Genomic DNA, 57,671 nt, shown 5'->3' on the forward strand with positions numbered 1-57,671 from the left:
CAATTTGGAAGCCGGTCTAACGCCCAATCAGGATGGCGCAGCCTCCACCGAAGTGAACTCAAACTTGAATGGCGCTGCCAACTTGGATGAAACAATCCAGTAGACTCCCCTTCGTCGCGTTGCCGAAACACGGCTTTGAAAACGGACACGCCCGGTCGCTCCTTTTGAGTCCCGGGCGTTTTTTCATAAAATTTTCTCAATCCGGGGGGAGCGTCGGAAAGACTCCCAAACAAACGGGACAGCATCTCAACGGCGTTTGCCGATCGGTTCAGGCACCGACCAACCACCGAAGTTCGAGCAACCAGTCTGAGACTCAATCAATCAATTGGGTTATCATTTCCATCGTCGCGATACGATTCGTGAAGAAATTGGCTGTTCCCGGAGCGAGAGTCTCTGGAACCAAACGGATGGGAATGATCTCCGATGAAATTGAAATGCCCGGGTTGCTCAAAGCTGCTTCAAGTCCCCGACACAGCCGCCGGAAAGACAGTGAAGTGTCCATGTGGCAAGCAATTGCGAGTGCCCGCCCCAAAAGGGACTTCGCCAGCCGGTGCCGCGTCCCCTGCAGCGAGACCAACCGCTCCCGCCCGTCGCCCACAACCTGCCGCCAGCCCACTGGGCGCGGACGCTGGGTTGTTCGACGAACTCACAGAGACCGATTTGGGTCCTGTGGCAGTCGCCCCTCAACCTGGTCTCAAACCGGTCGCATCCAGTGGAGGAGGGCACAACCCCTACGCATCTTCGCTGCACGAAGCGTCCGACACTTCCCCCGCTTCAACAGACAACTTCGCTTCGCAAAACAAGCGATTCCTCAACTACTTTTTGGATCAAGTCTTCATCCAGATCTTCGCCTTCGGCATCGGGCTGGTCGTTGGGGTCGTGATGATCGCTGTCAATGGACCTGAAAGCACGCCGGAGCAGCAAGCCACTGTTGGTCTGCTCTCATCGTTCATCGCACTTGCCTTCATCGCATTCTATTATGTCGGCATGGAAGCGATCTTTGGAGTCACGCTCGCGAAACTCATCACTGGCACCCGCGTCGTTTCGGTCGATGGAGGCAAGGCTGGATTTGGGAAGGTATTTGGTCGAACGCTGGCTCGAATGATCCCGTTTGAACCCTTTTCTTACCTCTTTGGTGACAACCGAGTGGGCTGGCACGACACGCTCTCCGGCACCCGCGTCATCGACATCCGCAAGTCCTAACCCAAGACGCGGCTCAGCCGCTTCGCCGGCAACGGCATCGCGACCACTCCCAGAAGGCCCAGAAGGTGCAGGCCCAGAAGGTGCCATCCACCTTCCAGACTATCCGTACGGTGCCAGCCACCTTCTGAAGAGTGCGGGCGCCGCGAATCGAGAGCGTCTCCCATGGGTTCATCGAGATTTTGGGGAAGGTTCGTGCTCTCCGAGGCTCCAACCTCGCAATTGAGGTCGATTGAGCGCACCGAAGTAGAACGGTTGCCACAACTTTTCCGTCGCCCCATTCATCAGCGTCAAGGACGGCGATTGCTTCGGGCCTGCTCAAGCAAAGCAGGCTGCGGCTTGTGCCTGGCCTCGGTGGTGGTGGCGGCCGGTTCGTTCCGCATCCGCTTTCATCGATTCAGGACGACCGACACAGCTGGTTTTCCCAAAGTACTTCGGCCAGTCCCACACCAAGTCTCGCCACATCGAGGCGTCAATTCCGACCTCCGAGAGCGTTTGAGCGAGACGCTTGGGCAGCTCGGCGACTCGAACGGCGACGGACTGCGCCGCAGTCCAGTCCAACAACCGTTTGTAGTCGCTCCAGCGGATGTTCAAGAATCCGCGATCGCTGCTGCGGAGCCCCTTCGTGTGGACTTGCGGTTCGGTGGACAGTTTGGTTTCGTTCAGCGTCAGTGGACTCAACCATTCGTCTCGTCGGATGCGCTTCCCGGTTGGATTGCGTCGTTTGGCTTTTCGTTTTTGCTGAAGAGCCTCGACCGGCGTCTCTCGAATTTCTCGTCCGGCTTCTTCGGTCGGAACCGGCTTCAGATCAAAGGCCGCCGAAGCAATTCGTTCGCCCTTGCGAGCTTCGATTCGGTCGTAGGCACTGGTGTGCGGGCTGGTCTCGGGAGTCGCCGTTATCGCTGCCCGGACCGGGTTCAGATCGACGTACATGCTGCACGCGAGCAACCCTGCCTCATCGACAATTTTTTGTGCTTTGAAGCGTCCCTCCCAAAACCTACCGGTGCATTCGTCTTGTTTGTTCGCCATTCGAGCAATCGGTTCAGCCAGGGCTCGCATGAACCAGGAGATGTCTGACAGGCGGTGGCGGACGTCGGCCAGACGTTCCTTGTTGCGAACCAGCATCTGAACATCGTTTTCAGTCGGCTCGGCCAGGTGTTCTTCGAGGCGTCTGCCGGGGAAGACCCGCAGCCAGCGAATTGCGACTTCCTCGTCGCTCCACTGAGCACAGACATCGGGGCGATTGCGGAGAATCTGATGCATGTGATTGCTCAGCACCGCGTACGAAAGAACGTCGACCGCGAACACCGAAGCCAGGGCTTCCATCCGCCTGCGGATCCATTCTTTGCGGAACGAGTAGTCCTTGCCAGTCGCTTGGTCGACCCCTGCGAGGAAGGCGCGTCGCACACATCGCTGGACCACGTGCACGATTCCCACTTCGTTTGGATCAAACTGCTCACATCGCTGAGGCCGCGGCATCGCTCTGCTCTCCAAAGGGATTGGCAAGACAAAAGCATCCTATGCATCGCCGCAGCAAAGTCAAATGAAGGTGGCTGGCACCATATGGAGAAATACCTTGGTGGTGTGTGCTGCGATATACTTGGAGGTGACGCTTGCCTCTGGGGCGTTGTGAGGTGGGGGATGTTCCTTGCAAACTGCCCCAGGTTTCTGTCTGTCTCTTCATTCAATTGTTCGGATGCCATGCGAATCTTGTTGTTCTTGCTCGTGTTTGCGTTCCTGGCACCGTCCGCGCTGCAGGCACGTGAGTGGACGGACTCATCAGGGGAATATCGCATCGAAGCCAAGTTGGTGCTCGTTCACGGAACCAAGGTGGTCCTGGAACGTCCTGACGGAAAGATCATCAGCATTCCGGTTGCGAAATTGAGCGAAAAGGATCAAGTCTATTTGAAGGAGATGGCATCCAAACCAAATGCGAAGCCGGGCGAGATCCATACGGCCGAGATGAATGCCGTTGAACCGAGTTCAGCCGCAACGGAGGCATTGAACTTTTCACCGAAAGAATTGGCGGAGCGAACCGAGGTGCTGTTGAGGGATGCCTGCCATCGTTGTCATGGCGAAGACGGAACCAGCGAGGGTGGATTCAACTTTGTCGTGAACCTGGCCAAGCTCGCGAAAACGATTGCGGAACCTGGCACTGATTCGTTGTTGTTGGAACGTATCCACGCGGAGGATGACAGCGTGATGCCTCCGGTCAATGAAGAACCACGATTGAGCCCGCGTGACACCCAGGTGATCGAACAGTGGATTGCTGCGGGGGCCCCGACATTCACCGACGAACCATCGCGTCCCTTCGTAACCAATGAACAAATCATTGAATGGATCGATGGAGATCTTCAGCAGCAACCTGAGCGGTCGCAACGGTTCATGCGTTATTTCACGTTGACCCATTTGTACAACGCGGGCGTCAGCGAAGATGAATTGCAGACCTATCGCAACGCGTTTGCCAAATTGCTGAACAGCCTGTCGTGGAACGCGGACTTGATCATTCCCGAAGCGATTGATCCTGCCCGCACGGTCTTTCGCCTCGACATTCGAAAGGTTCACTGGACCCAGACGATTTGGCAATCGATTGAAGATGCCAACCCGTACTTCCTTCGTCTGTCCACTCCGCATGCGCTGTCGTGTTCCGACCGGACCCAAACCAAGATGCCATTCGTGCGAGTCGATTGGTTTGTCTTCGCCGCATCCAAGCCGCCGCTGTATCACAGCGTGCTGAATCTGCCTCCAACCGATGCGGATCTGGAGCACATGCTGCGCGTCAACGTGCAAGCCAATATCAATCAGGAAATGGCCATCCGAGCGGCGTTCAATCGATCCGGTGTCTCGCAGAACAACCGTTTGATCGAATGGCACAAGTCACCCTATGGCTCGTACTGGAAGAGCTACGACTTTGCCAGCAACACGGGCTTTCAAAATCTGTTTGAGTACCCGCTTGGTCCCAACCAGGGCCGGAATTCTTTTCGACATGACGGCGGCGAAATCATTTTCACTCTGCCCAACGGCTTGCAAGGCTATCTGCTGACGGATGAAAAGGGACAACGCATCGACCAGGGCCCCACGCAAATCGTCAGTGACCCGAAACAGCCTGATCGAACAGTGACCAACGGCGTGTCGTGCATGTCTTGTCACTACGCGGGAATGATCGCCAAACGAGATGAAGTTGGCCCGGCGGTTCAAGCCAACCGATCCGCCTTCGACGATGCGGATGACATTCTGGCTCTGTATCGTCAAGCGAGCGAACTGGACCAGATCATCGACCGGGATGCCAAGCGATTTGCCGATGCACTGGATGAACTGGGGATCACAACGATCAGCCGCAGCGGCGAATCCGTGTCGGCCATGGCGGCTCGGTTCATCCAAGACATTGACCTGCAACAAGTCGCGTGTGAGTTCGGGCTGCAGGCCGATGAATTTCTGAACCGCCTGAAGAATGCTTCTCGCGTGGCACGCGTTTTCAGCTCGTTGCAGATCAGCGGCGGTACTATCAAACGCGATGTCTTCAAAGAAATGTTCTCCGATGCTTGCGTGGATCTCGGTTTGATTGAAGCGCACGCGGTGGATCGTTCCAATGGGACGAACTCGCCCTCAACGCATCTGTCAAATGTCCCATCCCAATCGTCGCCTCGTCTGAAAAGCGGTGCCTCGCGTGCCATGTCTCCCTCGGAGAGGCGCGGCCCGGTCGCGTCCAACGCCCGCACGCCTGGATCCGCGAATCCGTCGCATGAGTTGCCGACGAACCTGGTCGCGAAAGCAAGGTTCACAGATTTGCGTTGGGGCATCAAGTCACTCGCCTTTGGCCCAAACACACGGTTTCTGGCGGGAGGGCGTCCTGACCGAACGATCACGCTGTTTGACATCCAACACCAAAGCATCGTTGCCGAACAAACCAAACTGGAAATCCTGCAAGCAGTGACGGCCTGCACGTTCACACCGGATGGATCGCGATTGATTGCGGGAGGGCAAACCGGCCACATCTCAATCTTCTCTGTCTCGGCGGAGGGGTTGATGCGACCAAAGGGTCAGTTCGCCGGGCACACCAAAGAAATCAATTGCATTGAAGTTTCGCGATCAGGTCGCTGGGCAATTTCAGGCGGGGCCGGCAAAGTCGCTCGTTGCTGGGAGGTGGAGTCTGGGCGCGAGGTCGCGATGATCGGCGGGTTCCAAGGTGCCCTGAAAGCGGTTCATATTTCAGACGATGAAAAAACATTGCTGGCAACGGATGGGCACCGATTGATCACCACGGATGTGAATACCGGGCAGACAATCAGCGAACGGCCTTTGAATCGCTCTTGGAGTTCCGGGCAATCCGCCGCGTTCTCGGCAGACGGGGCGTGGTTGGCGGTGGGTGACAGTTACAACGTGCGAGTTTGGGATTTGAAGACCTTCCGTGAACTCATGCCATTGATCGGCAATGAGATTCTTTGGTCGATGCGTTTCACTTCGGACAGCCGTTGCTTGATCACGGGTGGGAGCGCCAAAATCGATGTCTGGGACTTTCAACGCAATGCTCGCTTGCACCGGTTTCCGGTCGGCAGAGGCTATGTGCAATCGCTGGCCGTTTCAGCGGATGGCACCGGTGTCGCGGCAGTCGGTTCCATCGGAAGCGATTTGGAAGTTTTCCTGCGAGAAGAGTGAGGCTGCGGCAACGGGCGTGACTGGTTCTCAGCCCGGGTTCATCTCGCGTTGCAGCCACGCTCTTGCGTAGGCCCAATTGCGTTTGGTGGTGCGGGCAGACACACCGAGGATCTCAGCGGTCTCTTCGATCGTCAGCCCAGTGAAGTAGCGAAGTTCGACCAGCTTCGCCAGCGCGGGATCTTCGTCAGACAATTTGTTTAGCGCATCGTCCAAGGTCAACAGTTCATCGATGTCTTGCGTGTCAACGGAAGCGACATCGTTGTCCAGTTCACGACGAACAAGATTCCCACCCCGCTTGGTGCGTCCCTTGCTGCGAGCGTTTTCAATCAGGATCCGCCGCATCGCTTCTGCGGCGGCGGCAAAGAAGTGGCCTCGACCGTCCCAACGCTGCGGATCGTTGCCACCGACGAGTCGCAAGAAAGCTTCGTGAACCAGTGCCGTTGGCTGCAGGGTGTGCCCGGGTTTTTCATGATTCATTCGGCTCGAGGCCAATCGCCGCAATTCGTCATAGACCAAGGGCAACAGATCCCCTGTCGCGTTGGGATCGCCTTCGTCGATGGCCGTCAGGATTCGCGTGATGTCTGGATTCATCGGGGCCATTGTAGCTGAACCGACATGCCTTCGTCGCTCAGGCGTATTGATCAATGACGAGACCGGCTTCGTTGATATCGCCTGCGATGGCCTGAGCAAATGCGTCGGCGTCGACACCATTTTCTTCCAGCACGCTGGTCAGCGCCGCGCGAATTTGGTCCGTGGATGCGTTTCCATCGGATTCAACCGCGAGTTCTTCCAAGGAGTCAATGATCTGGCTCACCAATTCATCGGTTGATGACTCATCGACACCTGCAGAAAGCAATGCCGATTCGAGAGAACTGGTGGTGGTTTCGTCTTCGGGTGGTGGGGGCGGCGGCCCATGGGGGCGTCCGCCACGGGCAGGGCCGCTCGCTCCAGCGGCTTCACTTGTACCGGATGGGCCATTGGCTCTCAGGGCTTGTTCGACTTCTGCGGAATCGATCCCGTTGGCGTCCAAGACTTCTTCCACTGCAGAGCGGAACGCTTGCGGGTTGTTGCCAACCGACGATTCCGATTTCAACTCGGCAATCGCGTCGTCGATTTGAGCCAGCACCTTCGTGGCGGTCGTGTCGTCCACGCCGACCGTTTCGAGCGCGCTGGACAGCTGCTCTTCATTCGGCGGAGGAGGGCCTTGGCGATTCGATTGAGTTGATGATGTTTGGCTGCTGACAGCGGAGCTGAGACCAGAAAGATTCATGGCATGGTGTCTTTCAAACGAGAGGCTTCAAATGGGCGTCGCAACAAATGGACGCATCACCGATGTCGGTGTAGGACACTCCAACTCTTGCCCCTGTTTTTGAAAAGCACCAACGAATTCCCGATGATTTTTGGAATCGCACCTTTCCTCAGATAAAGTTCAGAAAGCGTGTCACCCCATGGCTGTTGGCGGCGCATTGGGTTCTCGGCAGACTCTTTTTTTATCGCTCCTGTCGCAGGGAACGTGCATTTCAAGTGGGTTTGTCCCCTTCCAACCTGACTGGTCTCTGGGCAATGGGTTGTTGGATTTTCTTCCAAGCATGCTCGCGATTGGTCGTCTCTTTTCTCTTCTGAGGTTGAAACGTGATTCGAACACTCCAGTGCATCGCCGTCGCCGGGACATTCTGTCTTCCCAATCTGCTCGTGGCCCAACCACCCGGACGCGGTGGCCCTCCCACCGAAATGATTTTGCAGCTGTTCACAACGGCGGACGCCAACCAGGACGGCAGCGTCACCAAATCGGAACTGCTGATTGCGATGCAAAGCCAGAGTCGCGGCAACCAGTTCGGACGCGGTGGTCCGCCACCCATGAACGGCAACCCCATGAACGGCAACGCAGGACCTGGAAATCCAGGGCAACCACCGCAGGGGGAACACGGTGGTCAACACGGGCCTCCCACCGAGCCCGGACAAGTCTTGCCGGAACCCGTGGCACAGTCGCTGAACCTGACTGAACGTCAGTCTCGACAACTTGCCGCGTTGCAGGCCGAAGTCACCCGACGCTTGGCCGCGATTCTGACGGACGAACAGGAAACTCAGTTGCGAAGTGCTCGGCCACCTCAAGGACCCAATCCAATGGAAGCCGGCGGTGAAGCTCGTCCCAACCAACGACCCGAACGTCCTCAATGATGTGTCGTGGCCAACTCTGCTGCTCGAGACTTGACCATGAGCGGCAGGATCGGACACTTTGAGGCCATTTCAATTCTTCTTGATTGGCTTCCTCCTTCTTTGCCCGGATGACTTCGATAAAGAGCTTTCGTCGATCCTCACGCCAGAGCAACTGGGACAGATCCTGCCTCCGCCCCGCCCGTGACTGATTCATCTCAGTGCGGAGATTTCAATGGTGAGAATGGACAGGCATTCTGCCAGGGAAGTACAAAATCGTCCCAGGCTAGAAGCCGAGAACACACCTGGAGGCTACGATTGTGTCATGACCAACCCGACTGAACGAGCGATCTTTTTGCAGGCGATTGAGGAAGAAAATCTCGACGACCGATTGGCCTACTTGGACTCTGCCTGCGGCGAGGATCTGAATCTTCGACGATCGGTGGAAGGCTTGCTCGCCGCCCATGAGCAACCCGCGGCATTGTTGGATCATCCCATCGGGGCTGACCGTAGTCGGCCGTCCCTGGCAAGTGAACTGATGGATGAGTCCGTCGATCACATCGGGATGCAAATTGGCCCTTACAAACTGAGGGAACAAATTGGCGAAGGTGGATTCGGTTTGGTCTTTGTCGCCGAACAAGAGCAACCGGTGCGTCGCCGTGTTGCCTTGAAAATCGTCAAGCCCGGGATCGGTTCCAAAGAAGTCATCGCTCGGTTCGAAGCCGAACGCCAGGCTGTCGCATTGATGAATCACCCCAACATCGCTCAGGTATTCGATGCGGGGGTGACCGCGGACCACCGCCCCTATTTCGTCATGGAATTGGTGCGTGGGTTACCCATCACCGAGTTCTGTGACGAAAAGCAATTGGATGTGCGCGATCGTCTGAATCTGATGATCGACGTGTGTTCCGCCGTCCATCACGCCCATCAAAAAGGAGTGATTCATCGAGACATCAAACCATCCAACGTCATGGTGACTCTGCACGACGGAAAAGCGGTCGCGAAAGTGATCGACTTCGGGGTCGCCAAGGCACTGGGGCAGAAGCTGACGGAGAAAACGGTGTACACGCGTTTTTTCTCGATGATTGGAACGCCGCTCTATATGAGTCCCGAACAAGCCGAGATGAGCGGTCTCGACGTGGACACTCGCAGCGATATTTATTCGCTGGGTGTGCTGCTGTACGAATTGCTGGTGGGGGCAACGCCCTTTGATCGTGGTCGACTGGACTCCGCGGGGTTGGACGAGATGCGGCGAATCATTCGGGAAGAAGAACCGCCGCGGCCCAGCACGCGGCTGTCAACCTTGACCGCCGAACGCATCCGGAGCTTGGGGATTCAGTCCGGCGGGATTGGCCCTTCTCAATCACGAAGTTTAAGTTCTGACCTGCGTGGTGACTTGGACTGGATTGTGATGAAAGCATTGGAAAAGGATCGGACTCGCAGATACGATTCCGCTGCCTCCTTGGCGGAAGACATCCGGCACTACCTGCAGGGCGAAACGGTCACCGCGAGACCACCGAGCAAGTTCTATCAATTCCAGAAATTTGCTCGCCGGAATCGAGTGGTGATTGGCACCGCGACGGTGGTCGGATGCACCATGGTTTTGGGCACAGCGGCGAGTCTTTGGCAAATGTCCCAGGCAATTCAAGAACGAAATGCGAAGGACGAAGCGTTGCGCGGCGCGATGGTCGCCAAAGCGGAGGCGATCACTGCCAAGCAGGAGGTCGAGCTGTTTGCCACTCACTTAACCCAGGCCAATGAGCTTGTCGCCAGTGGCCATGCCCATCTCAATGCGGGCCAATGGAGCGAGGCCGCCCGCGACTACGATGCCGCCGTGGAAATTCAGCCCAGCTACTACTTGCCGCGGGTACAGCGAGCCCAGCTTTACGCTCGCTTGCATCTTTGGCCGGAAGCCGCGGAGGACTATGCGATTGCGCTCGCAAATGGTGCTCGCACCAATCAGCCTCAGTGGTGGGGCGTCCCGGCGTTGTTTCGATTCACGGGGCATCCGGAAGAATACCAGCGGTTGGTAGAGCAATACCAAGTCCAGTTGATGAAAGAGTCGGAGGAACCTGATTGGCTATTGATTCGGGGCTTGATGGTGGGAGATTCAGTCGATGATTCCATTGATGAAGACGCAAACGCTGACCTGGCTCATTTCTGGTTGTGGGAACGTCAATTTGGGCCACCGGCCCAGCCAGCGAATCCGGGGTCGCCTGATGAGCGTCGGCAACGTGACTACCTTGGCCGGCTTCGACCACCCGATAGTTCTCCCTTGTGCGTTTGTCAATTCATCACGGGGCTGGCGGAGTTGCGCGCAGGAGCCTTTGAATCGGCCGTTGATTTGTTCCTCGAAGCGGGAGCGGATTCACGGTGGCCAGCCCAATACATGGTGGATGCACCTCTGGCATTGGCCTACCATTTTCAAGGTGATTTTGAGCTCGCTCAACAAGCTTTGAAGCGATCGACGCTGTCTTTAGAAAGCCAGCTCGACGAACTGCAGCGTCAGAACCAACTGAGCAGTCCATCGCCATGGTTCGATCTCATGGAAGCCCTGGTGCTGCACGAAGAGGCCTGCCGGAAGGTCTCTGGCAAAGCCTCTTCGTTGAGTTCCCGGATTGACCAAATTCGACAAACCTCCCTGAGCCTCATCGAACAGCACTGACTGTTCGGTGAGTGCTCGGCTGGATCGAGAATGATGCAGGGCGATTGCAGTTCGGGCGGCGTCGTGGAACATTGTCACAGGAATGACGCGTGTTCTCCAGACTTCACGTGTTGCTAGACCAGCACCGTGAAGTCCATGTCTCGAAGCGATTCTTCACCATTGCTGATCTGGGCCTCCAGCGAATTGCTTCCGAGCACAGTGTAGCCGTCCGACGAACTCATTCGAACGGTGTACGAACCGGAATGGTCAAAGTCAGTGAAACGATAGTTTCCTTGTTCGTCCGTGGTCGCAATGTCCACCACGTCACCATTGCGATCGAGCAATTCCACTGCCACGCCAACCATCGGTTCCGCTCGATTGTTGCCGCGACGATCGTCTTGGCCCATCGCATTGTGGGACTGATCACGTGCTAGCAATTCCACATCTCCGTCAGGAACAATGCTGGATGAGTTCAGTCGATCAGAACGCTCCCGGGCGTTGTTTTCCACCTGCGTTGACGTTTGCTCAGCGACCACCGTGCCGGTGATTGTCGGCGAGAAGAAGAACACGTTTTCCTGCAATGAATTGACGTTCGTGTTTCTCGCAATGATGTCACCCAATGAAGTGTTTTCGATTTCGCGTACTTCGCGATCCGTCATCGTGTTCTCGTACCAGAACCGGTCGCCATCGCGAAGTCGCTCGAATTGGTCCGAGATGATAGCCGTTGCGGTTTCGCCGAGCGAACCATCTTCGGTGTGGTCTTCCGCCAGCAACCCGACCCACAGGTCGATGTTGTTGACGTCCCCATACAAGGCTTCCAAGTTGGCGGCCACGTCAGCGTCGCTGGTGATTTGGTCAAACGATTCCACCGCTTCCAGCCCGTAGGCTTCTCGGGTGGAGTTGAAATCTGCCAGGCCGTGATCTCGTCCTCGTTGGATATTCAGCGAGACCAGATCGAAGCCACCGGCACCGGGAGGACCGAACAGAAAATTCCGCAGGCTATCGACCACTTCCAAGTCCACTTCTTGTGACAGTGACGAGGCAGCGTATTTCAACAGCGGGTCGATCCCGGTGTCCTCCAATAACTCAGGCTGGAAGAACGCGTCGGCCAGTGCAATCGATTCCGCGATCTCATTGCCATCATTGTCGACAAATCGGAACTCATCGTTCAGCGTCGTGTGACCGAATCGGAACGCGGCGGTAGAGAACTCATTGGCGATCGAGGGATCCACGGCCGAGTCATACCCGCTGTATTCCGAAATCGCATCTTCGCCCAGCAAGGCGGGAAGATATTCGTTGAGGGTGATCGACTGCATTTCTGCGATCACGGTCGCACGGGCCTCTTGGTAAATTTCCTCGTCACTGAGGGAAGGATTCTTCGCCGAAATCTCGTCGGCCAATCGATTGTGTTCGCGGACGAACAGGGCCTGCATCGATGTCAGGATGACATTTTCGGCGGCACGAATGTCTCCTGCCAACAAGCCCTCATTCTCGTCGGTTGGTAACAAGCCATCCTCTGTGATCAGGAGACGACCGCCCACAAATTCACGCAGGGAGTCCGCGGTCTCTTGATCGCTGCCATAAACCTGTGACCCATCAATCCAAGCTGTGATGGCATTGACCTGTTCGGCTGGATTGTCGACCGACGTTCCGGTTCCGTCCGCCATCACGGATCTTGTCAGGCCAATCGTGGCTTCACCAGTGCTGAATGGATCAAAGTACGCGTCGCCCTCTGGCACTTCAATGTCAAACGACTCTCCCTCCGTATCCTGTGTCAATGACAAGTCGATGTCGTGGTCGATGAACTGTCCCCATGCGTAGACAAAGGAAGTCAGATCGCGGTCATTCGTGGTTCCCTCAGGGTCGGCGGCGGCCAAGGTGTTGCTGATCTCACGAGCACTTGGCCGGTCTTCTCCGCTGGGTTCTGTAATGCCATCGGCGTAGTCGTTCTCGGTGGCTCGCAACAACTCCGTGTTGGTGGATCCCAATTCGGGGTTCTCGATGTTGTTGCCCGTCCCATCAATGGAACGAACTTCGTCGGAAACCGAATCGGTGTTGTTTGGTGTTTCGGGGACTTCATCCGGACGGTCAATTTTGTTGTTGGCATCCCGGTCTCGGTTGAGTCGATTGATCACCAACAGTGCATCGAGCGCCGTGTCTCGGCCATCGTTGTTGACATCGGTCATTCGGCCTCGGGATGGGCGTGAGTTTTCGACCCGCTGCCCTTCGCTGTCAGCGCCCTGCAACTGCGAACTCAAGCCACTTGCGCTGTCGCTGTTCATCTGATTGATGATGGCCAACGCGTCAATCGCAGAGACCTGACCGTCTTCATTGACGTCTTCGGGGAAGACATCGTTGTGGAACAGATTGGCCGCGAGCAGTTTTCTGGTCTCCAGCGTCTCGGATCGCAAGCGACGTCGCTGTGAAGTTCGCCGCCGACGGTTCTTGCGTGACGATTGGGGGCCTCCGATCCAACGATTCCAGAATTTTGCCATCGCGACACCTGTGCGGGTTTTGAAGAGAAGAATTGGAGGTGCGAGGACGCGTCGGTTTCTGAAGAGCGACCCGTCTTTCTTTTAGGTGTGGTATTCTTCGCGAAATGTCACGTTTCGGGGGCGGGAAATGCCGCTCAGGGGCTTGAATGGCTCTTCGAGTCACGAAAACAGGCTTGTTGCTTCGTTTTTGATGTCCCGATTTGTTGGTGGATGTCGCATTCCTCTTCAGCGAAAGTCACTGCAAGTTTTCCGCGATTGTCCAATCCATTCCTTCATAGCACCCACCTTCATGATGTTTCGATTCATTTTTGTTTGCCTGTGTTCGCTCGCCACGGTGTCCCTGTCGTCAGCTGGTGACTGGCCCGAATTTCTGGGCCCAGGCGGATCGGCGCACTCGGTCGAGGTGGTTCCGACAAACTGGGACGACGCAAATCACTTGGCTTGGAAGGTCGATTTGCCGGGCGGTGGTTCCTCGAGTCCGATCGTTGTCGGTGATCGAGTCATCGTGACTTGTTATGTCGCTGGCGATGACACTACGAAACGCCAGGTGTTGAGCTTTGACAAGAACAGTGGCGAACAACTTTGGGCGGTCGATTTCCCAGTCGACTATCGCGAAGACGGCTACCAGGGATACATCACCGAGCATGGCTACGCGAGCAACACGCCGGTGACCGACGGGCAGAATGTCTTTGTCTTTCTGGGGAAGGGAGGCGTTCACTGCCTCGATCTCAACGGGCAAACGCTTTGGAGCGTGGACGTTGGCAAGGAATCGAGCAATCGCCGCTGGGGATCAGCGGCCAGTTTGGTCTTGTTCGAGAACTTGGTCATCGTGAATGCGGCAGAAGAATCCAAGTCCATTTTTGCGCTGGACAAAGGCACCGGCAAAGAAGTTTGGCGTCAAGAAGCCGGGATGTTGGAATTGACTTACGGAACACCGCGGATCGTGCCAACCGAGGGAGGCGAGTCGGAGTTGGTCATCAGTGTGCCTGGCGAAATTTGGTCGTTGAATCCTGCAACGGGCAAATTGAAATGGTTTGCAGAGTCTCCCATGACCGGCAACGTCACCCCTTCGGTCATTGTTGATGGCGACACCGTCTACAGCTTTGGTGGCTACCGAGCGTCTGGAAGCATCGCAGTCCGAGCGGGCGGGGACGATGACGTGACGGATTCCCACGTTCGTTGGACGAATCGATCCAGTTCTTACGTTGCCACACCGTTGTTGCATGAGAAAAAGCTGTATTGGATCGATGACCGCGGAATTGCGTACTGCACTTCGGCCGACGATGGCGAGGTCATCTACCGCGAACGAGTCAACAACTTGGAAAGTGGTCGCCCGGTCTACGCTTCGCCTGTCCTCATCGGTGACTACATCTATGTCGTGACCCGTCGTAGCGGCACGCTGGTCTATCGCCCAGGCGATTCCTTTCGTCCCATCGCCCAGAACATCTTTGAATCCGACAAAACCGATTTCAATGCGTCCCCTGCGGTCTCCGAACAAAAGCTCTATCTGCGTAGCGACCAATCGCTGTACTGCATCGCGGAAGGCAAGTGATCAGGGGGCTCGGTTCGCTCTGCATTCGAGTTCGCCGCCGCAGTTTGGTGTTTCGAGGCAGTTCGTAGCGAATGTTGTCAAGGCTTTCGGCGGATGGTGTTGCCAACGGAAGCTCTCGACGAGTTCCAGTTCTCTAGCCTTCAGTAGCGGCGGGAATTGAGAAGGTGAGTGAAGTTGATGCGCTGGAAACTGCGATGCAAGGAAGCCGTCTGACCTCTGAGTCAGTCGACTTCCGCATGGTCATACAGCGGCAGGTGGCGGTAGTAAACTTCCAAGCAATAGATCGACAAACACGTCGTGTACAGGCGACCGGCGTAGCCACCCCAAGCGTCTCCGGTCGGTGACCAGCTTCCGTGTTCACGACCCCGTTTTTCCTGGCGAGCGGGCAACGTGGCCTTCATCTCCTCATTCCACTGGTTCCACAGCGGTCCTCCATAGTGGTGCAACGCCTGAGTCGCGTAGTACCAATAGTAAACGTCGGCTTCGTTTGCCTTGACGGGATGGTTTTGCACCAACGTGTCCAAGCTTTGTGCCATCCCCGGCATGGTGCGTGGACGGCCGAGATACTGATGACACAAAACGCCTTCGGCGGTCATCGCGGGACTGGCGGCGAGGTTCGGCATGTAGGAATAGCCGCCTGTGTACCCTTGGCTAACCGAATCGAAGTAGCGTTCGATCTTCGGCCAAATGTATGGGTCCACTTCCAGGCCGCCGGCATCACCGCTCTTCAGTCCCATCACGAACCAACCTGTGACCGACGTGTCGCTGTCCATCCGAGGTTGATACCGCCAACCGCCTTGGGGTGACTGGGAGGCAACTGCGAAATCGCAGGCCGATTGTGCGTAGGGACGAATCCATGAATCACCGGTCATCGCATACAACTCACACAGTGCGATGGTCGCTTGGGCCTGCGAATACATCCGTTCGTGCCCCATTTCCGATCCCGCCAGGAACCCTTGCCTGTCTTGTTTTGCGACCAGCCAACGTGCTGCTCGGAGCAGTTCTTTTTGATAGGGGCCACCGCGGTGAGTGCTTCCGGCACCCATGAAGGCCAGCATTGCCATTGCGGTGGCGCTGGTTTGGTTCTCCCCTCGAGCACCGTTGGCGTACGGCCCGTGCAAGCTCCAACTTCCATTGCGGAGCTGTTGCCGTTTGAGCCAAACCAAGCCTGCCGAGACCGCATCTTCGGTCGCTTGATCGCCACCATATCTCCTTAGCAATTTCTGTTTCATTGCGCCGCGACGTCCTTCGAACATGTTCTCTGGCTTGGCCACGGAACTTGTCGAGGAAACTGTCGGATCGAAAAGGTCCGCGTCCAATTTCGGCACCGCCGAGAAGATTTCGTCACTGATCTCGATCAGAGCAAATGAATCCAGTGCCTCAATGTCGACCTGGTCCTCTTCGATTGAGGTTTCGAGTGCATCCAGGGGCGCCACCGAGGCGATTGAAAATTCGACCAGTTCATCCGCGACGGGATCGTCCGATTGTCGAAACTGCAATTCAATGCGGTCGGTTTGGTGAGCAGAACGGCTGATCAGTGCCAGACCCAGCAGCACGGCCAGGTGCGCAACCAAGCTGACCAACCAGGAAGGCATTTCATTCAGAGTTTGACGGCTCCAGGTACGAATTCTTGCTGGAATGGACCCGTCGGTGACATTCGCCTCACCGGTCTGCGGAGGTTCTGGGTTGGCAGAGGAGTCGGATTTCGGCGGACTCTCACGCCAGCGTTTTCGTGGCTGGGGGTGCTGCTGCGAATCAACGCGGGAGTGCCGTTTCGGCAGAGCAACGGAAGACAGGATCATGGAACGACCTTTGATAAGAAAAGGCCTCAACCATCCGTGTCACGCGGTCAAACGGTTCACGCCCCTGTTTCAAAGGACGCTTTCTTCGGGGCAATGTCACACTTTGTGCGTTCGAATCAATTCGATAGCGAAAGCATCAAAGCGACGATGGTCCCCAAAAATGCCATCGGAGCCCATGCCAGAATCACGGACCAAATTCCATAACCGAATAGGAAACGAGAGGGAAAGCTGACCGGCAAGTTGTTCGCAAGGCGATGTTCCACACGGTCTTTCCATGCCAACAGCGCGCCAAGAAAACCTCCGGCGACAGCGGAGAGCGACAGGATCAGTCCGACCATCAGCGGGTCGAGGTCGAGCTTCAGGTCCGCGTTGCGAACGACGAATTTCCTGTACATGCCTCCCACGACCACCGGCGTGACCACGGCGCCGATCAAAATCTTTTTCCAAAAGCTTGCGTGGATCGGGGCGGCCGTTTCGTCTGTGATTCCTACGCCGCGGGCATCAGCCGTCGAATCGATGCCGCTTGTTGGTGGGATGCTGGACGCGGGTTTGTCAAATGGGTCTTGATACAACGTGTCTCTCTCATCGGCGATCGGTGGAACGTCCATGGACGTTCCAAAATATCACCCACCCCCGTGAGAGCAGGACGTGTCACCGTTGAAGAGAGCTTCGTCTTTGAATCTTCTCGGTTCTCCTGCTGAACTCTTGACCGAATTCTCATCTGGGCAACGCCAGCCACGGTCAGTCTCCTCGCATGGACACGTCAATTGACGTGAAATCCTCTTCGTTGGTCAAACGTCGACCAACCGTTGGAAACGGGACTGCTCTCTTTGGCGAGAGCCAGCGGGCGAATCAAGTGTTTCGCCCGATAACACGGCGTGGCCGTTGGCGAAGTTTCATTTGCCCATAGGTTTCACGGACAAGCGGTTCGCCATACGTTCGTTCGAGACGGCGGATCGTGAAGTGGGCACGGGCGAGGTCTTGATAGTGATCGATGAAGTAGCTGTTGATCAGCGCACCGCCGACCGCTCCGATGATGGGGATCGCTTGCGCCGCCACCTTTTCGCTGACGACAACGCCAAAACGCTTCCCAATTTGCGTCACCAATCGTACGAGAGGCGGTGCGGCAGAATCCTTGATCCCATTCTTGAGGATGTATTTCGACGCGTCTTGGATTTGCTTCGCCATCGCGGCTCTCACTGCGAAGTACCCGATTTCGGTCTCGTCGTCGATGTCGGAGGACTGACCAGGATCGAGAGCAAAGACTTCCAAGCATGCCAGGCGTGCTTCCACCTCCGAAAGATCTTCCCCCTCACTGCGAGCGATGTCAGCGACGCTTCGCAGAATCAGCACCGTCGAGACGGGCAGTTCCGCCGCGACGGTGGCGCCGCCAAGTGCGCCACCCGCCGCTCCGCTGAGTCCCGCCAGCAACTTGTGCGTCAGCAGTTTGGGTTTGCCTCGGGCGTTCGGGCTCGACGGATCCTTGTCGGTTCCCAAGGTTCGCAAAGCGACGTCGAGTGCGACGTGCAATGACTTTTCGATGGCGGAATGAACGGCTGACTCGACACTGTCGGGCAGCATCTTCAGTGAGGCCGTGACTGGCGTTCCGATCATCTCGGTCAACCGATCCGCGATCCCGTGATGTTCCAAGATTTTCTTGGCTTGACGCAACTCTTCCAAAGTTTCCTCGGGAAGGCTTCCGGTGATCAAGTTGTCGCTCAAGGTGGATTCCAATCGGAGGAGGTTACGAGCCGCGCTCGGGTGGGAGCAAATTCTTCGCTGAGACAAAAGAGGCTTGCCAGCAACGCTTCATTGAAGGGGACGGGGCAGGAGCCTGCCAGCTACCTTGCAAACGCTGCGCCCAGGTCGGGGATTTGGCACGCGTGTTGCTTCCTCTGGTTATCAAGCCGTGCATCGATCATATGAGACTTTATCGAATGAGACATTTGAGTGCACTGCTGAAGGCTCTCCCAAATCACACCTCCGAGGAAAACTCATGGCAAATGCAACGACCGATCACGATTCCATCCGAAATTGGGTCCACGAACGAGGTGGTGTGCCCGCAACGGTGGAAGCGACTGCCGATTCCGAGGATGGAAGCGGATTGTTGCGAATCGATTTTCCTCACGGCAGCCGCAACGACAACTTGTCCACGATCAGCTGGGACAGCTTCTTTGACAAGTTTGAGGAATCCAACCTCGCGTTTTTGCATGAGGAGAAAACCGCCGGGGGAGAACTCAGTCGGTTCTGCAAGTTCATTGATCGCGAGGAAAAGTAACAAGATCTCTTCAAACCGAATGGCAACCTTCCAACACCCGTTTCATGGCAATTGAAATCGAAGAATCAACACTCAGCACCCCCGACGGACGTCAACTGCACTGTCGCCGATCTGGACCTTCATCAGCAGAGATCGCGTTCGTGCTCGTGCACGGATTGGGCGAACACTCCGGTTGCTACGAAGACTTTGCCAAACGGATGTCGGCTCTGGATCGGGGGGTGGTCGTTTACGACCAACACGGTCACGGACAGAGTCCTGGCGCCCGCGGCGACGCACCCAGTTTTGACACGCTGGTCGATGACATTGCAGTTGCTTGCGAATTCGCGGCGCAGCAATTCCCGCGAGCCGAACTCGTGTTGCTCGGGCACAGCATGGGAGGAAACTTCGTTCTGAATCATCTTCTCGGCCGCGATCACGAATACGTGAAGCGAGCGATTGTCACCAACCCAATGATCCTGCCGCCCAATCCACCCACGCGTCCGCAAGCCTTCGCGGCGTGGCTGACCGGCAAACTCATCCCGCACATTCGTTTGTCGGCGACAATTGAGCCGACGCAGTTGACTCAGGACGTGGAGGCGCGACGCGAACTCGCGGACGACGATTTGATTCACGAAAAACTCTCGATTGGAATCGGCAGCCAATTGCTCAGCCATGGCATTTGGTTGACGGATCACGCGAAAAAGTTGAACGTCAAGTTGTTGGTTCTGACGGGCGCAGACGATGAGCTGTGCGATTCGGACACGACCGACGAGTTCATTGAGAAAGCCGGCCGATTTTGCCACCATGTCTGCTTCGAAGGACTTCGACACTCGTTGTTGATCGAAGATGAACGCGAGCAAGTCTACGAAGCGATTGAAACCTGGTTGCTCGACACCGCCGCACTCAGCATCGAGTAGAACCAGCCTTTTCAACCATCTTCGCTTGCATCACTGGTTGGGCGATCAGTCGACGGTCTCAGTTGGATGGAAGCCGAGGCGTCCCGTGATTCGGCTTCACGCCAAATTGAATTCTTCGCACAGCTCGTCGATGACGTCTTGCTGCATCACCGAGACATCGCCGATCGCTTTTGCGTTGATCACCGCTTCGGCGGTCGATTCGAGCACTTCCAAGCGATCAAACGCATCCAAGACTGTTGTTCCGGTGACTAGCACGCCGTCGTTTTCAAGGATCGCGGCCGGGTTACGACTGCACACGTAATCGGCAACCGATCCATCGCCTGAATACTGAACACCATAGGGAGCACGAGCCACGTCGCGTAGGAAGACGTAGCTTTCAGGGATGGTTCGAACATCCAAGGGTACACTGGTGACGCTGAATGCTGTTGCGTTGACCGGATGAGCGAACACGATCGCTTGCACGTGAGGGTGCCTTTCGTAGATTGCGCGGTGAGCATTGGCGGCTCGACTGGCCAGTTTTCCGTATTCACGAAATTCGCCTTTGACCAGCACAAAGTCCTCGGCTCGCAACAACTCACGGTCTCGCTGCGTTGGCGTGATCAAGAATGAATCGTCTTTCAAACGAGCTGAAAAACTGCCTTCGGTGCTGATCAACAAACGCTGCCGGCATCCCCGACGCACAAACTCGCAGAGTTGCCGACGTAGTTCTTGCTCTTGCGTGGTGGCGGCGGGCGGTTGGTAGCTAATGAAGTCAACGCTTCGATGGGCGGCTTGATCCAGTTGGGAATCGTCGAGGTATCGAACTTCGCCAATCTGTTTGGCTTTGATCAGCGTCTTGCCCGCGAATTCGAACGCTTCGAATCGTTGGAACGCCGACGCGAAATCTTGACCGGCAACGACGACGCCGTGGTTTTCCAAGATCACGCTGTCGCATCCGTCTTCGAACTGCTTCGCAATGCTGGCCCCGAGTGCTTCCGTTCCTGGACAAGCATAAGGTGCGAATCCGACTTTGCCGCAAACACTGTGTGCTTGATGGAACAACCGAGTGTCGGGGGTCCCGCGGCAGATGCTGAAAGCGACCAGGGCGACCGGGTGAGCGTGCACGATCGCCTTCACATCCGGCCGGGCTTCGTAGATCGCTTTGTGAAACGGAAACTCCGAGGATGGCGGGTGCGGGCCATCGACGGATCCATCGGCGCGGACGCAGATGATGTCGTTTCGAGTCAGGTTGCCTTTGTCGACTCTCGCCGGCGTGATCCAAATGTTGCCTTCGCTGTCTCGGATCGATAGATTGCCACCCGAAGTCGTCGTCATGCGGTAACGATAGATCCGATCCATCGTTTGCATGATTCGGTCCCGTGGATGTTGGACATCTCGCGAATGGCTCATTCTATTTCCGTCGGTGAAGGATCAATCAGAAGGTCAGCGGAGGAGATTACAGAGGTCGGACAACCGACGTGCTGCGGTAGTAGTCCATCAGCGTTTCAGGCGAAAGCACGCCGCCGCCCATGCCGCTTTTCTTGACGCCGCCGTAAGGGACACCGTGTGCGAACACATTGTGAGCGTTGATCCAACTGTTGCCAGCGATCATCGCCTCAGCGACCCGGTTGGCGCGTTCGGTGTCGGTGGTCCAGACACTGTTGGCCAATCCATAGTCGGTGTCGTTGGCTTTCGCGATCGCATCGGCTTCATCGGAAAACTTTGCCAGGTATGCCACGGGGCCAAAGATTTCTTCGCGAGCGGCGACGTTGTCCAGCGGTCCAGCCAACAGAGTTGGTTTGACATAGTTCCCGTTCAATCCGTCGACCGTCGCGGGACCACCACCGCACAAGCACTGAGCACCGCCAGCGGTGCCTTTTTCTTGATACCCGAGAACACGCTCTCGTTGTTTCGGATTCACAACCGGGCCCATGTCACTGTTGGGGTCCAGTGGGTGACCGATGCGGACTTTCTCCATCAACTGCTTGCACTCCGCAACGAATTCATCGTAGATGTCTTCGTGGATCAACCAACGCGTTGCATCGCAGCAGACTTGCCCGGTGTGGAAAGTGATCGCACCGACCAACGCTTGAGCGGTGGCTTTGACATCCACATCATCGAAGACAACCGCGGCGCCTTTGCCCCCCAGTTCCAATTTGACCGGCACCAAGTTGCGTCCGCATGACTCGCCGACCAAGCGGCCGACTTCGGGCGAACCGGTGAAGGACATGCGTTTGATTTCGGCGTTGTTGGTCAGGGCGGCACCCGCCGTCGCACCACGACCGGTGACCACGTTGATCACGCCATCGGGCACACCGACTTCCTTGGCCAATTGAGCCAAGTAGATTGCTGAGAGCGACGTGTCTTCGGCGGGTTTGATCACGACCGTGTTACCGGCAGCCAATGCTGGCGAGATTCCCCAGCCGATCAACAAGAACGGGAAGTTCCATGGGAAGATGAATGCACAGGCACCCCAAGGTTGTTTGACCGTGTGGGCATCGTGGCCGGGCACGTCCAACTTCGTGCGTTTCTCGACTTTGTCAGACAACCCAACGAAGTAACGCAGCGTGTCGACGAAGTTTTGCACATCGCCCGCGGCTTGGGCTTCGATTTTGCCGGCATCGAGTGCCTCGATCTGGGCGATGATCGCTTTGTGACTCTCCACCGCATCGGCGAGCTTCAGCAGAATGCTGCTGCGTTCTTGTTGCGACAAGCCTGACCAAGCCGGGAACGCTTCGTTGGCGATTTCCACCGCACGGTCAATCTCGGCGGCATTCAGATCGTGGATTTCAGCAAGTTGATTGCCCGAGCCTGGGTCGATCGTTGCGATCACGTTTCCTTCTCCGCTCGGGAAGGCTTTGCCGCCGACGAAGCTCGCCAGGGGGGATTGATCCAGGAACGATTGAACTTCGGGAAGCAATGTGTGTTGGGTTGCGACGCTCATATTCTTTCTCGCTCAAACTTTCTCTGCGGTGAATGGGTTGAAATAGCAGTGTACAACGATTGTCGATGGACTTCATCGAGGCAGTGGACGTTGGACGGGAAGCCCATCCAACAAACCGGGGCGGGCGGGCCCCGTTCGAAACCGGTACCAGAACGCGCCATCGTTCAAACCCCCGGCGGGTTGATTGCCAACTGTGATCCAGCCCGGATCTGACAACGCGAAATACGTCGTGTTCGGCTTCAGTCGCGGCAGATCGTTGAATGTGATTTGTCGGGAGCCCTCGTCAGGGTGCCCAGGTTCAGGATCCGCTTGCCAAATGACCGTTTGGGTGTCACCGGCTTCGTACAAGCGAAGGGTTTTGCCGGTTGAATTCGCAAACCGAATTGGCCTCGAAAAATGGAAGCTCCAATCTGTATCGCATGGGACATCCATCGCGGACATCGCAGGAACGGCACGCACATAAGCGGGCATGATCATGCGAATGCGGTGGTATCCCCAACCTTCTTGATATTCCTTCAACGGTGCACGCCACGACGCAGGCATCTTCGTGTTTTCGCGAGCGAACTGGAACCAAGCGTCGCTCATCGCTGACAACACCTCGGGGCGCTCCGCCGCCAAATCGAGTGATTCTGCCGGATCGTTTTGAATGTCGTGCAGTCGCCACGGCCCGTCACTGATACTGGAAATTTTCCAGTTGCCCTTGGTCAGTGCTTTGCCCGTCTGGTTGAAGCACCAAAATATCTCGTCGCGAATCGCGAGATTCGGCAGGTCAGGGTTTCGAAGCAATGGGAGTATCGAATTTCCATAAAGCGGTTCCAGCTTGCGATCGCCATCATGAGTTGGATACTTCGCACCCGCCAATTCAAGCAGCGTTGGATACAAATCCGTGACGTGCAACCGCTGTTTGCGAATGGCTCCTGCTTGTCCCGACAATTGCGCTGGCCAACGCACGATCAACGGCACAGACACGCCGCCCTCTTGCGCACACGATTTGTACCAGCGGAATGGAGTGTTCTTCAGATACGACCATCCGTTGGACACGAACGCGTTGCTGCCGGGTTCCCACGGGATTTGTTGGTCGTAGGTGCGGATGTCGCCGTTGCTGTAAGCACCACCATTGTCCGCCATGAAGATCACGATGGTGTCCTCATCGAGTCCTTGGTCGCTCAAGTGTTGAAGCAACCGCCCCACGTTCCAGTCCAATCGATCCAGCATCCCGGCGTAGGCTGCCATGCGTCGGTTTTCTTGCTCTTGAATCGTCGCCGGCAACTCGTCCCACCGTCGCACTTCTGCATCCGGCTGGGACATCACGTAACGTTCGTCGATCAAACCCATCGCGATCATTCGGTCGTAGCGATCTCGACGCAGCTTTTCCCAACCCGCTCGGTAGCGTTCGTAGTACTTTTCGACGCTCTCGCGAGGTGCGTGCAGCGGTGTGTGCGGCGCATTGAACGCAACCTGGGTGAAGAACGGTTTGTCTTGCTTTCGTGCCGAATCGATCTCTTCCATCGCACGGTCCGTGAACGCGTCCGAACTGTACCATCCCTCGTTCACTGGTTCCGGGGATTGCCGGTCGGTTTGAATCGCCGGTTTGCCTCGTTCGATGCCGGTCCAGCTGTCGATTGCACCACCGAGGAATCCGTAAAACGAGTCAAAGCCAGCGTCGAGTGGATTGCCGGGTTGATGCCACTTGCCGGCGAGCGACGTCGCATAGCCGGCCTTCTTCAGCAGACGAGCCACCGGTAGCGAGCGTCGATAATCATCCGACTGGGAATGCGTGTGGCCGGTCATCAGGCTGGTTCGCGTCACCACGCACATTGGATTGACATGAAATTCGCTGAAGCGAACTCCATCGGCTGCCAACTGATCCAAATGGGGCGTGTCGATCTCACCGCCGTAGCAACCGAGATCCGAGTAGCCCACATCGTCCGCGATGATGAGCAAGACGTTTGGCTGGTCCGCCGCTGAAACGTTTGGTTTAGCGGGCAGCACCAGCAACAGGGCGGCAGAAACAAGAAACAAACTTCGCACCATCAGTTGGCTCGCTTCGATCGTTTCGAGTCGTCCATCGAATCACGCAAAAACTGATCGCGTAATTCCCACCAACGGTCCGCCATCCGTTGGACTCGTTCAGGATGCTTGTCCGCCACGTCGTTTTGTTCAGCCCGGTCGTTGGCCAGGTTATAGAGTTGCCAATCGCCGTCTTCTTTGGACTCCTTGGCAGCGGTTTCGGAACGCAGCCAAGGAAAGGGGCGAGAGATGTTGGAGTGGATGATCTTCCAGTCACCCTGCCGCAGTGCCCAGTTGCCTTCGTGATAGAACCACAACTCGTCATGAATTGGGGCATCGCTATCATCAAAAGACGGTTTCAAACTTTGGCCACTCATTGGTGGGCCGGCGGTTTCATCCAGTTCCATCCTGGCGAGATCCAACACCGTCGGTGCAATGTCGATCGCATGACCGAGATTGGTCCGCAACTCGTTGGTCGAACGGATTCCCTCGGGCCAATGAACGATGAACGGCGTCGAGATGCCTCCTTCATGCACCCATGTCTTGTGCCGACGGAACGGGGTGTTCGCCGCGCTGCTGAATCCAGGTCCCAAGCACAGATACGTCGCTGCGGATCCGGGTGACGCGGAAGAATCGTGTCCTTCGCCACGGACCATGATCTCCGCACTCGCACCGTTGTCCGACAGGAAACAAATCCAAGTGTTTTTGAACTGGCCCATTTCTTTCAACTGCGTGAGCACACGCCCGATCTCCTGATCCATGCGATCCACCATGGCCGCGTGGATCGCCATCTTAGTCGCTTGGAATTGTTGTTGCTCTTTGGTCAGTTCATCCCATGGCAACGGGCGAGTGATCTCCCCTTCGCCGAGCACCTCGAGTTGGTCGGGGAAGGCATAGGGCGGCCCCACCTCTGTCTCGATCGGAGACAGAGGTCCGACGTCCAGCCTGAGTTCACGTTGTCGCTGATTGCGTTCTGCTCGCAACGCATCCCAACCGGCGATGTATCGGTCTCGGTACCGCTGGATGTCTTCCGGCAAAGCGTGCAGCGGAAAGTGAGGGGCGTGGAATGCGAGGAAGTGAAAGAACGGCTGGTCAGCATGATCCTCGGCGTGTTCCTGCAAACAATCAATCGCGTGTTGAGCGGTCGCGGTGGTCCGATAGAACTTGGGATCGCGGTTCTTCTTGCGGATCGAGTCAAAGAAGCCCGGGCTTCGGGTGGCTTCGTCAGAGAGATCAAACCCGTTGTCAGTTGGTTTCCCATCGATGTGCCATTTGCCCGAGTGGTAGGTGCGATACCCAGCCGGGCGAAGGTATTCCGCCAACGTTTGAGCCCAATCGGGGCGTTTTCCACCGCCGCCGTATTGCCGCGTCGCCCCTGGCATGCTGTCACGACGGACTTGTTGTGGGTAGTAGCCCGTCATCACCGCCGCTCGCGTCGGCCAGCATCGAGCCGTGTTGTAGAACTGCGTGTACCGCAATCCGCCGGCAGCCAGGGCATCCAAATTGGGAGTCGCAATCTCACCGCCGTAACATCCAGTATCTGAAAACCCCAGGTCATCGGCCAGGATCACAAGGAAGTTCGGTCGCTCGGCTGCCAGCAAGGGATTGCAAACCACGCCCATCCAGGCGACTGCCATCACCCAAACCAGATTTCGCACGTTTCGAAAGTTCATCTTAGTTGTCTCTAGAAGTTGGTTGCGATGTTTTGGAGGTGGTGTCCGTAGGTTGGACTTCCAAACCAAACATCCGTAGGTTGGGCTTCCAAGCCCGACCAAAACAAAAGACGCTGTTCTCCCGACGGTCTTGGAAGACCATTGTACGTGCTCAGCGACCTGCGTCCGCGAAGTTCCATTCGTGAATGGGGACGCCGTTGCCATCGAGCAAACGCATGTTCTGAATCTCGATTTGGCCGGCGCCATTGGACGGGTCGATTCGGACGCCCTGCACTGGGCCCTGCGGCGAAAGCTGGATGGAATAGGTATGAACGTTTCCATCGTGGATCACATCAAAGCCTTGGCTTCGCTCCGCTGAATACGGCTGGCCAACTTCCTTCCAGAACACCTGCCCGCGACCTGATGATTTTGATCGCATCTCAACGGTGAATGTCATCGTGGATGCCTTCACCACTTCGGGAAGTGAGGAACTCAAGTGGGGATCACCGCCGGTGCTGTTGACTCGCAACTTGCCATTGGACAGCGACAGCTCACACGTTCCACCAGGGAGCCAACCGGCGACCGGATTTTGGCGAGCTTGGTTCTTGGGGGGCTTCTTTTGGTTGGCGCTGCCTTTCAGATTGCCTTTGCCTTCCGCGGCCGCGTTGTACTTGGCGGGAACAAAGTTTTTGTTGGCCAGCGGTCTGACGGCTTTGGTTTCAACCAGATGCTGCTCGATCAACTTGTCCATCTGCTGGACCCGGTCGGGATGTTTTGCCGCTAGGTTGGTTCGTTCACCGAGGTCGTTGTTCAAGTTGAAAAGTTTGTAGCGATGCGACGCGTTTGGACCGCCATGAAAGATGCGGATGAGTTTCCAATCGGCTTGATGCACGCTGACCGAAGGCGGCATCCAATTTGGCACGGGAGGATCATGAGGGAAGTAGGTGAAGATCGCGTCTCGCTGCAGCGGCTTCTCCTGCAATGCGGGGACGATGCTGACACCATCGAAACGCTGGTCCGGCTGAGCGTCGATCGACAACATCTCCAAGAGCGTCGGATAGAAATCGATGCTTTGAATGATCGCATCGCTTCGTGATCCGGGCTCCACCACACCGGGCTGGACAACGATCGCCGGGCCACGCACACCGCCTTCGTACATCGTCGCCTTGCCGCCTCGCAGCGGAGCGTTGCTGGTTGCGGTTGTGCCATCGACTTCGTTGTACATGTTGCCACCGTTGTCCGATGCGAAAACGATGATCGTTTCGTCGGCGATTCCCAGACGGTCCAGCGTGTCCAGCAACGTGCCAATCGCATCGTCCATGCTTTCGATCATTGCGGCGTAGGTCGGGCAGCGTTGAGGATCTTTGGGGTCGACGCGATCTCGATATTCTTCGATCAACTCTTTCTTGGCGTCAAACGGTGCGTGAACGCTGAACATCCAGTAGTTCAGGAAGAACGGCTCGTTTGTGTGTTGCTCGAGGAAGCGAACCGCTTCTTTGGCCATCCTGTCTTCGAGGTGCTCGTCCGGGATCATCGGATCGTGATCAAAGTCCTTGAACTTCCAAGGTGCGACGTAGCTGCCAGCAGGACCCGGGCCAGGATGGTGCGGCACGTCGATGTCAAAACCATGTTCCAACGGAGAGTAGGGTTCAGGACCCAGATGCCATTTTCCAAAATGCCCGGTCGCGTAGCCGTTGTCTTGGAACATTTCGGCAAGCGTGTAGTACTTGGTGTCCAACCGCGAAACGGATTCGGGAATCGTTGAGAACTTGTTCGGTGGTCCTGTCGTCGGCACCTTCGGTTCCAAAACCACCTTCGGCAGGTGACAGGTCGGGGAAGTGATGCCGTGCCGCGCGGGGCTGAGCCCGGTCAAAACACTCGCTCGTGTTGGCGAGCACAGCGGACTGGACGAGTATGCCCGAGTGAACGTCATCCCACGCTTTGCGAGTCGTTCGATATTGGGTGTCTGATAAAGCTTCGTCGTTCCAAACAGCGTCGTGTCGCTCCATCCAAGATCATCGGCCAGGATGAACAGCACGTTGGGACGCTTCGATGCACTGGTCTTCGGCGACGCAGCGGGCTTGTTCGCCAGTTCTTTCACTCGGAGGTTCTTCCACAGCACGGTGCCTTTTGCACCTTTGTGAACCTGCAGGCCGAAGAAGCCTTTGGGATAGGATCCGTCGTCAATCCAGTGGGCGGCTGGAACACCATTGATCCAAGTTTTGACGACGTTGCCCTGGGCAGAAATCGTCACGCGATTCCAAATGTCTTCCTTGGTGGCCGCTCTCGCTGCCTGGTGCTCTTTCAACCACAGCGGATAAAAGTAACCGCCGCAGCTTTGACCATAGATGCCACCGGACCAATGGCGATCTTGACTGAATCCCTCCATCTCTGCCTGAGGGCCAAACACCGTTTCAGTTTCGTTTTTGCCTGGCTTGGATTGAGCACGGAACATCACACCGCTGTTGCAGGACTCTTCCCACTTCATGTCGCAGGTGAAAATAAAGTCGTCGAAGTCATCTCGTTCGGTCGACAAATAGGTGCTGTTGGAACCTGGAACGACTTGGCCAACAAGGATCCCGTCTTGCACCGTGAACTTGCAGGTGCCTCCCTTCGGAGTCCAGCCACTCAGGTCCTTGCCATTGAACAACGAGGTGAAGCCTTTCGACAGATCCGGCTCGGGGTCTGTGTTGAGCAGCATCTCCTCGGGCAAAGGAGCATTCGCCTGGTCTTTGTACTTTGCATGCCACGCATGCTGCTGAGGGTCGAGTTCACCCGCCTCAGCAGAATGGCTCGCACAGAAGCACATCGCGAGAGCGAGCAAAGGAAGAGGAAGTCGTTTCATGGAGTTTGTCCTGGTGGGATCGGCAGCCAGTGTTGCGGCCGGATGGGCAAGGTGTGGGGGGATTTGGCAAACAACCTGCCAATGGATCATGATGTTTGGCTGAGTCACTTTGTGACAAACAACCGTTGACCGTTCTAGCGTGACATCGCAGCGATTCCAAGAAAAGGATGGCCTTTTCGGTCAAAATCGAGGGCAATTACTGCCGCATCGTGCCAGTCTGGCGTCCATTGTGGCTTGCTGCTGTGCTAGCAAGTGATCCCATTCGATCTACACTGATTGAATCCTGCCAACTATCCCGCCGCCGAACGCTGGTCATCATCTATGCCATTCCACCGGGGCCGCTTCCCATCCGTGTTTGCACGCGAGACGCGGTTGCAACGAGTTTTGATGCTGGCTGTGGCTCTCTGCTCATTCATCGTCTGTTCGCTCCTGCATTTGCGTTCGCATGCCGAGGACATCGCTCGCCCAACGGAGAACGCCGGCCCTGGCTCGGCTACAAGCGAGCCATCGGTTTCGTTCAGTCGCGACATCCGGCCGTTGCTTTCGAACCGATGCTTTGCCTGCCACGGTCCAGATGCCGGTTCACGAGAAGCCGGTTTGCGGTTGGACCAGCCCGATGGGGATGAGGGGGCCATCGGAAACGCGATCGAACCACAAGCGGTCGAAGAGAGTGAGGTCTGGCACCGGATCACCAGCGATGACGAATCGATGTTGATGCCGCCGCCGGATTCACACTTGAAGCCGTTCAACGAAGAAGAAACGGAACTGATTCGGCGATGGATCGAAAGCGGAGCTGTTTACGAAGACTTCTGGGCATTCCGTGCCCCCGAACATCCGTTGCCACCGATCACGAGCGATGCGGAGTGGAGCACTCAGGCGGTGGATCGATTCGTTCTTCGAAAGCTGGATTCACTGCAGCGTCTGCCTTCGGAAGAAGCCAATGCGAGAACTCTGTTGCGACGGTTGACATTCGACCTGACCGGTTTGCCACCCCGCCGAGAAGCGATCCGCCAGTTCGAATCGGACTACGCCCATTCCCCCGAGTTGGCCTGGGAAGAATTGGTGGATGACCTTCTCTCAAGTCCGCAGTTTGGAGAGCACATCGCCCGCCACTGGTTGGATCTGGTGCGATTCGCTGACACCAACGGGATGCACAAAGATTTCTATCGCAACCACGTCGCCTATCGGGATTGGGTGATTCAGTCGTTCAACGAAAACCTTCCGTACGATCAATTTGTTCGAGACCAGATCGCTGGCGATTTGCACCCGCAACCGACCCGGGACCAGTTCGTCGCGTCGGGATTCAATCGGCTGCACCTGATCATTGATCGTGGAACCGCTTTGCCCGAGGAAAGCCACGTCAAGAACGTGTTGGATCGCGTTACCGCTGTCGGCACCGCGTTCATGGGTCTGACGGTTCAGTGCGCACAATGCCACGATCACAAGTTTGATCCGATCACGCAGAAGGATTTCTTCTCACTATACGCGTTTTTCAACAACATCGATGCCGAGCCCGAAACCAACCCGCGACAAGTCGTGGATGGTTTTCAAGCGCCTTTCGTGCGATTCCCCACCGATGCTCAGCAATCCAAGTTGGATCAAATGGATGCGGATTTGGCCGCACTCGAACAGCAAATTGCTCCTCGCAGCAAGCGAGTGAACCAAGTCACCAAGCAGTTGCAACAAATCAAAGAGATTCAACCCGAGGAGGAAGCGTCCGACGACGAGTTGGCGAAAAGCGATGTGGTGGAAGCTGTGACGCCTGAGGAAGAGGCTCGCGCGAAGACAATTCGAGCGTGGGACGCTCTTAAAGACTCGCTCCAAAACGAACTCGATCAGTTGAAGTCGCCGCTGGAGAAGTTGCAGAAGCAGCAGGCCAAGCTTCAACGCGAAAGAAACTCGGTCGAACATGGTGTCGACAAAGTGATGGTGATGAAGGAACGCGATGAGGTTCGAAAGACATTCGTTCTGGTGCGAGGTCAGTACGATGCCCCTGGGGAAGAAGTTCAGCGAGGGGTTCCCGGCTTCCTTCCACCACTGGAGACGGAAGCGGATTCGCCATCCCGCATGGATCTGGCCAATTGGATGGTGGCTCCCGAAAACCCGCTGACCGCACGCGTGGCAGTGAACCGGTTTTGGCAACTCTTTTTCGGCGTCGGGTTGGTCAAAACGTCCGAGGACTTTGGCAACCAGGGCGAGGTCCCCAGCCACCCTGAATTGCTGGATGAATTGGCGGTGTCGTTTGTCGACTCGGGATGGGACGTCAAAGCCTTGCTCAAGCGAATCGTGATGAGCAAAACGTATCGTCAATCTTCGCGAGCCACGCCGGAGCAGTTCCAAGCGGACGCAGACAATCGATTGCTCAGTCGCGGCCCCCGCTATCGGCTCGATGCCGAAATGATCCGCGACCAGATTCTGTTTTCGAGCGGATTGTTGTCCACTCGAATGCATGGGGCGAGCGTTAAACCACCGCAGCCGGACGGGTTGTGGAAAGCGGTTTCGATGACGGGGGAACGTTTTCGGGCTGATCAAGGTGAATCGACTTATCGCCGTAGCATTTACACGTTTTGGAAACGTGCGATGCCACCACCGCAAATGACCATCCTCAACGCACCCAATCGTGACGCGTGCATCGCGCGTCGCGAAAGAACGAACACGCCAACACAAGCTTTGCTGCTGCTCAACGAGAGCGAATACCTTCGAGCCGCCCGGCAATTGGCGCAGTCCGTTTTGGTGGAACCCGCCGAAAATCGTATTGCGTTTGCCTACGAAACGGTCACGGCCAAACTCCCTGATTCAACGGAAGTGAACGTTCTGCAAACACTGTTGGATGATCTGCGTGACGAGTATGCCAGCTCACCCGATTTGGTCGAAGATTTGTGCGAGGGAGTGTCCATCGACGAACTTCAGGACAAAGTCGAACTCGCCGCTTGGACGGTGCTGTGCAACACGCTTTACAACCTCGATATCACCAAGACCAAAGATTGAATCGCCATGCATCACCACAACAGCTCGACAAGCGAAAATCGTCGTCGGTTCTTGGCCAGTGCCGGCATGGGATTGGGGACAACGGCGCTTGCATCGTTGGTTCTGGGACCAAAGTTCGCAAACGCAGCGGCCCCGAACGCCGCGTCCGGTGCACCATCCGATATCCCGGCGGGGTGCCATTTTGCACCCAAAGCGAAACGCGTCATCTTTCTTTTCATGGCGGGAGCTCCCAGCCAAATCGACTTGTTCGATTACAAGCCGGAACTGGTCAAGCAATTCAATCAACCGTTGCCGCCATCGGTTAGCCAAGGCCAACGCGTGACCGCCATGACGCGTGGCAAAGAGCAACTGATCGTCCCCAGTCGCTTTGGTTTTTCGCAGCAAGGCGAAAGCGGCATGTGGATGAGCGATCTGTTGCCGCACCTTTCGACGCAAGTCGACAAGCTGTGCTTCATCGATTCGATGCACACCGAATCGATCAATCACGACCCGGGCAAAACCGCGTTCTGCACCGGAACGGAACTGCCAGGCAAACCAAGCATGGGGGCCTGGTTGAGCTACGGATTGGGAACTCTGAACAAGGACTTGCCAGACTACATCGTGATGCCTTCGGCTTACTGGAGCGGCAAGGTCAACGTGCAAGCGTTGTACTCTCGTCTCTGGGGCAGTGGTTTTTTGCCGTCCAAGCACCAGGGCACCAGCTTCCAAACGTCGGGCGATCCGGTCCTGTTTCTATCCAACCCCAGCGGCATCGATCCAGCGATTCGGCGACGCATGCTCGATTCGCTGGGCGAACTCAATCGCAAGCACTTTGGGGAGATCGGGGATCCCGAAATTGAGACGACCATCGCTCAACAAGAGATGGCGTTTCGGATGCAAACATCGGTCCCCGAACTGACGGACATCTCCGACGAGTCTCCCGAGACACTGGCGATGTACGGCGAAGAAGTGAACAACCCGGGTTCTTACGCCCGCAACTGTTTGCTGGCCCGTCGGATGGCAGAACGCGATGTTCGCTTCATCCAGTTGTTCCATCGCGGGTGGGATCATCATTCGAAGTTGCCTGCGAACTTGCCCGGGCAGTGCCAGGATGTTGACCAACCGACCACAGCGCTGCTGAAAGATCTCGAGCAACGTGGATTGCTCGAAGACACCCTGGTGGTTTTCGCCGGTGAATTCGGCCGAACAGTTTATGGCCAGGGCAAATTGGACATGGACACCTATGGTCGCGATCACCACCCCAGGTGCTTCACTGCGTTGTTGGCGGGCGGCGGCGTCAAAGGCGGGATACGACACGGTGCGACGGATGAGTTCAGCTACAACGTCGTTGCCGACCCGGTTCATGTTCGTGACCTGCATGCCACGATGCTTCATCTTCTTGGCGTCGACCACAAACGGCTCACGTTCCCGTTCCAAGGACTGGAGCAGAAATTGACCGGAGTCGAGCCCGCTCGAGTGGTCAAAGAGATCATTGCCTGAGTCGATTCAAAGGCTTCTCTGATAAAGCCGACCTCTCGGCATCGAAGAGGTGTGGCTGGGGAGAGTCGTATCGTTGTGAAGTGCTGCGCAGTACTGTCTTGAGAACCCCGCCCGCGCAGCGGTCGTGCAGTTTTATTTTGCCCTCCCTTTGGGAGGGGCGGCCCGCTTCGGGCCGGGGAGGGTTACGCGCTGGTTCCGATGCTCGACCCTCCCCTCGCTTCGCTCGACCCTCCCAGGGGGAGGGTGATGAGAAACGCTTGGCAACACAGCAGTTAAACACTGCACGACCTCCGCAGCGGGATGGGGCGGAAAGCGAGCGTTCAGCGAGAATTCCGAGGAGGGGGTGCGCGCCGTTTTCCATGCTCGGCCCTCACCGTCGCGTACACCTGAACGGCGTCGCTCGACCTCTCCCCAAACTTCGTTTCGGAAGAGGTGCGCTACGTGGAAATCTGCCGAAAAGCGGTCTCAGAATGCTGCTCGGCCTCCTAGGTCAACGTGGGCGCCATCCAAAAGGTTTCAATGAGATCACTTTCCGATGACGGGCGTGCTCTCGAGCCATTCGTCGATGATGTTTGAAAGACGTTGGACTTTGTCTGCGTCCTGTGCGGCGAGATCGTTTCTGTCATCTGGATCCTCCTGGAGATCGTAGAGTTCTTTGCCGCTTGGTCGGACGATCAGCTTGTCCCATCCGTCGATGACGACACGAGCTTGCAAGCCATTGTCGATGTCATCGAGTTGTTCAAGATCGCTGTCGTGGTCGTAGACGTCCACGAAGATTCGGTTTCGCTGACGCAGTGCCTCGGGATCGCGCAGGTCCAAGCCGGACATTTCCTTGGGAGGCTCAATCCCGCAGGCTTTCAGAATGGTGGGAGCGACATCAATGTTGCTGGCAAGCGTGGATGAATCTCGCTGAGGTTTCACGGCCCCGGGATGCGTGATGATGATCGGCGTCCGAATCCCAGCTTCCACGGGCTCACGCTTGGAGCGAATGCTCGTGTTCATCCGGTTGGGATCTTGCACCCAGCCGTTGTCGCAGGTGTAGACAAAAATCGTGTCTTCGTAGAGTCCCTTGTCTTTCAAGTACTGAATGATCTGACCACAACCTTCGTCCAACCATTCCACATTGGCCCAGTAGCGAGCGGTTGGTTCATTGGGAGCGATGTCTTTGTACTTGTTGAACAAACGGTCGGGAGCGTTGTGCGGTGCGTGCGGCAGGAAGACTCCGTACCAGATGAAGAATGGCTTTTTGTCCTCCACGGCGGAATCGACGAAGTCGTACACCGGTTTCATCGTGGTTCGCCCGATCTGCAATCCCACGTCGCCGTGACGTCCGCCTCGCGAAACGTCGCCGTGGGTCATGGCATCGGTGAAACCATGATCCAGCGGGTTTTCTTCCCACCACTTTCCGGTTTGCAAAGTTGCGTAGCCGTTGTCCTTGAGCGACCGGATGAACGAGGGCTGTTGGTGCAACGGTGCCGTCATGCGTTTCCGCAACGACGCGAAGAGCTGCCTGTTCTTCTTGCGGTTCAGGCCAGTCGGCATCACGGGATCGTTGCCGCGAATTCCGGTCTGATGCGGATACAAACCTGTCGCGAGACTTGCCAAGGAAGGCCGGCAAAGCGGCGCTGTGACATAACCTCGCTCATACACCAAACCAGACTTCGCTAATTGGTCGATGTTGGGTGTTTGGATATGCGGATGCCCCATGAAACCATAGTCGGTCCACGATTGGTCATCGCTCAACAAGAACACAACGTTGGGTTGTTTGGCCTGCGTTTGGTCAGCGGGCCAAGCTCCGGCGATCAAGACCAAACACGCGGCGATGAGGGAGATTCGGATACAGTTCATGCTTTCTAACTTCATTATCTCAGGTGCAGTGATTTTCGATCGCGACTGAATCTGCCGCGAGGGTTTATGGTTTGCGAGGAACCCATGTTTCGGGAGCGTTCAGCATGAGCGGTTTGTGAAAGACCGTCAGTTCGTCGCCTTGAGTTCGCATCCAATCTTTCAGTTCCGCCAGCAGACGCGATCGAACGCTGGCCAGTTCTGGATCATCTGCCAAGTTCTTGGTTTCGTTCGGGTCGCCGGTCAGGTCGAACAGTTCAAACTCAGGTCGTCCGTGATGGCTTGCGACAACGTCTGCGGCATGAGGATCACTCTTGGCCGCCTCGGTCCACTCCTTGAAATAGTCCCCTGATGTGGCACGCAGCAACAAATCGATGTGCGTCGTGAACGCAAACTCGGGGTGCGGGTTCCAGATCAATTTGTACTGGTCGGTGCGAATGCTGCGGCTCAGGTAGACGTTCATCATCTTGTCGCCGCTGTGCGTCGTGAAGATTCGCTCGCGATGACGTTTGGCTGGATCCTGCAACACTCCGGCGAATGACTTCCCGTCGATTTCTTGGGGCACTTCGCCACCACCGACTTCGATCAAGGTTGGCAAGATGTCGACCCAACTGACCATCGCGTCGGTGCGTGAACCAGCCTCGATCATTCCTTCGCGAGAAACGATGAGCGGGATGCGAATGCCTTCGTCGTAGAGCGTCCATTTTCCGAAGGGGAACTGAGCCCCGTGGTCACTCGAAAACAGAAACAAACGATCTTCGGATAGGTGTTTGTCAGCCAATTGCCGCAGTTCACCGAGGTAGGCGTCCAAGTCCTTGACCTCTTGCAGGTAGCGAGATCGCTGGACTCGAGTCTGTGGTGTGTCGAGCAACTTCACCGGCAACGTCATCGATTGCGGGTCCACGGTGGATTCACTTGGCCATGGAACGTGCGGGTTGGAGACTCCAACGAACAATGCCAGCGGTCGCGGATCGTTGCGGTTCTCCAGGAAGGCTCGCACGTTCTTTCGAACCGCGGGAATGTCCTGTGCTCGGTCGTGTGTATCGAACTGATAGTCCGGTGCACTTCGCAAGTGAGCCACCTTTCCGAATGCGACTGTCTGATAGCCCAGTTCATTCAAGACGACGGGCAGTTTCAGCACATCCTCGCGGGGGTACGTGTGGTTTTCCTCCGCGCCATTTCGTGCGGGCATCAACCCTGTCAACAACGCGGCCCGACTGGGGGCGCATGACGGGCTGGCGACGAAGGCACGATCGAACGTCATGCCTTCCTGAGCCAATTGGTCGATGGCGGGCGTCTCAATGTTGGTGCCGCCATACAGTGCCAAGTCCGAGGCGGACAAATCGTCCGCCAGATAAACCACGATGTCGGGTTGGCGTTCTACTTCCTTCGCGGTTGCAATCGCAGCACCGAAGAAAACCGTGATCGCCAGTCCGGTCAAACAATTCGTGATTTTGCTCATCACTATTTCCCGTACACCTTGGCTTTGGGGTCACCACCGGACAGCAAGTACGCGATCAAATCACGAACTTCTTCTGCGTTCAACGAATTCAACATGTCAGTCGGCATCTGCGAGATCGGCGAGTCTTTGGCTGAGATGACTTCGTCCGGTTCCACGACGACTGGTTTCACCGTTTCGCCGACCTTGCTGACGGGATGGATTTCGATTCGGTCCTCATTTTCGACCATCAACCCGGTCAGCACGCGACCGTCTTCCAGCAACACCACCTTGGATCCGTATTGATCGCTGATGACTTTGCTGGGTTCGATGATGGATTCGAGCAAGTAGTTGGCGTTGAATTTATTCTTCACCGTTGTCAGGTCGGGGCCGATATCGCCCCCGAGTCCATCGAACCGGTGACAAGAGGCACACTGAGCGGCATGGAAAAGGTTGCGGCCGCTTTCATAGTTGGCCTGACGCAAGGCACCGCCGGTGTGCTTGTTCGCTTCTGCCAAGGTCCATTTTTTGCCTGGTCCCTTGGGAGCGGTGATTTCAAAGTCGGGGACAGGGTTGAAGTCTTCGCCGCTGATGTCGGAAAGTTCTTCCCGCTGTGCGTTGCTGAGATGCCCCAACACTTCGTCTCGCAGGTTCGCGAGGAACTTGCCGTAGCTGTTCCCGCCGCTGTATTTCGCGGCTTGGTTGATGAACTGGATGTACGCCCGAAGGTTTTCCATTGTCCAACCATCACGCAGGTTTCGCAGCATGAAAGCGTAGTTGATTTCATGAGAAGGCGGTTGGTTCTCAAGCATCTTCACGACTCGCGAACCGTAACGTTGGTTGCGTTGGAAATCAACGTTTTCCACCCAAGCCGGAGGCGTGGGTTTCGCGTTCGTCATCATGGCGATTGCTTTGTCGATCACCGTGGGTGATTCCAGATAGACCAGCAAGCGAACCAGTTCCGTGTTCACGTCTTTGCTTTTGTTCGGAAGCAATGCATCGAGCTCTTCGATGACCCGTTCGCGTTCTTCTGCGATTGGTTCGCCGAGTCGAATGAAGGTCAACGCGTAGGCTCGCAGCAGTCCGAGCAGTTGCGGTTCGGGCAATTCGCTGGGGTTCATTTCCAACAACGCGTTCACCAAGTCGGATCGATGGGATTCATCCCCTCGACGTGCCAGAGCGACGGCGCCGGTGATCCGGGCTTGCGTGTTGGATTCGTCGAAGACTTTGTCGGCCCATTGCTCGGTCGGTTGCGACTCGACAGCGATTCGTGCCGCGTATCGAAGCCAACGATCGTTGCTCGAAAGATGGGGCCATGCTTTGGCGACTGCGTCCGCGTGCTCTTTCCCGTGGAAGGCTTCCAAGCTTCGGCGTTGTTGGCGAGCTTCTTCACCAGGGATCGGGGCCGAAACGGGGGCGGTCGAGTCGTCGCCTTCGTACGTGATTCGGAACAGAGCGGACTGGGTGCCACGTCCACCAACGGTGAAGTACAACGCACCGTCTTTGCCCACGATGGCATCGGTCACGGGCAAAGGTGCTCCGTAACAAAACGCTTCTTGGTGAGCTTTCCAGCCAGCCCCATTGGGTTCCAAGTGAATCGCGTAGATCGTTCCGAAGGTCCAATCGAGTGCATAGATCGCGTCTTGATACTTGGCGGGGAACTTGGCTCCTTGGCCGCCGACCACACCGGTCGGGCTGCCGGGACCGATGTTCAAGACCGCTGGCAAGCTGTCCTCGTAGTACTCCGGCCATTTCCCGGAACCACTTCGCCATCCGTAGTCCGATCCGCTGACGGCGTGATTGATTCGCGTCGGGCGGTACCATGGCGAACCGAGGTCCCATTCCATGTCAGCGTCATAAGTGAACAGATCACCGGCACGGTTCAATGCGATGTCGTATTGGTTGCGATACCCCATCGAGATGACTTCATGTTTGTTCGTCTTCGGATCGAACCGGGTGATCCAGCCGCCGGGTGCGAGTCGACCGCGAGCGTGTCCGTTGGCGTCCCATTCGCGTGGCAACAGCAGGTCTTCGTTCCAAGTCGGAATGCGTGATCCAGCGATAATGGACTCGTCCGGCAGATTCGTGTGGTTGCCCGCGGCGACATAGAGAGCGTCGCCGTCTTCGGTTGGAATCACCGCGTGGTTCCCGTGCTCTCCGCCACCATGCGTGCCAAACAATTCCTCGGCATGATCGAGCAACCCGTCGCCGGTGGAGTCCGTGACGCGATACATCGGGCTGCTTCCGCGATTGAAATACAAGGCACCGTCGTGCCAAGCCATGCCTTGAGCGCCCGAGATCTTCACCGGCATCTTCTCGACCTGGACGCTTGATTCGCCGGTTGCGTTGGAAGAGCTTTCATCGAGCGTGATTCGATACAAACCCGCTTCGCCTTGATCGCTGGCGTACAAGCGACCTTGATCGTCGGTCGTCAACGAGACCCAGCTTCCTTGGCGGACTTTGGGAACTTGATAAACGAGTTCGACCTTGAATCCATTGGGCACCGTGACTTCGTCGGCACTGAAAGAAGTGTCCCCGGATGCCTGGTCCGTTCCAACTCCCGGTTTTCCCCATGGTGATTTTCCAAAATCGCCCAGCGACTTGGCGGCAACGTTCCACTTGGAATCATCGTAAGCGGCGGTCTTCCAATCACCGGTGGCTGCGTTGGCCAGTTTCCAGTTCGGGCTCGAGATGACTTGATGAACGGTTCCATCCTCGGTTTCGACTTCGAGTTTGAAAACGAAAGCCGCCACGCCACCTCGGTTGCCGGCTTTCACTGCGATTTGGTTCTTGCCTGCTCGGACAAACTGACGAGCATCCAGTTCTTTGATCGGATACTTCCAATCGGGACAATCACCGACGGACTTCCCGTTGATCCAAACGGTCGCTTCGTTGTCGCAGGTGGCATACAAGCGGGCCGAGCGAATGGCTTCTTTGGATCCCTCGGGCATGAATTCGAACTGATGCCGCAGATAGAGCGGGTCGTTGGACGAGGGCTGATCCTGACGCCAAATCCATTTTGGTGTTGGTGACTTGGCAACCCAATCAAACGCGGTCGCAGCAGAAGGTTTTTTGGCGTTCTGGCCTTTGGAGGCAGCTCCACTTTGCACGTAGGAGTTCAACACGGACTTGGCGTTCGCGGGATCCAGCTTTTGAAGTTGAACGTCTTTGAACTCACAAGTCATCGAAGGTCCGGCGTGCAACTGCAACGCTAGAATTCCGCTGCGGCGAGCTTCCGGATGGTTGTCGGTCAGGTCCATCGTGGTGACGCCGTTGACCTGGTGAATTTGCCGATCGCCCACCGCGATGATGGTCAGCTCGTTCCATTCCCAATCGACCAACTTTTGTGAGCGGTCACCGACCTCGCCGACCACCTTGGGTTTGCCATCGGCACCGACTTCGACCTTTTGGAATCGTTTGGCGACGATGCCACGCCATTTTTCCGCGTAGAGCATTCCAAAGAAGTCGGGCGATTTGTGCAGGTCTGCTTGATAGCCTTTGACGACAAAGTCTTTGGGATCGATCTGTTCGCTGCGATATTGCACGCCGCTGTTGTTGCCGCGAAAACGGACTTTGGTTTTGAAGACAAAATCGCCGACCTCTCCGCCCTGCCACACCAAGAACGTGTTGCCCTTGGTTGGATTCTCTTTCGTGGTTTCGCCATGAATGACTCCATCGCGAACGGACCAAAAGGAGTCGTTCCCGGCCCATCCAGAAAGGTCTTTTCCGTTGAACAAGTTTTCAAAGGAATCTTCCGCCTGGACGGAAAGAGAACAGACAAACGAAAGAACGAGACACGCGCGTGTCAAATATCCGATGTAGGTCACAGTGGCTTTGCAAATAGGTGGGAGGAAACGAGGCGGGGCGTCGTTCGAAACCGACGGTTGGTGCGAGCCAATGGTCGCGGCTGTCAAACGTCGGTTTTCAATCGCACCACGCATCGGGCGAATCGCTCGGGCTGAAGAAGGACGAGCTTGTCAAATGCGTTGACGATGCAGGCAGGGAGCCTGCGGAGGCGAGTTGCTGTGGGTGGGATTTGGGGCGACAGCCAAGCCTATAGACCGCCATCGACAAGTAGATCATAGATGCTCTGATGCCGCGTTCAATCGGCCTCCACCAAAATCGAACCATGGAAGTTCGCTATCGGCCAGCCTCTTTCCCCGCAAATTCTGCTCGTCGGTACTCCGGAACGAGACATCCGGAAGCAAATCCGGGCTTCGAGACGCGGGCATCGTTGAAGGAAAGAGTCCGTTTCGGGCGGAACCATTCGTCCACCCTCAACCATTGCGACGCGGGATCAATCCATCAGTGCTTTTCGGCCGGTGTGATCTTCCCGAACAGGTGGCCGCCTTTGGCGTCGTGTTGCCAAGTCCCAGCGTAACGTCCGTCGTGGATCAGGACGCGAGACGAGAAGGTTCCCAGTCCGGGGATCCAAACGGAATCCATGGTGATGACGGGAGTCCGGTCGGCCCACAGAATTTTGAGCTGCATGGGGAACTCGCCGTCGGTGTCACCGTATTGGATTGCGACTTTCATCGAGTACATGTCGGGCTCGGGAAGTTTCTCGCACGACTTGATCGTGTACGACTCGGGCTTGAGGGCTCGGTCTTCTTTGCCGTCGACGGTGAAGTGGCCTGTGAACGTGGCTCCGCTGAGGTACTTGGCCAAACGCAATTCGCGATCGGTGGGGTCCGCTTTGGGGGAGGCGGGTTCGGTGGTGATCTCGGTGGGATCTTGCGCGGTGGCCACAGGCAGGCAACTGTTCAACGCTGCGAAAGACGTGGCTGTCAAACAAGTGAGCAACAAGGCGTGGGATCGGATCATGGTTTCAGACTCCTGACGTGGCGGCGGCAAAACACTTTCGTAACCAGAACAAACCCGCTTTGGCGACGCGGGCGTGCAAGATGCTGGGATGAGCCCCGAGGTGTTGCGTCTGCGACGGGAAGGTTCCATCGGGGGCGGCAACAGTGAAGGTCACATCGCTTCCGGGCAATGGATGATCGCTGGTTCGGTGCAGGCTGGGATACTCGTCGACGAGCAACACCCAGTCGGCCGACAAACGTTTTTGGAGAGCGGTCAAACAGCTTTCTGCGGAAGCGTCCTGGGGCATCCCCGTCCATTGTCGCAGATCCTCGACATCGGCGAGTGAGATTCCACCGACGAATGCGGGGACATCGGCGGTGAAGCCAGGTTCGTCCGAGACGGCGGCAAACCGATCGCCCAGTGGAGCGGCGCGGCCGAGTTCGACCAGCAGCAATCGCTGGCCGATTTTGTTGAGATGACGGATGACGGCGTGGTGTTGCTCGAACGTTTCCCCGTCACCAAAGTAGAACTCGCCGGCTTGGTCGAGGATCTCGGCGCGAGTTTTGGCAATCGCCGATTCGCATTCCTCGGGGGAGTCCCCTGTGGCGACGATTCGCAAGGAGATCGTTGCTGCGCTGACGGTGATTCCAACACGTGGTTGACGGTCGCGAGCGATCATGTCGCCCAACCGTTGTTCCATGTCGCTTTCGCCGATGCCAAAGAACTTCATGATGTGGTGAGCGATGTGTTGACGTTGCCCATTGGACGCCAGAACGGCGGCCGCGACCGTCTCGTCGAACATCGTTTTCATCTCCGCTGGCACGCCGGGGAGTGCGAAGATGCGAGACTGCGTGCCATCCTCGCGAGGTGCGATGATGTCGATCCCGGGAGCGGTTCCCTGAGGGTTGTGGATAGGTGTGGCACCGAGCGGAAACATCGCTTGGCAACTGTTGCGTTCGGGCATTTCTCGCCCGCGACGCTGAAACATGGACCGGATGAACTCCAGCGAAGGTTCGTGCAATTGCAGTGGCAGCCCGAGGGATTCCGCGATCGCTTCCCGGGTCAAGTCATCACGTGTGGGGCCCAATCCACCCGTCGCAACGACGATGTCGGCCCGGCGGGCTGCGATCCGAAACACATCGGTGTTGTGCGAGAGCGTGTCGCCAACCGTGGAATGAAATTGAACGTCCACGCCCAGTTCCCCTAGACGCTGGCTGAGCCACTGAGTGTTGGTGTCCAGGCGGGCTCCGGTGATCATTTCATCGCCAATGGAAATGATTTCGGCCGTGATGTGTGGCATTCGTTTGGCGTGACAAAATGGAAGCAAATGGAAGATCAAAAAGACCGGGTTGCCGCACTGACCTGGGGCGACAAATCTTGTCACGCAGCTTAACCTTTGCAGGACAGTTCGTCATTGGATTGGGATTTCGATGGTGAACTGACTGCAACGAGACGCACCGCCTGACGCCCCCCCGAGCAAACTGGACCTTCGCCAAGCATGACATCATCGCCCAACGGTTTTCCCGACGTCACTGCGGTCATCGAAAAATCAAACGCCGGCCCAGAGGCTAACGGAGCAAACGGAGCCAGCCCTGCTGATGATTCCAGCTCGCCCATTCGCTGGACGGTGGGGTACTGCACCAACATTCATGCGGGTGCGGATGTCCCCGGGGTGACGAGCAACTTGGAATCCATTTCGGCGGAAGTTCGCCGACGAATCCTCGATTCCCAGTATTCGGATGAGAGCGGTTCGCCCAAGATCCAAACGGGAAAGAATTTCGCGACCATCGTCAGTACCGCTCCGCCGCTGGGCATTGGATTGTGGTTGTCATCGGAAGCCACGACCGACCTGCGACGCAACGGATTGGAACCACTGACCGCCGCGATGAAGAAGGCTCGCTTGCTCGCCTACACCTTCAACGGATTCCCACACGACAACTTCCATCAAGACGTCGTCAAGCACGCGGTGTATTCGCCGACTTGGTGGGAAGACTCGCGGATCGGCTACACTCGTGACCTGGCGAAAATTTTGGCTGAGATTTTGCCCGCGGACACCAACCTGGGTACGATCAGCACGCTGCCGATCGGTTGGCCGCAAAACACGGACGATGAGGGCAATCGGGTCCAAGTCACCGATGACCAACTGCACCATGCGGGAACCAACCTGCGGCGGATGGCGGAAGATCTGCGGCGTTTGGAAGACCGGACGGGCAAACGAATTGTGTTGGCGATCGAGCCTGAGCCCGGTTGCATCTTGGACACCGCCGCGAAAGTGATCGAGTGGTTCGAAAAGCAATTGCCTGATGCGACACACCGTCGGTACATCGGTGTTTGCCATGATGTTTGTCATTCTGCGGTGATGGGTGAGTCTCAACACGATGTCTTGGCGGCCTACGCCAAAGCCGGGATTGTGGTCGGCAAGGTTCAGGTCAGCAGTGCCATTGTGGTGGACTGGAGCCGAATCGCGGACACCGATCGCGAAGCAACCCTGACTCAATTGCGCTCGTTTGCCGAAGACCGCTACCTGCACCAAACCGGTCGCGTCACGGCATCCGGGAAGTTCGTGTTGGAAGAGGACTTGCCCGCCGTGTTGGCGGAGATGGAAACGAATCCCAGTCGCTACGCGGGGGACAAGCGATGGATGATCCATTTCCATGTGCCAATTTTCGCCGAGCAGTTTGGGCACCTTGAGACCACCCGTGGCGATGTTCTGGACACCTTGAAGAGCCTCGTCGAGTTGACGGACCCCGCCAAACGCCGACAACCGCTGCAATTCACCGGGCACTTGGAAGTCGAAACCTACGCTTGGTCGGTGCTGCCCGAATCGGCCGGTCGAAGTGACCTGGCCGGCGACATCGCCTCCGAACTCATTTGGCTGCATGGTGTCTTATCGGACTGTTGATCAGCCGGAACACGCCAGCGTCCGTTTCGTATTCGGTAGCCGTGGGCCAGTGGTCTGTCAGGACTTGTTTTTAGGGTAGTGGACGAGGCCACGAGTCCTGAACTGGCGTGAAATCCAAGGACTCGTGGCCTCGTCCACTACGATCAACCCTGACTTTTAGCTGTGACAGACCACTAGCGCCCATTGGCTGATGGTTCGATCTCCGAACGATGACGACTTCCCTTCCCCTCATTTCATTTTTTTATTCCACTCATGCCGCACTTCATCGATCTTGGTGTCAACGTCGATCATGTCGCCACGCTTCGTCAAGCTCGTCGAGGGCAGGAACCCGATCCCATCATCGCAGCTGCCTTGGCGGAACAGGGCGGCGCCGACGGGATCACGTTTCACCTGCGAGAAGACCGGCGTCACATCTCCGACCGGGATGTCGAACTGTTTGTGAAAACGGTTCAAGTGCGTACGAATTTTGAACTGGCATGTGCCGCGGATGTCTTGGCGATTTGTTGTCGCGTGCAACCGGATTGGGCGTTGTTGGTCCCCGAGAGTCGCGAAGAGGTGACGACCGAGGGTGGCTTGGACGTCGCTGGTGACACTGGCCGAATCGCTGACGCCATTCAAACGCTGAAGGATGCCGGCATCGCAACGAGCCTGTTCCTGGATCCCGAACCGAATCAAATCGAAGCGGCTGCGAATTTAAAAGTGGACGCGGTCGAATTGCATACCGGGCCGTATGCCTTGGCCAAGGGAGCCGCCGTCGAACACGAACTCGGACGTTTGGCCGACACAGGCAAGATGATTCGTGATGCCGGCATGCGTTTGCACGCGGGGCACGGTTTGAATTACGTGAACGTCCGACCGGTCGCCGCGATCGAAGGCATGGCGGAGCTGAACATCGGGCACAGCATCGTCAGTCGATCCGTGATGGTCGGGATGCGAGAAGCGGTGGCGGAGATGCGACGGTTGCTGGACAGCGTGACAATTGCGGCTGGGTGAATTGTGGGACGCGGGGGTGTGAGTGCAGGGGGAGATGGCAATTTGCAAATTGGACATTGCAAATGGGGAATCGGGTGGTGAGACGCGGGGGGACGCCTCGCTTTGTTCCAAAGCATCGGCTGGGGTGCCATGTGAGACATGGCCTACCGACACATCGTGGCTGGATTCGCCAGAATTCAGATGTGTGAGATCGACGTTCCGGTAGGTGCCAGCCACCATGCGGAATCAGCCACCATGCGGGATTGATGGGTGGCCGAGGGGGGCGGGAAAATGCACGTCCAGTCGCGGAGCGACGATAGCCGCCAGCCTTGGGTTTCAACCCAAGGCCATCCGTGCGTCTCGCGATTCACGCAGTCGCGGAGCGACGACAGTTGGGAACGTGCCGTGACGATCTGTTGCCGCTCCGCGGTTGGGATCTTCGATTGCCGATTGCCGATTGCTGATTGCTGATTGCTGATTGCTGATTGCTGATTGCTGATTGCTGATTGCTGATGCTGATGCTGATGCCGATGCTGATGCCGAGTACGAGTACGAGCTAGAAGCTAGAAGCTAGAAGCTAGCTCTCACCGACTCGGTGTGATTTGGACTTGGTAGGCTTCTTGCGGGGGGGTGGTGGCCTCGACCGGGGAGTGACCGGCGGGGAGATTGATTCTCAACAGCACCCACGAAGGTTCGGTGATCTCGACGAGTTGCGATCCGGTGACGGGGGTGTCTTTCGTCGAGGATGGGGATGCCGTGAAAGCGGCCACGTCGGCTCGGGGGATGACCGGGCGAATGTCCAATGGCGGAATCGTCTTGCCGGCGGGTGTCGCGATCGGGAGCACGCAGACTTGCAGTTGTCCAAGCGGAGAACCGCGGTTGTATTCCAGCGTGATGCCGGCTGGTTCGCTGATCCAATCCGGGGTGACGTGGCAGCGACCTTCCGCAGCGAATCGTAGCTTGGCACCCTGGGGGAACCACACACCAACGGATTGCCAGGACTGGTCGGGCGTCACGTTCATTTGGATCACCGATCCGTTGGCTCGCGGGTCGGCGGTGGAGAGTTGCACTTGGTGACGCGACCAGTCGAACCCATAGTCCAAGTCGTGGAGCATCAATCGCCAACGCGCTGACAGGACCGGCCATTCTGCGGCAACGTCTCGATAAAACTCCGAGGTGAATGCCTCGGTCTGATCCGAGCCCCGGCGAGCCGCTTTCAAAAAGGCGTCTCGTGATTCGGGGGCTTGTGTGAACAACGACGCGGCGGCCCAGCACCAGGTGTAGGCTTCGACTTTGCCGTTCAGTTGGGTGGGAAGTTTCAAAACACTTTTCAGCGTGGGCTGTGTTCCCGCTTCACGCTGGCGAGCCACCATTTTGTAGCGGCCCCAGCCCGGTGTGTCCAAACGGTTGCGAGGCAGTTGGTTGATGGTGAAAGCATCCATCGATTGAGCCAGCACACCCGCGTTGCCGGGAACTCCTAAGCGAGGTTTCCGCGACGGCGCGGGCACGCGATCACGGTGCAGGGCCAGCAGTTCAGCGGTGCCTTCCATGTACCAACTCGGGCCACCAGCCCCGAACAATTCAATCGCGAGTGAGTGGATGCCTTCGTGCAGCACCAAGTGCCGATTGTAGTAGGGCGTGTCTTGGTACAGGATCCAAATGGTGTTGGGCGTCGCGTAACCGTGTTCAAATCGTGGCAGGTAATCGGGCACGGCTCCTGATTGCCGAAACGCGTCCACGTTCTGCATCAAGTAGGCTTGGATCTTCCACTGAGCGGCTTGGGATTCAGGCACGTTCCAAAACGCCAGCCACTGAGGGACCGCGTCGTCAAAGGATCGCACCAAATCGTCCAGCAAGGCCGGGTCGTCGACGTCGCTGGTCAATCGCAAGTGCTGGCTTTCACGAGTCAGCCATCCAGCCTTGGAATCGGAACTTTCGTCCGCAAAGAGAGTTGGGAGGGGGAACGAAACGATCCCACCGATCGCCATCGCGAACAGCACACGCCATAATTGAGTCTGCAATCGTTTGTCCATCATTCCTCCAGCGTACTCGGCCCGCCATGTCATTGAAAACTGTCGATGCTCCTGCTGCCTCGTTTTCTGCCCTGAGCCGGGGTTTCCTGGTGGCGGGGCTGATGCTTTGTTCCGGTTGTGTGTCTCGTAGCGAATCCGACGTGGTCGTGTATTCGGCGCTCGACGAGGAATTTGCTTCGCCAATTTTGGCGGCCTTCGAGCGATCGGCCGACAACGAGATCGGTGTGGTGGGCAAGTTCGACATTGAATCCACCAAAACCGTCGGGCTGGCCAATCAATTGATCGCGGAGGCCGATGCCCCCCGTTGTGATCTGTTTTGGAACAACGAAATCATGCACACGGTCCGTCTGCAGAAGCTCGGCATCTTGGAACCGCATGATTGGCAAGTCCCGTCGACGTGGCCGCAGGACATGGTCGCCAGTGATGGAACTTGGTGCGGGTTTGCGGCTCGCGCTCGGGTGTTGTTGATCAACACGGAAATGATTGTGGATGCTGATGAACGCCCGACTCGCGTGGATGAATTGGCGGACCCCAAGTGGGCGCAGAACTGTGCGATGGCTCGCCCTTTGTTTGGGACCACCGCCACTCATTTTGCCGTGCTGAGGGAGATCATGGGGCGGGAAGCGACGTTGGAATTGCTGCAACAGATCCATGACAATGCGGTGGTGCTGTCTGGAAACAAGCAAGTCGCACAAGCCGTTTCGTCCGGCAAGGTGGCTTGGGGACTGACCGACACCGATGACGCGATCATCGAAAAGGATTTGGGGTACCCCGTCGAAATCATTTACCCGGACCAACAGCCCGAGCAGCCAGGGACCCTTCGGATTCCAAACACGCTGGCGATCCTCAAGGATGCCCCTCATCCGATCGCGGCAGGCAAGCTCGCTGATTTTTTGATGACCCCCGAGATCGAAGACCGTTTGGCGATGGGACGCAGCAGCCAATTGCCGATCAGCAAAGATTCCAACTTCCCGCCCGCCGTCTTGCCGGAAGAGCCGGTGCGATGGATGCGGGTGGATTTCGAAGCCGCCGCCGAGGATTGGGATACCTGGGCCAAGACGCTGGCGGATTTGTTTGCAAATTGAGCAAAGGGCTTTGCCCAACACAGACGCTTTCAGCCAGTGGTGAAATATCACATGCCGCGAGCGTGTTTCCTCATTGTTGCTTGCGGTTCTAGGTTTAGCATCCAGTCGTTGATTGGATGGCAATGGCTTTGGTCGCCTTGTTTCGCGCGCTCGCCATGGACGCAACCGCGTCACGCCTCCCCCGAACACTTCGTATCACGGCATTCTTTGTCGTCCCAACCCTATGAAGAACACCTTGCTGCTTGCCCTCGTCTTCTTGACGTCTTGGACGTTCACTTTCGCGTGGCACGCTGAGAACGCGTCCGCCGAGGACCATCGACTCAACGTGTTGTTCTTGGGTGACAACGGACACCATCAACCCAAACCGCGGTTTGATGAGTTGCAGCCGGTCATGCAACGCAATGGAATTGATTTGACCTACACCGACGACATGTCGGTGCTGAATCTGGACCAGCTGAACGAATACGACGCCTTGGTGCTGTACGCCAACATCGATGAAATCGAGAAAGCACACGCCGACGCATTGTTGCAATACGTCGAAGACGGCGGCGGATTTGTTCCGCTTCATTGTGCGACGTACTGCTTTCGCAACAACCCAGAGATCGTGGCCTTGATGGGGGCTCAGTTTCAGCGTCACGGGACGGGGGTGTTCCGAACGACTCCCGCCGAACCCGGTCACGAGTTGATGCGTGGTTACAGCGGTTTTGAAAGCTGGGATGAGACCTACGTTCATCATCTGCACAACGAATCAAATCGGACGGTGTTGGAATACCGAGTCGATTCAAGCGGGCGAGAACCATGGACGTGGGTTCGCGACCAGGGCACCGGACGAGTCTTCTACACCGCTTGGGGGCACGACACTCGCACCTGGACCAACCCCGGATTTCTGAATCTGGTCGAACGTGGTATCCGCTGGGTCGCCAAGAAGGATCCCCAACAGGCCGGTGAGTTCGCCGATGCGGCAGCCTTCCCGGTCCCCGAAATGACCTCGCTCTCCGAAGGCGAAAAACCGTTCTCGTTCACCGATGTTGGCGCCAAAATTCCGAACTACACCGCCGGCGAAAAGTGGGGTGAACAGGGCGAACTGAAAACACTGATGCAGGATCCTCTCCCGCCGAAAGAGTCGATCAAACGCTACACCAATCCCCAAGGCATGCACATGGAACTGTGGGCCTCGGAAGCGGACATGGGGGGCAAACCGATCGCGATGACTTGGGACGAGCGGGGGCGTTTGTGGGTTTGCGAAACGATGGACTACCCCAATGAATTGCAGCCCCAAGGCAAGGGCCGCGACCGCATCCGGATTTGCGAAGACACCGATCAAGACGGCGTGGCCGACAAGTTCACCCTGTTCGCCGAGGAACTCAGCATTCCCACCACGTTGGTGTGCTATCGCGGTGGTGTCATCGTGCAGGACGGCCAAGAAACGGTTTTCTTGAAGGACGTTGATGGCGACGACAAAGCTGACTTCCGTCAATCTCTGATCACCGGTTGGGCACTGGGCGACACGCATGGTGGCGTCAGCAACTTCCGTTACGGATTGGACAACTGGATCTGGGGGATGCAGGGCTACAACGCGTCTCGTCCGGTCATCAATGGGGAACGCCAACAAGGGTTTCGCCAGGGATTCTGGAGGTTCAAAGTCGACGCAGATCCCAACGGGGAAGCCAACGCAATCGCCGGATCGACCGCTGGAAACGACTTCTCCGATCACACGTTGCGAGTCGAGAAGCTGGAGTTCATGCGGGCCACCAACAACAACACTTGGGGGCTGGGATTCACCGAGGAAGGTCTGGTGTTTGGGTCCACCGCCAACCGCAACCCCAGCAACTTCCTGGCAATTCCCAACCGCTATTACGAACAGGTTCGCGGTTGGTCACCCCAAACGTTGCAGATGATTTCAGACACGTACCTGTTTGATCCGATCACGCCAAACATCCGCCAGGTTGACCAGCATGGTGGTTACACCGCTGCGGCAGGTCACGGCGTCTACACCGCTCGTCAGTACCCACAAGCCTGGTGGAATCGAACCGCGTTTGTGTGCGGCCCGACCGGTCACTTGGTCGGCACGTTTGTGTTGACGCCTGACGGAGCCGGATTCAAAAGCACCAGCCCGTTCAACTTGGTCGCCAGTGACGATGAGTGGGCGGCACCGATCATGGCCGAGACGGGACCGGACGGGTTTGTTTGGGTGTTGGATTGGTACAACTACATCGTCCAGCACAACCCGACACCTCACGGCTTTGAAACGGGCCAGGGCAACGCTTACGAGACCGACCTGCGAGACAAAAAACACGGTCGTGTCTATCGCTTGGTCACCGATGGAGAGGCACCCGAAACCGTTTCCGTTCCCCGTTTGAGCTCGGACGATGTGCCCGGCTTGGTGGCCGCTTTGAAGCATTCGGCCATGCCGGTTCGATCGCAAGCCCAGCGTTTGTTGGTTCAATTGGGGCATCTCGATGATGCCACCGTGTCCGCTTTGTTGAATTTGATGGCGGATCAGGAACAGGATGCGATTGGTTTGACTCCGGGTGCGATTCACGCACTTTGGACGCTGGAAGGTTTGGGATTGGTTGGCAATGGAGACGCGACCATCGACACTGCCGTTCACGAAGCTCTGCAACACCCCAGTGCGGGTGTTCGTCGCTCGGCGGTGAGCGTGCTCGGAAGTTCCGAAGAGGACATTCAGCAATTGATCGAATCAGGTGTGCTGAACGATGCCAATGCTCAAGTCCAATTGGCGGCGCTGTTGAAGCTGGCCGAACCCAGCACGCCAACCACCGGTGCGGTTGTCGGGGCATTGGTGCAAACGATGACGCGTCTCGGTGACGACCGATGGTTGCTCGATGCGTGGACCAGTGCCACTGCCATGCATGGCGGCGACGCTTTGCCAGCCGTGTTGGCATCCGCACCTGAGGGGGATTTGTCGCGTTCGATTCGGGGGCGTCTGAACGTGATCAGTGAGCACGTTGCCCGTTCACAACCTGATGCCGATGCGCTGCAACGATTGATTCAAGCGGTCGCCAAGACCGCCGATGGAAATGCCTCAGGTGTTTTGGCAGGACTCGCGAAGGGATGGCCAAGTGATCACAGTGTCGAGCTTCCCGAAGCGGCAGAATCTCAGTTGGTCAGCCTGTTCGAACTAGTCTCCGTGGACCAGCAGAGCCAGCTCGTTCAGTTGTCTGAAAAGTGGGGCACCGATGCGCTGACTGAAAAGGTCGCGGAGCTGGCCGAGCAGTTGATCGAGTTGGTCCAAAACGATTCCCTCAGCGACCGAGACCGAATCAGCTCCGCTCGCCAATTGGTCGCGATGCAGCCGAGCGAAGACGACGTGGTGTTCGATCTGCTGGAAAGCATTGGTCCGCAAACTTCACCCACCACGACCTCGGGAATCTTGGAAGCTCTCAAGTCCAGCCGGAGTGAAGAGCTTGGTGGTGCTTTGATCGAGCAAACCGCGGCCTCAACCCCTTCGGTTCGCGGATCCATCATTCGCGTGTTGTTGTCGCGTCCCAACACGACGTTGGAATTGATTGACAGCGTCGAATCCGGTGAATTGCGAATGTCAGACCTCTCACTCGACCAGCGTCAGGCGTTGAGCAATCACCCTGACAAGTCGATCAAGGAGCGAGCTCAGAAGTTGTTGAAGTCTTCCGGTGGCGTGCCAACGGCGAACCGTGTGGCCTTGCTGCACGAGTGGTTGCCGGTTGCACAGGCGAAAGGCAATGCGACGCTGGGAGCACAGGTCTTCAAGAAGCATTGTGCCAATTGCCATCGCCACAGCGGCGAAGGAGCCGATGTGGGGCCCGACTTGACCGGCATGGCGGTTCATCCGAAGCAGGAACTGCTGACGCACATCTTGGATCCCAACCAAAGTGTGGAAGGCAACTTCCGAACGTTCGCCGTGCTGACGACCGAAGGGCAGGTGATCACAGGCATGCTTGGTGGCGAGTCGCGAACTTCGATTGAATTGATTGATGCCCAAGCCAAACGTCACACGGTTCTGCGAGAAGAGATTGAACAATTGAATGCTTCCAGCCAATCGCTGATGCCAGAAGGATTTGAGAGCCAAATCAAACAGGAAGAGATGACGAACTTGCTCGAGTTTTTGACGGCTCGTGGCAAGTACACGCCTTTGTCATTTTCGGGAATCGCAACGGCGGTCAGCACAAAAGGCATGTTCAGCAACGGTGACAACGGCCCTGACCGAATCATCTTTTCAGATTGGGGGCCGAAGGAACACAATGGGGTGCCGTTCACCTTGGTCGATCCGCAAGAAGGGCGCGTTCCCAATGTGATTTTGCTGCACGGGCCACAAGGCAGCAAGCCACCGTCGATGCCGAAGCAGGTGCCAATCGTCTGCAACGCGAACGCTTCCGCGATCCATGTTCTGGGGGCGGTCAGCGGTTGGGGATTCCCGTTTGGGGCAGAGGGATCGCACACCGCAACCATTCGTCTGAACTATGCCGATGGCGAAGTGGAAGATCACAAGCTTCTCAATGGGGTGCATTTCGCAGACTACATCCGCCGAGTGGATGTGCCAAAGTCTGAATTCGCATTCGATGTTCGTGGCCAACAGGTTCGTTACCTGAAGCTGACGCCGAAACGGCAAGATGCGTTGCAAAGCATCGAGCTGATCAAAGGCGACGACAGTAGTTCTCCGATCTTCGTGGCGATCACCATCGAATCACCCTGATCTGGAATTCGCAACTTGTCTCGCGGTCACCACGCTGTTGCGAGATGGTCGCTTGGATGGGCTTGCGAAACCAGAGCGTTGAAACGTGGAGTGAACTGAGGAGCGGAGGTCGCGGAGTCATGCGGCCGACTGATATCTTCCGCGATCTCCGCTCCTCCGCCTCTCCGCGTTTTTCATCGAGCGCGCCGCTTGTGGGTTTGACAATTCGCGTGCGCAAATTTGCTCGCCCTATCGTTCTTCAAATATCAGAGACCCTAGCAGCGTGTTGATTTAAAATGTTTCGCAGTTCGAACGATCAGCCGACGGACGCTAGCCCACGGTTACCGGAGACGAACCGGACGCTATCGCGTTCCGGCTGACTAAATCAACAGTCTGCTGAACGCAGAACGATCGAAAATGCTGAGATTGCGGACTTGGTGCCGCCAGAAAAATGCCGATTAGATCTTTCGGAACTTGCGTCGGTAGGTGGCCGGTGGATGTCCCATGACGCGTCGGAACGCGACGCTCATGTATTCGTGGTTTTGGAAACCTGTTCGGCGAGAGATTTGCACGAGAGTCAGGTCGGTTTCGATCAACAAATAACGCACCCGTTCGATACGCCGCCGCGTGATCTCTTGGTGAGGGGTGCGTCCCATCAAAGCCAGGAAACGGCTTTCAAACACGCGTCGCGAGAGGGGGACTTTTTTAACGACGTCTTGCACGTTGATGCCGTCGCAGCAGTGGTCACGAATGAAGCGTACTGCGGCGGCAATCTCAGGGTCTTTGATGGCCAGCACGTCGGTTGATTGCCGAGTCGCCACGCCCAGGGGTTCAATCAAATGCGGTTCTGCACCGACCTCCTCGCCCCGCATCATCGCATCCAACAGTCCTGCCGCTTCACGGCCTGTTTGATGGGCCGCAGGGACGACGCTGGACAACGGTGGCGTGCACAAGTCGCAGAGCAACTCGTCATTGTCCACGCCCAGCAACGCGAGTTCACTGGGGACTTTGATGCCGTGCAAACGACAGATATCCAAAATCTTTTGGGCCATGATGTCGTAACACGCCAAGACTCCAATGGGATGTTGGAGCGACAAGACCCACTCCGCCAACCGTTCGCGTTCTCGTTTCAGGGATCGAGGACGTTGATCGTCCACATCAAAATCAAACGAGAGGCATTCGAACCCGTCTTCTTTGACGCGAGCTTCGAAGGCTTGGCGGCGGAGCACTGACCAATTGAATCTCGATTCGCCACAAAAAGCGAAGTGCTCAAAGCCGCGTTCGCGAAAATGTTGGTAGGCCAATTCGCCGATGGCAACGTCATTGGTTTCGACCCACGGGATGTTGGGGATCCGGCGGGCGGCACTGACATCCACGACCGGGATCTTCAGTTGGCGAATCGAGGAGGCGATTTCTTCATTTTCGATCCGGGCAATCACTCCATCCCCCTCCCAGTCATCCAGCCAAGATGGGGGCGCTGCCCCTCGTTCTTGTTCGACCAAGTAGATCGACCAAAGGTCATGCTCGTGGATATACGAGGCGATTCCACCGAGCAGGCCTCGCGCGTAAGCGTTGGACGTTTCGATGAGGAGAGCGACCGCTTTCTGCTTTGGCATCTTCGTCCAACAAATCAGGTCTTGCGAGCGAGGCGATTCCTCGCGATCCGATATGGAAAAAGGGCAGCCAGAGACCACCCAATCCACCGCCAATCATAGACGATCGACACAATCGTCCAGTGTCATAAAAGACATGTTGATTGATCTATTTGACGGGGCTTGGTCGTCGATCTCGAGATTGATCAGTGGACATGGTCAACGGTCGCCGGACGCCCGTACAGAAAACCTTGTCCAAGTTCAAATCCAAGTTGGACGCAGGTTTCGTGCTCGGCTTCCGTTTCAACCCCTTCCGCCAGTGTGATGGATCCCGTGTCTTGGGCAATTCGGATGAGTGATCTCAACAGGTCTTGCCGGCTCGCTGACGCTTGGTCAATGTCTCGGATCAACTGCATGTCGAACTTGAGTATGTCTGGCGGCACTTCCACCAACTCCAACAGGCGTCCCTGTCCCGCGCCAAAGTCGTCATAGGAAAGCTGCATGCCGAGATGCGCCAATTGCTCGCGAAGTGAACGCATCTGTTCGACTTCGGTGACCGCGCCTTCGTGGATTTCAATCACAAATGCGAGGGAAGGGTACCGGTCACGAAGTTCGGCAAGGGACGTGAGCAGACGTTCGGTTGCGAGTTCATCCGGGTGCGTGTTGAGGAAGATTTTGGAATCGGTTTTATTCGCGGTCATCAACAACCGCGACGCCTCCTCACGCATCATTTCGCTGAGTGCTGCATTCTGACCCAAACGCTCCGCGATTTCGAACATCGCGGCGGGGCTCTTGAGTTCAGGCAAGTCGCTTCGCGCGAGAACCTCGTAACCTGGGGTGGACAACCGATCCATCGTGATGATGGGTTGATAGTGCGGCACCACCGCTCGTTGCGATAGCAAACGCTCGAACGTCAGCAGCGTTTGTGCCCATGGGATCAGGCCTTCTTCCAGCGTTCCATCTGGTAACTCTTCTTGCTGGCATCCCACACGGAAAACGGCATTGGCGAACTGCAACAAATCACCTTCCACCAACGACGCCTGTCGCACCGGACGGCCGTTGTGATGGGTCCCATTGGTGCTGCCCAGATCCTCGACGTGCAACCCATCCTCGTCGACCCAGATTTTTGCATGTTGTTTGGATACGGATGACACGGCAATGCACACGTCCGCATCGTCGGTGCGTCCGACGGTTGCGATTCGGTTGGGAACCTTGATCGTGCGACGCTGCTGGTTCCCGCTGCCGTACTCCGTCAGCACCCACTGACTTTGAGGTTGTGAGGGAGTGATCATGACAAGCTACCTGCAAGAGGGAAGGCAAGGCGTTTGATTCGAGTTTCTGGGCTCCCAGGTAGATCCACCGACTCGATTTCGTCGTTCAGTGTGGGCAGGCAACCTGCCAAACTGCGATCCGCATAAATGGGCTCGGTCAGCAAAGTCGCATTGCCGGCAAGTTCGGGAAGCATCGTGACGGCGCGTACTGTGCTGCCGAAATAGTCCAGTTGATTGTTTTGAGTCGTCATCAAGGTGGGGCCGCTGTGCACGCCGATTCCCAGCCACACCTCTGCGAGTTTCGATTCCATCCACTCAGCCCGAATGCGCTCCGCTGCGATGATTGCGTTCTCGCGAGTCGCAAATGAAGCCAACGATTTTTCACCGATTGTTTTGACGAGTGTGCCCCCTGACCCTGCAACGCATCGTTCCAAAATCGCATGGTGGCCATGCACTGCCGAATAGGCCTCGGAGTCTCCCAGCGAAGTGTACAGTTCGTCGATGTTGTTGATGGATGTCGCCAAGAACGTCATCGTTTCGGTGAGGATTGGGTTGTTGCCCGCAAATTGTTGGTGAGGAAAAAGTTTTCGGAACATTGGATTTGCTGCCGCGGCCGCGGCGGTCACCACATCGCCGCGAGGGATCATGCGTTCGATCCGGATGACTTGAAGCGTTTCCAAATCGTTGTGCAGTGTCAGCACCTGGCGGCCAGCACGGAGTTTGGGGATGTAGTGGCTGGTTCCTAGACGGGAGAGTTCTCCGTCCCAAGTGGAAGGAGCCGAGGTCGATTGGACACGAAGGCTCTGCGTGTTCGGAATGCGCGGTCCTCGAAGGAGGTAGTCTCCTGGGGGCAAGTCTATCGGCAACTGCAAGCATTCACCGGCTTCGATGCGAAGTTGAACGACCACGTGAGGTGAGTGTTCCGGACCACCGATGCAGTACTGTCCCGTGTTGACTTGGCGGATTTCAGGATGGGTTTGAAACACCATCTCGATTGCACCGGCCAAGTTCGATTGGAAGTCCATGTCACAGGCTTCGCAGTGCGTGTGGGATTCAATCTCGGCGAGCTGTTGCGTGTTGTTGGCCGAGACTCGGCAGGTTGGGCAGAGGACGTCCCAGTGGAGGTTCAGGATCCCCGCGTCGGCTGCCAAAAGACAAGCGTCGATCATCTCGCTGCTTGGGATCTTGAGTCGATCGGCGATCACCAGTGGACGTAGTGAGCCGAGCTCTTGCGGGGACCATTCCCGGACGACTTGTCCCAAGCAATTGGCAACTTCAGGACGCACGCCCGCTTCCTTCAGCTGGTTCAGTCTCTGGTTCAGGCGGAGCAACTGTGAACGCGTCATCTTCGGTGTGTCGGTGAACGCGTCACTGCCTTGCTTGGTTGTCAATTTGCCTCGCAGCGAACGATCCATTCGCCGATAAACCTTGTCGAGATTTCGGAATCCCTTCCAGTCCGCCTCGACGGTCGTCAGAACACGTCC

Annotated in this window: 35 protein-coding genes (2 of these 35 running past the window's edge); 14 read left to right on the forward strand and 21 right to left on the reverse strand. The window is 56.8% G+C overall.

Annotated features, from left to right (window positions below; translation table 11 throughout):
* Positions 1-103, forward strand: partial view of a hypothetical protein gene (locus RISK_RS28190; protein ID WP_150122592.1) — the end only. It extends 524 nt beyond the left edge of the window; only the last 103 of its 627 coding nucleotides appear in the window; its start codon lies beyond the left edge, outside the window; the stop codon is at positions 101-103.
* Positions 104-423: 320 nt separating this feature from the next.
* Positions 424-1,203, forward strand: coding sequence for an RDD family protein (locus tag RISK_RS15205; protein ID WP_236696342.1), 780 nt, complete (start codon positions 424-426; stop codon positions 1,201-1,203).
* A 315-nt stretch (positions 1,204-1,518) separates the two neighbouring features.
* On the opposite strand, the gene RISK_RS15210 is transcribed toward RISK_RS15205, so the two are convergent.
* A complete protein-coding gene (locus tag RISK_RS15210) occupies positions 1,519-2,679 on the reverse strand; it encodes a hypothetical protein (protein WP_047815163.1) in 1,161 nt (386 codons plus the stop codon).
* Between the two features lie 222 nt (positions 2,680-2,901).
* Here RISK_RS15210 and RISK_RS15215 point away from each other — a divergent pair, with 222 nt between their 5' ends.
* Positions 2,902-5,856 (forward strand): SHD1 domain-containing protein, encoded by a 2,955-nt coding sequence (locus tag RISK_RS15215; protein ID WP_047815164.1) that lies wholly within the window; start codon positions 2,902-2,904, stop codon positions 5,854-5,856.
* A gap of 27 nt (positions 5,857-5,883) precedes the next feature.
* On the opposite strand, the gene RISK_RS15220 is transcribed toward RISK_RS15215, so the two are convergent.
* Complete coding sequence (locus RISK_RS15220; protein ID WP_047815165.1) at positions 5,884-6,447, reverse strand: ECF-type sigma factor; 564 nt, start codon at positions 6,445-6,447, stop codon at positions 5,884-5,886.
* Positions 6,448-6,484: 37 nt separating this feature from the next.
* Positions 6,485-7,126 (reverse strand): hypothetical protein, encoded by a 642-nt coding sequence (locus RISK_RS15225; RefSeq protein WP_047815166.1) that lies wholly within the window; start codon positions 7,124-7,126, stop codon positions 6,485-6,487.
* A gap of 362 nt (positions 7,127-7,488) precedes the next feature.
* On the opposite strand from RISK_RS15225, the gene RISK_RS15230 reads away from it, so the two are divergent.
* A complete protein-coding gene (locus tag RISK_RS15230) occupies positions 7,489-8,034 on the forward strand; it encodes a hypothetical protein (protein ID WP_047815167.1) in 546 nt (181 codons plus the stop codon).
* Positions 8,035-8,335: 301 nt separating this feature from the next.
* Positions 8,336-10,675, forward strand: coding sequence for a serine/threonine protein kinase (locus RISK_RS15235; RefSeq protein ID WP_047815168.1), 2,340 nt, complete (start codon positions 8,336-8,338; stop codon positions 10,673-10,675).
* Between the two features lie 113 nt (positions 10,676-10,788).
* On the opposite strand, the gene RISK_RS15240 is transcribed toward RISK_RS15235, so the two are convergent.
* Positions 10,789-13,149 carry a peroxidase family protein gene (locus RISK_RS15240; RefSeq protein ID WP_083434996.1) on the reverse strand — a complete coding sequence of 787 codons (2,361 nt, stop codon included), beginning with the start codon at positions 13,147-13,149 and terminating at the stop codon, positions 10,789-10,791.
* 292 nt (positions 13,150-13,441) lie between these two features.
* Between RISK_RS15240 and RISK_RS15245 the strand changes: the two genes are divergently transcribed.
* Positions 13,442-14,701 (forward strand): outer membrane protein assembly factor BamB family protein, encoded by a 1,260-nt coding sequence (locus RISK_RS15245; protein ID WP_047815257.1) that lies wholly within the window; start codon positions 13,442-13,444, stop codon positions 14,699-14,701.
* A gap of 221 nt (positions 14,702-14,922) precedes the next feature.
* Here RISK_RS15245 and RISK_RS15250 read toward each other — a convergent pair whose 3' ends face one another.
* The 3 genes from RISK_RS15250 to RISK_RS15260 all read right to left on the reverse strand — a co-directional run bounded on the left by RISK_RS15250 (position 14,923) and on the right by RISK_RS15260 (position 18,225).
* The gene (locus tag RISK_RS15250; protein ID WP_047815258.1) at positions 14,923-16,296 is read right to left on the reverse strand and encodes a prenyltransferase/squalene oxidase repeat-containing protein; all 1,374 of its coding nucleotides are present in this window, start codon (positions 16,294-16,296) and stop codon (positions 14,923-14,925) included.
* A 323-nt stretch (positions 16,297-16,619) separates the two neighbouring features.
* Complete coding sequence (locus tag RISK_RS15255; RefSeq protein WP_047815170.1) at positions 16,620-17,111, reverse strand: hypothetical protein; 492 nt, start codon at positions 17,109-17,111, stop codon at positions 16,620-16,622.
* 244 nt (positions 17,112-17,355) lie between these two features.
* The gene (locus RISK_RS15260; RefSeq protein WP_173442679.1) at positions 17,356-18,225 is read right to left on the reverse strand and encodes an EcsC family protein; all 870 of its coding nucleotides are present in this window, start codon (positions 18,223-18,225) and stop codon (positions 17,356-17,358) included.
* Positions 18,226-18,499: 274 nt separating this feature from the next.
* Between RISK_RS15260 and RISK_RS15265 the strand changes: the two genes are divergently transcribed.
* Both RISK_RS15265 and RISK_RS15270 read left to right on the forward strand, forming a co-directional pair.
* A complete protein-coding gene (locus RISK_RS15265; protein WP_047815260.1) occupies positions 18,500-18,781 on the forward strand; it encodes a hypothetical protein in 282 nt (93 codons plus the stop codon).
* Positions 18,782-18,825: 44 nt separating this feature from the next.
* Positions 18,826-19,677, forward strand: a complete 852-nt coding sequence (locus RISK_RS15270) for an alpha/beta hydrolase (protein WP_047815171.1) — start codon at positions 18,826-18,828, stop codon at positions 19,675-19,677.
* 96 nt (positions 19,678-19,773) lie between these two features.
* Here the strand turns inward: RISK_RS15270 and RISK_RS15275 are convergent, their stop codons facing one another.
* The 5 genes from RISK_RS15275 to RISK_RS15295 all read right to left on the reverse strand — a co-directional run bounded on the left by RISK_RS15275 (position 19,774) and on the right by RISK_RS15295 (position 29,107).
* Positions 19,774-21,066 (reverse strand): class II aldolase/adducin family protein, encoded by a 1,293-nt coding sequence (locus tag RISK_RS15275; protein ID WP_047815172.1) that lies wholly within the window; start codon positions 21,064-21,066, stop codon positions 19,774-19,776.
* A 46-nt stretch (positions 21,067-21,112) separates the two neighbouring features.
* Positions 21,113-22,600: an aldehyde dehydrogenase family protein gene (locus RISK_RS15280; protein WP_047815173.1), complete on the reverse strand. Its 1,488-nt coding sequence runs from the start codon at positions 22,598-22,600 to the stop codon at positions 21,113-21,115.
* Between the two features lie 72 nt (positions 22,601-22,672).
* On the reverse strand, positions 22,673-24,634 hold the full coding sequence (locus tag RISK_RS15285; RefSeq protein ID WP_047815174.1) for a sulfatase-like hydrolase/transferase: 1,962 nt from the start codon (positions 24,632-24,634) through the stop codon (positions 22,673-22,675).
* Complete coding sequence (locus RISK_RS15290; RefSeq protein ID WP_047815175.1) at positions 24,634-26,283, reverse strand: arylsulfatase; 1,650 nt, start codon at positions 26,281-26,283, stop codon at positions 24,634-24,636. Before RISK_RS15290 ends, RISK_RS15285 begins: the two co-directional genes overlap by 1 nt.
* Positions 26,284-26,434: 151 nt before the next feature.
* Positions 26,435-29,107, reverse strand: a complete 2,673-nt coding sequence (locus tag RISK_RS15295; protein ID WP_047815261.1) for a sulfatase-like hydrolase/transferase — start codon at positions 29,105-29,107, stop codon at positions 26,435-26,437.
* A 321-nt stretch (positions 29,108-29,428) separates the two neighbouring features.
* Here RISK_RS15295 and RISK_RS15300 point away from each other — a divergent pair, with 321 nt between their 5' ends.
* Together RISK_RS15300 and RISK_RS15305 are read left to right on the forward strand one after the other, a co-directional pair.
* Positions 29,429-32,095 (forward strand): PSD1 and planctomycete cytochrome C domain-containing protein, encoded by a 2,667-nt coding sequence (locus RISK_RS15300; protein WP_047815176.1) that lies wholly within the window; start codon positions 29,429-29,431, stop codon positions 32,093-32,095.
* 6 nt (positions 32,096-32,101) lie between these two features.
* Complete coding sequence (locus RISK_RS15305) at positions 32,102-33,574, forward strand: DUF1501 domain-containing protein (RefSeq protein WP_047815177.1); 1,473 nt, start codon at positions 32,102-32,104, stop codon at positions 33,572-33,574.
* A 525-nt stretch (positions 33,575-34,099) separates the two neighbouring features.
* Here RISK_RS15305 and RISK_RS15310 read toward each other — a convergent pair.
* The 5 genes from RISK_RS15310 to RISK_RS15330 form a co-directional block, all read right to left on the reverse strand.
* Entirely contained in the window at positions 34,100-35,422 is a 1,323-nt protein-coding gene (locus RISK_RS15310; protein WP_047815262.1) for a sulfatase family protein, read from the reverse strand.
* A 64-nt stretch (positions 35,423-35,486) separates the two neighbouring features.
* Positions 35,487-36,881, reverse strand: coding sequence for a sulfatase family protein (locus tag RISK_RS15315; protein ID WP_047815178.1), 1,395 nt, complete (start codon positions 36,879-36,881; stop codon positions 35,487-35,489).
* Between the two features lie 2 nt (positions 36,882-36,883).
* On the reverse strand, positions 36,884-40,798 hold the full coding sequence (locus RISK_RS15320; RefSeq protein WP_236696343.1) for a family 16 glycoside hydrolase: 3,915 nt from the start codon (positions 40,796-40,798) through the stop codon (positions 36,884-36,886).
* 364 nt (positions 40,799-41,162) lie between these two features.
* Complete coding sequence (locus tag RISK_RS15325) at positions 41,163-41,681, reverse strand: hypothetical protein (RefSeq protein ID WP_047815179.1); 519 nt, start codon at positions 41,679-41,681, stop codon at positions 41,163-41,165.
* 4 nt (positions 41,682-41,685) lie between these two features.
* Positions 41,686-42,960 (reverse strand): competence/damage-inducible protein A, encoded by a 1,275-nt coding sequence (locus tag RISK_RS15330; protein WP_047815180.1) that lies wholly within the window; start codon positions 42,958-42,960, stop codon positions 41,686-41,688.
* Between the two features lie 198 nt (positions 42,961-43,158).
* On the opposite strand from RISK_RS15330, the gene eboE reads away from it, so the two are divergent.
* Positions 43,159-44,562 (forward strand): metabolite traffic protein EboE, encoded by a 1,404-nt coding sequence (eboE, locus tag RISK_RS15335; RefSeq protein ID WP_047815181.1) that lies wholly within the window; start codon positions 43,159-43,161, stop codon positions 44,560-44,562.
* 252 nt (positions 44,563-44,814) lie between these two features.
* Complete coding sequence (locus RISK_RS15340; protein ID WP_047815182.1) at positions 44,815-45,555, forward strand: pyridoxine 5'-phosphate synthase; 741 nt, start codon at positions 44,815-44,817, stop codon at positions 45,553-45,555.
* 563 nt (positions 45,556-46,118) lie between these two features.
* On the opposite strand, the gene RISK_RS15345 is transcribed toward RISK_RS15340, so the two are convergent.
* Positions 46,119-47,600 (reverse strand): hypothetical protein, encoded by a 1,482-nt coding sequence (locus RISK_RS15345; RefSeq protein ID WP_047815183.1) that lies wholly within the window; start codon positions 47,598-47,600, stop codon positions 46,119-46,121.
* On the opposite strand from RISK_RS15345, the gene RISK_RS15350 reads away from it, so the two are divergent.
* Positions 47,594-48,652: an extracellular solute-binding protein gene (locus tag RISK_RS15350; protein WP_047815264.1), complete on the forward strand. Its 1,059-nt coding sequence runs from the start codon at positions 47,594-47,596 to the stop codon at positions 48,650-48,652. The genes RISK_RS15345 and RISK_RS15350 overlap by 7 nt on opposite strands.
* Positions 48,653-48,875: 223 nt before the next feature.
* Entirely contained in the window at positions 48,876-53,345 is a 4,470-nt protein-coding gene (locus RISK_RS15355) for a PVC-type heme-binding CxxCH protein (RefSeq protein WP_047815184.1), read from the forward strand.
* A gap of 437 nt (positions 53,346-53,782) precedes the next feature.
* On the opposite strand, the gene RISK_RS15360 is transcribed toward RISK_RS15355, so the two are convergent.
* The 3 genes from RISK_RS15360 to RISK_RS15370 form a co-directional block, all read right to left on the reverse strand.
* Positions 53,783-54,940: an AraC family transcriptional regulator gene (locus RISK_RS15360; RefSeq protein ID WP_173442680.1), complete on the reverse strand. Its 1,158-nt coding sequence runs from the start codon at positions 54,938-54,940 to the stop codon at positions 53,783-53,785.
* 182 nt (positions 54,941-55,122) lie between these two features.
* The gene (locus tag RISK_RS15365; RefSeq protein WP_053061191.1) at positions 55,123-56,208 is read right to left on the reverse strand and encodes an EAL domain-containing protein; all 1,086 of its coding nucleotides are present in this window, start codon (positions 56,206-56,208) and stop codon (positions 55,123-55,125) included.
* A protein-coding gene (locus tag RISK_RS15370) for a protein kinase domain-containing protein (RefSeq protein WP_047815185.1) crosses the window boundary here: on the reverse strand, positions 56,205-57,671 show its end. It continues 2,118 nt past the right edge of the window; the window shows 1,467 of its 3,585 coding nt (coding positions 2,119-3,585); its start codon lies off the right edge, out of view — the gene reads right to left on this strand; its stop codon occupies positions 56,205-56,207. Before RISK_RS15370 ends, RISK_RS15365 begins: the two co-directional genes overlap by 4 nt.

The organism is Rhodopirellula islandica, assembly GCF_001027925.1.
GTDB lineage: Bacteria > Planctomycetota > Planctomycetia > Pirellulales > Pirellulaceae > Rhodopirellula > Rhodopirellula islandica.

What these genes read in the sequence shown, in the direction of transcription:
- RISK_RS15205 (WP_236696342.1), top strand. Translation starts at nt 424, where the DNA reads ATGAAATTGAAATGCCCGGGTTGCTCAAAGCTGCTTCAAGTCCCCGAC.
- RISK_RS15210 (WP_047815163.1), bottom strand. Translation starts at nt 2,679, where the DNA reads ATGCCGCGGCCTCAGCGATGTGAGCAGTTTGATCCAAACGAAGTGGGA.
- RISK_RS15215 (WP_047815164.1), top strand. Translation starts at nt 2,902, where the DNA reads ATGCGAATCTTGTTGTTCTTGCTCGTGTTTGCGTTCCTGGCACCGTCC.
- RISK_RS15220 (WP_047815165.1), bottom strand. Translation starts at nt 6,447, where the DNA reads ATGAATCCAGACATCACGCGAATCCTGACGGCCATCGACGAAGGCGAT.
- RISK_RS15225 (WP_047815166.1), bottom strand. Translation starts at nt 7,126, where the DNA reads ATGAATCTTTCTGGTCTCAGCTCCGCTGTCAGCAGCCAAACATCATCA.
- RISK_RS15235 (WP_047815168.1), top strand. Translation starts at nt 8,336, where the DNA reads ATGACCAACCCGACTGAACGAGCGATCTTTTTGCAGGCGATTGAGGAA.
- RISK_RS15240 (WP_083434996.1), bottom strand. Translation starts at nt 13,149, where the DNA reads ATGGCAAAATTCTGGAATCGTTGGATCGGAGGCCCCCAATCGTCACGC.
- RISK_RS15245 (WP_047815257.1), top strand. Translation starts at nt 13,442, where the DNA reads ATGTTTCGATTCATTTTTGTTTGCCTGTGTTCGCTCGCCACGGTGTCC.
- RISK_RS15250 (WP_047815258.1), bottom strand. Translation starts at nt 16,296, where the DNA reads ATGCCTTCCTGGTTGGTCAGCTTGGTTGCGCACCTGGCCGTGCTGCTG.
- RISK_RS15255 (WP_047815170.1), bottom strand. Translation starts at nt 17,111, where the DNA reads ATGGACGTTCCACCGATCGCCGATGAGAGAGACACGTTGTATCAAGAC.
- RISK_RS15265 (WP_047815260.1), top strand. Translation starts at nt 18,500, where the DNA reads ATGGCAAATGCAACGACCGATCACGATTCCATCCGAAATTGGGTCCAC.
- RISK_RS15270 (WP_047815171.1), top strand. Translation starts at nt 18,826, where the DNA reads ATGGCAATTGAAATCGAAGAATCAACACTCAGCACCCCCGACGGACGT.
- RISK_RS15275 (WP_047815172.1), bottom strand. Translation starts at nt 21,066, where the DNA reads ATGAGCCATTCGCGAGATGTCCAACATCCACGGGACCGAATCATGCAA.
- RISK_RS15280 (WP_047815173.1), bottom strand. Translation starts at nt 22,600, where the DNA reads ATGAGCGTCGCAACCCAACACACATTGCTTCCCGAAGTTCAATCGTTC.
- RISK_RS15285 (WP_047815174.1), bottom strand. Translation starts at nt 24,634, where the DNA reads ATGGTGCGAAGTTTGTTTCTTGTTTCTGCCGCCCTGTTGCTGGTGCTG.
- RISK_RS15290 (WP_047815175.1), bottom strand. Translation starts at nt 26,283, where the DNA reads ATGAACTTTCGAAACGTGCGAAATCTGGTTTGGGTGATGGCAGTCGCC.
- RISK_RS15295 (WP_047815261.1), bottom strand. Translation starts at nt 29,107, where the DNA reads ATGAAACGACTTCCTCTTCCTTTGCTCGCTCTCGCGATGTGCTTCTGT.
- RISK_RS15300 (WP_047815176.1), top strand. Translation starts at nt 29,429, where the DNA reads ATGCCATTCCACCGGGGCCGCTTCCCATCCGTGTTTGCACGCGAGACG.
- RISK_RS15305 (WP_047815177.1), top strand. Translation starts at nt 32,102, where the DNA reads ATGCATCACCACAACAGCTCGACAAGCGAAAATCGTCGTCGGTTCTTG.
- RISK_RS15310 (WP_047815262.1), bottom strand. Translation starts at nt 35,422, where the DNA reads ATGAACTGTATCCGAATCTCCCTCATCGCCGCGTGTTTGGTCTTGATC.
- RISK_RS15315 (WP_047815178.1), bottom strand. Translation starts at nt 36,881, where the DNA reads ATGAGCAAAATCACGAATTGTTTGACCGGACTGGCGATCACGGTTTTC.
- RISK_RS15320 (WP_236696343.1), bottom strand. Translation starts at nt 40,798, where the DNA reads ATGCGTGGTGCGATTGAAAACCGACGTTTGACAGCCGCGACCATTGGC.
- RISK_RS15325 (WP_047815179.1), bottom strand. Translation starts at nt 41,681, where the DNA reads ATGATCCGATCCCACGCCTTGTTGCTCACTTGTTTGACAGCCACGTCT.
- RISK_RS15330 (WP_047815180.1), bottom strand. Translation starts at nt 42,960, where the DNA reads ATGCCACACATCACGGCCGAAATCATTTCCATTGGCGATGAAATGATC.
- eboE (WP_047815181.1), top strand. Translation starts at nt 43,159, where the DNA reads ATGACATCATCGCCCAACGGTTTTCCCGACGTCACTGCGGTCATCGAA.
- RISK_RS15340 (WP_047815182.1), top strand. Translation starts at nt 44,815, where the DNA reads ATGCCGCACTTCATCGATCTTGGTGTCAACGTCGATCATGTCGCCACG.
- RISK_RS15350 (WP_047815264.1), top strand. Translation starts at nt 47,594, where the DNA reads ATGTCATTGAAAACTGTCGATGCTCCTGCTGCCTCGTTTTCTGCCCTG.
- RISK_RS15345 (WP_047815183.1), bottom strand. Translation starts at nt 47,600, where the DNA reads ATGACATGGCGGGCCGAGTACGCTGGAGGAATGATGGACAAACGATTG.
- RISK_RS15355 (WP_047815184.1), top strand. Translation starts at nt 48,876, where the DNA reads ATGAAGAACACCTTGCTGCTTGCCCTCGTCTTCTTGACGTCTTGGACG.
- RISK_RS15360 (WP_173442680.1), bottom strand. Translation starts at nt 54,940, where the DNA reads ATGCCAAAGCAGAAAGCGGTCGCTCTCCTCATCGAAACGTCCAACGCT.
- RISK_RS15365 (WP_053061191.1), bottom strand. Translation starts at nt 56,208, where the DNA reads ATGATCACTCCCTCACAACCTCAAAGTCAGTGGGTGCTGACGGAGTAC.